The 57,671-nt window shown below is 39.4% G+C and carries 52 protein-coding genes (2 of these 52 cut by a window edge); 43 read left to right on the top strand and 9 right to left on the bottom strand.

The features are described 5' to 3' along the window. Together ACSLUH_RS02705 and ACSLUH_RS02700 are read left to right on the top strand one after the other, a co-directional pair. A protein-coding gene (locus ACSLUH_RS02705; protein ID WP_448564332.1) for a GGDEF domain-containing protein crosses the window boundary here: on the top strand, positions 1-859 show its 3' portion. The gene continues 335 nt to the left of window position 1, outside the view; 859 of the gene's 1,194 nt are visible here — the last part of the coding sequence; the start codon falls outside the window, past its left edge; it ends in the stop codon at positions 857-859. 156 nt (positions 860-1,015) lie between these two features. Continuing rightward, positions 1,016-1,573, top strand: a complete 558-nt coding sequence (locus ACSLUH_RS02700) for a hypothetical protein (protein WP_448564330.1) — start codon at positions 1,016-1,018, stop codon at positions 1,571-1,573. A 69-nt stretch (positions 1,574-1,642) separates the two neighbouring features. Here ACSLUH_RS02700 and ACSLUH_RS02695 read toward each other — a convergent pair whose 3' ends face one another. Next, positions 1,643-2,980: a sodium-dependent transporter gene (locus ACSLUH_RS02695; protein ID WP_448564328.1), complete on the bottom strand. Its 1,338-nt coding sequence runs from the start codon at positions 2,978-2,980 to the stop codon at positions 1,643-1,645. Positions 2,981-3,240: 260 nt separating this feature from the next. Between ACSLUH_RS02695 and ACSLUH_RS02690 the strand changes: the two genes are divergently transcribed. Next, positions 3,241-3,885 carry an MBL fold metallo-hydrolase gene (locus ACSLUH_RS02690; protein WP_448564326.1) on the top strand — a complete coding sequence of 215 codons (645 nt, stop codon included), beginning with the start codon at positions 3,241-3,243 and terminating at the stop codon, positions 3,883-3,885. A gap of 24 nt (positions 3,886-3,909) precedes the next feature. Continuing rightward, positions 3,910-4,737: an ion transporter gene (locus tag ACSLUH_RS02685; protein WP_448564324.1), complete on the top strand. Its 828-nt coding sequence runs from the start codon at positions 3,910-3,912 to the stop codon at positions 4,735-4,737. An 86-nt stretch (positions 4,738-4,823) separates the two neighbouring features. Here the strand turns inward: ACSLUH_RS02685 and ACSLUH_RS02680 are convergent, their stop codons facing one another. The 4 genes from ACSLUH_RS02680 to ACSLUH_RS02665 all read right to left on the bottom strand — a co-directional run bounded on the left by ACSLUH_RS02680 (position 4,824) and on the right by ACSLUH_RS02665 (position 6,618). After that, positions 4,824-5,033 (bottom strand): helix-turn-helix transcriptional regulator, encoded by a 210-nt coding sequence (locus tag ACSLUH_RS02680; RefSeq protein ID WP_448564322.1) that lies wholly within the window; start codon positions 5,031-5,033, stop codon positions 4,824-4,826. A gap of 1 nt (position 5,034) precedes the next feature. After that, a complete protein-coding gene (locus ACSLUH_RS02675; protein WP_448564320.1) occupies positions 5,035-5,493 on the bottom strand; it encodes a hypothetical protein in 459 nt (152 codons plus the stop codon). Positions 5,494-5,622: 129 nt separating this feature from the next. Beyond that, a complete protein-coding gene (locus ACSLUH_RS02670) occupies positions 5,623-5,928 on the bottom strand; it encodes an Mpo1-like protein (protein ID WP_448564318.1) in 306 nt (101 codons plus the stop codon). Between the two features lie 63 nt (positions 5,929-5,991). Continuing rightward, positions 5,992-6,618: a LysE family translocator gene (locus tag ACSLUH_RS02665; protein WP_448564316.1), complete on the bottom strand. Its 627-nt coding sequence runs from the start codon at positions 6,616-6,618 to the stop codon at positions 5,992-5,994. Positions 6,619-6,766: 148 nt separating this feature from the next. Here ACSLUH_RS02665 and rsuA point away from each other — a divergent pair, with 148 nt between their 5' ends. From rsuA to ACSLUH_RS02645, 4 genes are all read left to right on the top strand, one after another. Then, complete coding sequence (rsuA, locus tag ACSLUH_RS02660; RefSeq protein WP_448564314.1) at positions 6,767-7,462, top strand: 16S rRNA pseudouridine(516) synthase RsuA; 696 nt, start codon at positions 6,767-6,769, stop codon at positions 7,460-7,462. 156 nt (positions 7,463-7,618) lie between these two features. After that, entirely contained in the window at positions 7,619-7,909 is a 291-nt protein-coding gene (locus tag ACSLUH_RS02655; RefSeq protein WP_448564313.1) for a hypothetical protein, read from the top strand. Between the two features lie 523 nt (positions 7,910-8,432). After that, positions 8,433-8,750, top strand: a complete 318-nt coding sequence (locus ACSLUH_RS02650) for a hypothetical protein (protein WP_448564311.1) — start codon at positions 8,433-8,435, stop codon at positions 8,748-8,750. 221 nt (positions 8,751-8,971) lie between these two features. Further along, positions 8,972-9,247 (top strand): hypothetical protein, encoded by a 276-nt coding sequence (locus ACSLUH_RS02645; protein ID WP_448564309.1) that lies wholly within the window; start codon positions 8,972-8,974, stop codon positions 9,245-9,247. Positions 9,248-9,292: 45 nt separating this feature from the next. On the opposite strand, the gene ACSLUH_RS02640 is transcribed toward ACSLUH_RS02645, so the two are convergent. After that, the gene (locus tag ACSLUH_RS02640; RefSeq protein ID WP_448564307.1) at positions 9,293-10,048 is read right to left on the bottom strand and encodes a hypothetical protein; all 756 of its coding nucleotides are present in this window, start codon (positions 10,046-10,048) and stop codon (positions 9,293-9,295) included. A gap of 341 nt (positions 10,049-10,389) precedes the next feature. Further along, positions 10,390-13,434 (bottom strand): ribonuclease E, encoded by a 3,045-nt coding sequence (gene rne / locus ACSLUH_RS02635; RefSeq protein WP_448564305.1) that lies wholly within the window; start codon positions 13,432-13,434, stop codon positions 10,390-10,392. Between the two features lie 572 nt (positions 13,435-14,006). Between rne and rluC the strand changes: the two genes are divergently transcribed. Beyond that, positions 14,007-14,966, top strand: coding sequence for a 23S rRNA pseudouridine(955/2504/2580) synthase RluC (gene rluC, locus ACSLUH_RS02630; RefSeq protein WP_448564303.1), 960 nt, complete (start codon positions 14,007-14,009; stop codon positions 14,964-14,966). A gap of 63 nt (positions 14,967-15,029) precedes the next feature. Here rluC and ACSLUH_RS02625 read toward each other — a convergent pair whose 3' ends face one another. Continuing rightward, on the bottom strand, positions 15,030-15,635 hold the full coding sequence (locus ACSLUH_RS02625; protein WP_448564301.1) for a Maf family protein: 606 nt from the start codon (positions 15,633-15,635) through the stop codon (positions 15,030-15,032). A gap of 119 nt (positions 15,636-15,754) precedes the next feature. Between ACSLUH_RS02625 and yceD the strand changes: the two genes are divergently transcribed. From yceD to pyrD, 32 genes are all read left to right on the top strand, one after another. After that, on the top strand, positions 15,755-16,267 hold the full coding sequence (gene yceD, locus ACSLUH_RS02620; protein ID WP_448564299.1) for a 23S rRNA accumulation protein YceD: 513 nt from the start codon (positions 15,755-15,757) through the stop codon (positions 16,265-16,267). 24 nt (positions 16,268-16,291) lie between these two features. Beyond that, positions 16,292-16,462 carry a 50S ribosomal protein L32 gene (gene rpmF / locus ACSLUH_RS02615; RefSeq protein ID WP_116000475.1) on the top strand — a complete coding sequence of 57 codons (171 nt, stop codon included), beginning with the start codon at positions 16,292-16,294 and terminating at the stop codon, positions 16,460-16,462. Positions 16,463-16,467: 5 nt separating this feature from the next. Further along, a complete protein-coding gene (gene plsX / locus ACSLUH_RS02610) occupies positions 16,468-17,496 on the top strand; it encodes a phosphate acyltransferase PlsX (protein WP_448564670.1) in 1,029 nt (342 codons plus the stop codon). A gap of 56 nt (positions 17,497-17,552) precedes the next feature. Then, positions 17,553-18,485, top strand: a complete 933-nt coding sequence (fabD, locus tag ACSLUH_RS02605; protein WP_448564297.1) for an ACP S-malonyltransferase — start codon at positions 17,553-17,555, stop codon at positions 18,483-18,485. A gap of 11 nt (positions 18,486-18,496) precedes the next feature. Beyond that, the gene (gene fabG, locus ACSLUH_RS02600) at positions 18,497-19,231 is read left to right on the top strand and encodes a 3-oxoacyl-ACP reductase FabG (protein ID WP_448564295.1); all 735 of its coding nucleotides are present in this window, start codon (positions 18,497-18,499) and stop codon (positions 19,229-19,231) included. Positions 19,232-19,399: 168 nt separating this feature from the next. Next, on the top strand, positions 19,400-19,633 hold the full coding sequence (acpP, locus tag ACSLUH_RS02595; protein WP_448564293.1) for an acyl carrier protein: 234 nt from the start codon (positions 19,400-19,402) through the stop codon (positions 19,631-19,633). Positions 19,634-19,744: 111 nt separating this feature from the next. Then, the gene (gene fabF, locus ACSLUH_RS02590; RefSeq protein ID WP_448564291.1) at positions 19,745-20,977 is read left to right on the top strand and encodes a beta-ketoacyl-ACP synthase II; all 1,233 of its coding nucleotides are present in this window, start codon (positions 19,745-19,747) and stop codon (positions 20,975-20,977) included. Positions 20,978-21,081: 104 nt separating this feature from the next. Then, entirely contained in the window at positions 21,082-21,882 is an 801-nt protein-coding gene (pabC, locus tag ACSLUH_RS02585; protein WP_448564289.1) for an aminodeoxychorismate lyase, read from the top strand. A 9-nt stretch (positions 21,883-21,891) separates the two neighbouring features. After that, complete coding sequence (mltG, locus tag ACSLUH_RS02580) at positions 21,892-22,899, top strand: endolytic transglycosylase MltG (RefSeq protein WP_448564287.1); 1,008 nt, start codon at positions 21,892-21,894, stop codon at positions 22,897-22,899. A gap of 15 nt (positions 22,900-22,914) precedes the next feature. After that, positions 22,915-23,544, top strand: a complete 630-nt coding sequence (gene tmk, locus ACSLUH_RS02575) for a dTMP kinase (protein WP_448564285.1) — start codon at positions 22,915-22,917, stop codon at positions 23,542-23,544. A gap of 9 nt (positions 23,545-23,553) precedes the next feature. Further along, positions 23,554-24,465 carry a DNA polymerase III delta subunit-related protein gene (locus ACSLUH_RS02570; RefSeq protein WP_448564283.1) on the top strand — a complete coding sequence of 304 codons (912 nt, stop codon included), beginning with the start codon at positions 23,554-23,556 and terminating at the stop codon, positions 24,463-24,465. 17 nt (positions 24,466-24,482) lie between these two features. After that, positions 24,483-24,809, top strand: a complete 327-nt coding sequence (locus tag ACSLUH_RS02565) for a PilZ domain-containing protein (protein ID WP_448564281.1) — start codon at positions 24,483-24,485, stop codon at positions 24,807-24,809. Between the two features lie 152 nt (positions 24,810-24,961). Next, positions 24,962-25,732, top strand: coding sequence for a TatD family hydrolase (locus tag ACSLUH_RS02560; protein ID WP_448564279.1), 771 nt, complete (start codon positions 24,962-24,964; stop codon positions 25,730-25,732). 465 nt (positions 25,733-26,197) lie between these two features. Next, positions 26,198-26,881 (top strand): GntR family transcriptional regulator, encoded by a 684-nt coding sequence (locus tag ACSLUH_RS02555; RefSeq protein WP_448564277.1) that lies wholly within the window; start codon positions 26,198-26,200, stop codon positions 26,879-26,881. A gap of 49 nt (positions 26,882-26,930) precedes the next feature. Next, positions 26,931-27,830: a methylisocitrate lyase gene (prpB, locus tag ACSLUH_RS02550; RefSeq protein WP_448564275.1), complete on the top strand. Its 900-nt coding sequence runs from the start codon at positions 26,931-26,933 to the stop codon at positions 27,828-27,830. A 75-nt stretch (positions 27,831-27,905) separates the two neighbouring features. Next, a complete protein-coding gene (gene prpC / locus ACSLUH_RS02545; protein ID WP_448564274.1) occupies positions 27,906-29,030 on the top strand; it encodes a bifunctional 2-methylcitrate synthase/citrate synthase in 1,125 nt (374 codons plus the stop codon). A 134-nt stretch (positions 29,031-29,164) separates the two neighbouring features. Continuing rightward, positions 29,165-31,753 (top strand): Fe/S-dependent 2-methylisocitrate dehydratase AcnD, encoded by a 2,589-nt coding sequence (acnD, locus tag ACSLUH_RS02540; protein WP_448564272.1) that lies wholly within the window; start codon positions 29,165-29,167, stop codon positions 31,751-31,753. Between the two features lie 73 nt (positions 31,754-31,826). Next, a complete protein-coding gene (gene prpF / locus ACSLUH_RS02535) occupies positions 31,827-32,999 on the top strand; it encodes a 2-methylaconitate cis-trans isomerase PrpF (RefSeq protein WP_448564270.1) in 1,173 nt (390 codons plus the stop codon). A gap of 125 nt (positions 33,000-33,124) precedes the next feature. After that, positions 33,125-33,877, top strand: coding sequence for an SIMPL domain-containing protein (locus tag ACSLUH_RS02530; protein WP_448564268.1), 753 nt, complete (start codon positions 33,125-33,127; stop codon positions 33,875-33,877). Between the two features lie 91 nt (positions 33,878-33,968). Further along, positions 33,969-34,442: a free L-methionine (R)-S-oxide reductase MsrC gene (gene msrC, locus ACSLUH_RS02525; RefSeq protein WP_448564266.1), complete on the top strand. Its 474-nt coding sequence runs from the start codon at positions 33,969-33,971 to the stop codon at positions 34,440-34,442. Between the two features lies 1 nt (position 34,443). Further along, complete coding sequence (locus ACSLUH_RS02520) at positions 34,444-34,728, top strand: hypothetical protein (RefSeq protein ID WP_448564264.1); 285 nt, start codon at positions 34,444-34,446, stop codon at positions 34,726-34,728. Between the two features lie 19 nt (positions 34,729-34,747). Then, on the top strand, positions 34,748-35,392 hold the full coding sequence (gene proQ / locus ACSLUH_RS02515) for an RNA chaperone ProQ (protein WP_448564262.1): 645 nt from the start codon (positions 34,748-34,750) through the stop codon (positions 35,390-35,392). 15 nt (positions 35,393-35,407) lie between these two features. After that, entirely contained in the window at positions 35,408-37,441 is a 2,034-nt protein-coding gene (gene prc, locus ACSLUH_RS02510) for a carboxy terminal-processing peptidase (protein ID WP_448564260.1), read from the top strand. Between the two features lie 185 nt (positions 37,442-37,626). Further along, the gene (nhaC, locus tag ACSLUH_RS02505) at positions 37,627-39,081 is read left to right on the top strand and encodes a Na+/H+ antiporter NhaC (RefSeq protein WP_448564258.1); all 1,455 of its coding nucleotides are present in this window, start codon (positions 37,627-37,629) and stop codon (positions 39,079-39,081) included. A gap of 92 nt (positions 39,082-39,173) precedes the next feature. Continuing rightward, positions 39,174-41,738: an aminopeptidase N gene (gene pepN, locus ACSLUH_RS02500; RefSeq protein ID WP_448564256.1), complete on the top strand. Its 2,565-nt coding sequence runs from the start codon at positions 39,174-39,176 to the stop codon at positions 41,736-41,738. Positions 41,739-41,751: 13 nt separating this feature from the next. After that, positions 41,752-41,967, top strand: coding sequence for a DUF2835 domain-containing protein (locus ACSLUH_RS02495; RefSeq protein WP_448564254.1), 216 nt, complete (start codon positions 41,752-41,754; stop codon positions 41,965-41,967). A 322-nt stretch (positions 41,968-42,289) separates the two neighbouring features. Then, positions 42,290-44,347, top strand: coding sequence for a DUF1302 domain-containing protein (locus ACSLUH_RS02490; protein WP_448564252.1), 2,058 nt, complete (start codon positions 42,290-42,292; stop codon positions 44,345-44,347). An 11-nt stretch (positions 44,348-44,358) separates the two neighbouring features. Further along, positions 44,359-45,717: a DUF1329 domain-containing protein gene (locus ACSLUH_RS02485; RefSeq protein WP_448564250.1), complete on the top strand. Its 1,359-nt coding sequence runs from the start codon at positions 44,359-44,361 to the stop codon at positions 45,715-45,717. 76 nt (positions 45,718-45,793) lie between these two features. Then, positions 45,794-46,804, top strand: a complete 1,011-nt coding sequence (locus ACSLUH_RS02480) for a WD40/YVTN/BNR-like repeat-containing protein (RefSeq protein WP_448564248.1) — start codon at positions 45,794-45,796, stop codon at positions 46,802-46,804. After that, entirely contained in the window at positions 46,805-49,135 is a 2,331-nt protein-coding gene (locus tag ACSLUH_RS02475) for an efflux RND transporter permease subunit (RefSeq protein WP_448564246.1), read from the top strand. Positions 49,136-49,400: 265 nt separating this feature from the next. Beyond that, on the top strand, positions 49,401-54,242 hold the full coding sequence (locus ACSLUH_RS02470) for an NAD-glutamate dehydrogenase (RefSeq protein WP_448564244.1): 4,842 nt from the start codon (positions 49,401-49,403) through the stop codon (positions 54,240-54,242). Positions 54,243-54,323: 81 nt separating this feature from the next. Then, on the top strand, positions 54,324-55,334 hold the full coding sequence (gene pyrD, locus ACSLUH_RS02465; protein ID WP_448564242.1) for a quinone-dependent dihydroorotate dehydrogenase: 1,011 nt from the start codon (positions 54,324-54,326) through the stop codon (positions 55,332-55,334). Positions 55,335-55,402: 68 nt separating this feature from the next. Here the strand turns inward: pyrD and ACSLUH_RS02460 are convergent, their stop codons facing one another. Continuing rightward, positions 55,403-55,819, bottom strand: a complete 417-nt coding sequence (locus ACSLUH_RS02460; protein WP_448564668.1) for a VOC family protein — start codon at positions 55,817-55,819, stop codon at positions 55,403-55,405. Positions 55,820-56,331: 512 nt separating this feature from the next. On the opposite strand from ACSLUH_RS02460, the gene soxR reads away from it, so the two are divergent. Beyond that, a complete protein-coding gene (gene soxR / locus ACSLUH_RS02455) occupies positions 56,332-56,787 on the top strand; it encodes a redox-sensitive transcriptional activator SoxR (RefSeq protein WP_448564240.1) in 456 nt (151 codons plus the stop codon). Positions 56,788-57,343: 556 nt separating this feature from the next. Beyond that, positions 57,344-57,671 carry the 5' portion of a putative zinc-binding protein gene (locus ACSLUH_RS02450; protein ID WP_448564238.1) on the top strand. The gene runs 44 nt beyond the window's last position, so only the first 328 of its 372 coding nucleotides appear in the window; the start codon lies at positions 57,344-57,346; its stop codon lies off the right edge, out of view.

Here is a 57,671-nt window from a genome sequence, read left to right as displayed (position 1 = left end):
GCTCTCTCTCCATGGTATCGTGCGAGTTGTTCTATTCGCTGCTGTTATCGCACTTGCGCAATTATGGCTGTACCTATGGCAGGAAGGTTATACACTGATAAAAGGCTACGATAAGTGGCAGCTTGGCCTTAGTTTTTTCCAAATAGACTGCGTCGTTTATTTCGCGGGATTAGTTTTATTAGCCAAAAGTATCAAACAGCCCAATCTTTTTGTTAGTGCATTATTAACGACACTTGTCATCTGGACGTTAATGTTTAATCAGCAATTGGCGTTAACCAATAGTGTTATTTTAACATTACTGCTCTGTCACTATTTGTTGATTGTCGTCATCGATTCATATTATCTGGCTTTTAGAGATGAATTGACAGGGTTGCCGTCTCGACGAGCGTTAATGCAATTTATCTTATCTCTTGGGCGAAAATATACCGTTGCCATGTTGGATGTCGATCACTTTAAAAAGTTTAACGATAATTATGGTCATGATATCGGCGATCAAGTACTTAAATTGGTCGCGGCAAAACTATCTAAAGTAAAAAGCGGCGGAAGAGTCTTTAGGTATGGAGGTGAGGAGTTTACCATTGTTTTTCCTAGAAAGGAGATTAAGGAAACGCTTGCAGAACTGGAAAAGTTAAGAAATGATGTTGCTAATTATGACATTGTTATTCGACATCCACTTCGCAAAACCAAGAAGGCTCGTAGTAAAAGCAATGCAAATAATGACTTGAAAACCGTTAATGTCACTATTTCGATCGGTGTTGCCAGTAGAGCGCCAAAAGCATTGTTTGAGCAAACACTAAAAAGTGCAGACGAAGCTTTGTATCGTGCTAAAAAAGCGGGGAGAAATAATGTTTGTCAGTAAGGTTGTGAATACGAGCCTGCTTTAAAAGTTCAGCAAGTTGGAGTAACTGATTTATTTCGACTATCTTTATAGCTTAATCGCTATTGTTTGCGCATAGAAATCTTTATCTATGTGGTTGTTTAGCACTTAACAACCAAAGCTAGGTAAGGAGAAGTTATGAATTTATCATCTATGTTTATCGTATCTTTAGCGTCATTATATGTGGTCAGCGGTTACTCATATGCTGATGACTCCCAAAGTAAAATAAATCGTGCAATGTCAGCAGCACCCGATGCGATTAGTGGGCAAGCGCTTATTCTTGATACGGACGGCAGCGTCTTGAGACAAGGAAACAATGGTTGGACATGTTTGCCTGATACTATGCCCGGAGATAAAGCACCGATGTGTAATGATGCTACATGGATGAAAATGATGCAGGCGGTTGGAAGTAAAGCACCATTTGAAGCAGATAGCATTGGAATTTCTTATATGTTGCAAGGAGAGCCAAGTGGCTCTGGGGTTAGCAACTCAACACCTTATCATCAAAATCATACGCAAGCCGAAGACTATGTCGAAACAGGACCACATATTATGATTATCGTTCCCAAAGCATTACTAAAAGGTGTGACAACTGACCCTAAATCGGGAGGGCCTTATGTGATGTGGAGTGATACCGACTATGCCCATATTATGGTGCCAGTAGCTCTGAAAGGTAAATCAGTGATTACGAAATAGAAAAGGAGAGATGTATAGTAATAATGACGGCACGGTTAGTTATGGCTGTTACCAACCGTGCTCTCATTGTTAATTTAAGATGGCAACGTTAATAAAGACAATACTTAATAGAATAGGACAAACGAAACGAATATAGTTGCCCCAGTAAACCAGCCATTTACGCCCATTTTGCAATGATTTATCTCTTAGTTTGTTACCTCTATTCCACATCCAACCAACGGCGATAAAATAGAATAAACAGCTGATCGGTTGCATCATGGTGGTGAGTACGCGAATGACTAACCCAAAAAGCATTTCAAAATTGGCAATCAATGTCATGCTTGCACACAAAACGATGAAAGATACCAGCCATGTTGCTTTGTGACGAGACAACTTTTTATCTTCCATTAGATAAGATACAGGAACTTCTGTAGATGAAATCGTTGATGTCAGTGCCGCAATCGACAATAACGTAAAAAACGCACAGCTAACCACGAGACCAATAGTTCCCATCGAATTAAATAGCTCAGGTAAAATATTAAAGATCAATTGACCTTCGCCAATTAACCTTCCTTCTGAAAATACATCTTGGCCAGCAGCTTGAGCCACAAACAATGCTGGAATAATTAACAGCCCAGCTAAAAATGCAATGCCGGTATCGAGTGCTGTGATAGACAGGACAAGTTTACCCATGTCCTTACCCTTTTCCATGTAAGAACCATAAACCATCATACCGCCGACGCCGATTGATAATGAGAAAAATGCTTGTCCCATGGCTGAAATGATCAGCTCAGGATCGGTTACGCGATTAAAGTCAGGGATCAAGTAAGTCTCTAACCCTTGTTCAGCGCCAGGCTGACTCAAGATATAAATAATCAGTCCGATTAACATCAGTAACAACACCGGCATCAACCTGCTTGACCACTTCTCTATACCCGCATTGACACCTTGATGAATAATCCCTGCGCCTAACAAAATAAACAATGGCGTAAAAACAAGGTTTCTTTGTGTGCTTGATGTCGCGAGCCAAGTAGATAAATCATGTGCATTCAATAACTCTGCAAGCGCAGATAATGCATGAGCGAGCATCCAGCCAGCGACTATAGTATAAAAACTAAGCATCATGATCGCGCCAGTTAAACCGAGTAAACCGGCTTTTCTACCAAGTTGAGTCGATACTTCTTTACAAGCATCACCTAAGGCAGCGACTGGATTTTTTTGAGCCTGATTACCAATGTAAATTTCAGCGTAAAGAGCGGGTAGTGCAAGTAGTACGGTAACGATCAAATAAACGAACAAGAACGCGCCACCGCCGTTATTGGCGGCTTGTGTCGGAAACCCCCATATATTCCCTAATCCTATAGCTGAACCAGCTGCAGCAAGCACAAAACCAATGCGAGAATGAAAAGAATCTCTAGTAATAGACATAATTAGATATATTGTTATTTTTAATTTGTCATTGAGCTTACCTAGATCGGTTAGCTTAGGGAAGTATTTTGGCGGAATATTAGTAACTCAAAAAGTTAAAATTATGTTAATTCGTAAAAAAATTGCCACAGTCGATAAAAAGCCGCTCAAAAAATAAACTAAATTAAGTTTGCATAAGCGCGCTAGTTGAAAGGAAAAACTATCCAAGCCAATTCTTGATGCGTTAAAATAGCGCTAATACAACAAAGCTAAGGTGAACAATGCTTCAATTTCAAATAATTCCAGTGACGCCATTTCAACAAAATTGCACATTATTTTGGTGCGATGAAACCAATCAAGCAGTAGTTGTGGACCCCGGCGGAGATATTGAGTTGATTGTTGCCGCTATACAGCAGCATAAACTGACATTATCTAAAGTTATCTTAACGCATGCGCATATAGATCATGCCGGAGCGACAAATGAACTGGCGAGTAAGTATAGTGTGCCGATAGAAGGACCACATAAAGAAGATAAATTTTGGATTGATTTGATCCCAGAGCAAAAAACACGTTTTGGCTTTGCTCATGCTGAACACTTTACCCCAGATCGTTGGTTAGATCAGGGTGATACAGTTTCTTTTGGCCATATTGAATTAGAAGTCTATTTTTGTCCAGGTCACACGCCGGGTCATGTCGTGTTTTATCATCGTGATTCAAAACTTGCACAAGTCGGTGATGTATTGTTTAAAGGCTCTATCGGACGAACAGACTTTCCTCGTGGTGATTTTGACACCCTTTATCGTTCTATTCGCGATAACTTATTTCCACTAGGTGATGATGTTCGTTTTATTCCAGGCCATGGCCCTATGAGTACGTTTGGTGAAGAGCGCCGCTCAAATCCATTTGTTGGTGATAATGCTAGGTAATGTAAAAGATAAAGAGTATTAAAGATGTCAGTTAATATTTTAAAAGTGCAAGCTCGGTTGAAACGTATCGACTCAAGTCCAATTTTTCAATGGTCGGTTATTATCGTCATCGTACTTTCTGCCTTATTGATAGGGGTTAAAACGCATCGCTTACCGCCTAATGCATTACAACTATTATCGATATTAGATGTTGCGATCACCGTATTCTTTCTAATTGAAATCGTTATTCGTTTTCTTGCGTGCAAGGATAAAAAAGCGTTTTTCAAAAGTGGTTGGAACATTTTTGATACCATTATCGTAATTGGTAGCTTGATCCCAACAGGTGGTTCAGGGGTATTGCTTGCGCGCTTATTAAGAGTATTTAGAGTGTTACGTCTAGTCTCTATGGTGCCAGAGTTAAGGTTGCTAATAAATGCGCTATTAAAAGCCATCCCTCGCATGGGCTATATAGCATTGCTGATGTTTGTGATTTTCTACATCTACGCCGCAGTAGGTAGCATGATTTTTAATGAAATTAATGCCGTACTGTGGGGGAACGTATCTATTTCCATGTTAACCTTGTTTCGAGTCGCGACCTTTGAGGATTGGACTGATGTAATGTATGAGACCATGGAAATATACCCAAGTAGCTGGATATTCTATATATCATTCATATTTTTAACGGCATTTATCTTTTTGAATATGATGGTCGGTACTATCCTCGAAGTTATGGGACAAGAGCATGAAGCTTATCGTGCAGCGCAGCATGGCGAAAGCATTGAGGGTGGTGAGCCAGCAAGTAGAGCGCAAATCGAAAACTTAGAAAAAGAGATCGCTGAACTTAAAACATTAATAAAAGAACGAATAGTGTAATCTTTTTAGTCAGTTAAAAATGCTTACTCCGTCGCTAAGAGTAAGCATTTCTATTTAACATGCTAATGGTCACAAAGAAAACGTCATTATTGGTATTGAAACACGTCTGAAATATCGACCTTGAAAACATCGGCGATTTTAAAAGCTACTTCTAATGAGGGTGAGTATTTACCTTTTTCAATCGCCACTATCGTTTGTCTTGATACGTTAACAGCATCGGCTAATTGTTGTTGTGTCATTTCATCATGCTCAAATCGCATTTTTCTCAAGGTATTAGAGATCGTTTTACCTGCCATTTTAAAAACCTCTTCGATAATAAAATAGCTGCGTTGATAAACGGTATACTTCGGCAAATACCATGAAAAATATGACAATTTGAATGACTTTTTCATGATAAGCAAGTGTACTAGCTGGCAAGATAACGTTATTAAGTGCCGGGGCGATCGTATAGAAAACTGCTACTGCTACACCGATCGATAATAGAATATAAGCATGCTGCGTGGCACGTAATGAGATCAGTTTATCGCGTTCGTCTTCCTGCGCATTTGCATCCTTGTGATTAATAATTGCCAATATTATATGAAGCACAATTTCCAATACGATAGTTTGAATAATAACGGATTTAAGCAAGTCGTTAATCAATGCCTGATTTAATGCTTGGCTATTGGCAAGTTCAATCATGGTTAATCCATAGTCCCCCCAAATGAGCAATAATATGACTAGCGACAACCAAATCGTTTTTTCTTTGTATGACATTGTATACTCCGTGTATGATATTTTTGACATTGATGAGTGTAAGGCGGAGTGCCTCTAGTGTCAAATATTTTTAACATAAAGTCTGTTTGTTTTTACATTTTGGTCTGGCTATTACTAAAAGTGAGTTTGCTACCACGGAATTTTTTTAAGCAATATGTCTTTAAACATTACCCAATCACCAAGCAAGCTATAAAGAGGATAGGTAAAGGTTGCCGGTTTATTTTTTTCAAAGAAAAAGTGGCCTATCCAAGCAAATCCATAGCCTATAAAAGGAAGCAAAATCAAGCCAAACCACCACTTTGTCAGTAGCACGTATAATAAGGTTGATAATACTAAAAGGCTGCCGACGAAGTGCAGTCGACGGCAATATTTATTCTGGTGTTGTTCTAAATAAAATGGATAAAACGCTTGAAAATTTTGGTATCGCTTTGACATAAATTTAGTCGACCTTAGGTTTTTCAATAGAAGCTATTTCGTTTGATTCATCGTTATTTGTTGCTAGTTAAATTTTGTCATGAAGACTTTAATACCCATGCTGATCATGGCGATACCGAATAAACGGTTTAACCAATGTCCTAGTGCTTGAAAGCGTTTATTGATACTTGGCCTAGAGAGTAAAAATACCACAGTTGAAAACCATAAAAATTGTAAGATCATCATCCAAACGCCATAAATCAATAGATGGTAAGTAGGTATGTCAGGAGAGAGCACAATAGTAAAAAGTGCGACAAAGTATACGGGAGCTTTAGGGTTTAATGCATTGCATAAAAAACCTGAGCTAACACTTTTGAACGGCGATGGCATAGTTTGTTTGACTTTATTAATGTCAACTGTATTCGGTTTAGCGCGTAAACCTTGATATCCAAGGAATAAAAGGTAACTACCTCCCAATAATTTAATTACCCATAAGGCGGTCTCGCTGTTGGCAATAATCGCTGCAAGCCCAAAAATCGAGTAGGCAATATGAATAGATAAGCCTAGTGCAATACCAAAGCTTGCTAACAAACCGGTTTTTCTGCCATGAGTCAAGGTTTGCTGAGAGACCAAAATAAAATCTGGGCCTGGTGAGGCCGCAGCTAATAAATGAACCGTGGTAATCAGTAAAAAGCCTTCGGTAAATCCCATTTTGGTTACTCGCGATAAAAAAGTTTAAAATATCATTGCATCATTATTTGTCAATTTGGCTGTTGCGCAAATCGTTTATTGTTGGATAATACGCACATTTGTAACGAAGTGGCACAAATTTGTGCTGCTTCTTGAGTGGTTAGTTGAGATGCGTTTAGATAAGTTTATTTGTAAAAGTACCGAGCTTACTCGAACTGAAGCAAAAAAATTGCTGAAAACGGGTAGAGTTTTGGTTAATGATGAAGTTATCAAAAACCCTGCTCATCAAGTACATGAAAACAATTATGTTAGCGTTAATGATCAACGTTTGGTAGCTCGTACTTCAAGATACTTGATGCTGCATAAGCCTGCTGATTTTATTTGTTCTAATGTTGATGAAATTTATCCGTCAGTTCTACACTTAATCGAACTTGATAAAGCATTTGATTTACATATTGCTGGTCGACTTGACGCTGACACCACAGGGTTGGTGTTGATTACCGATGATGGTCGTTGGTCGCATGACATTATTTCGCCTAAAAAACAATGCAATAAAGTTTATCGTGTCTGGTTAAGAGATCCATTGAAGGAAGGAGTTGAACAGCAGTTTTTAGCAGGAGTTCAGCTGCAAGGTGAAAAAAGCTTAACCTTACCGGCTGAGCTGTTAAGAATTACCGATAAAGAAGTACTATTAACCATAACTGAAGGAAAATATCATCAGGTTAAGCGAATGTTTGCTGCGGTCGGTAACAAAGTTGTTGCATTGCATCGAGAGCAAATCGGTCAGGTAAAACTCGATAATGAATTGGCAGAAGGGCAATGGCGTCATTTAACGGATGACGAAGTAAACTCTTTTGCTTGTTAAGCAGATAAAGTAACTTTTATTTTATTTGTATTCAATTGTTTACAGGGAGGTAGACTATTTACGCTCAAATAGCAAAAAAAATTAAAGTTTTTGATTTTTGTGTCGATAAATTGATCAAACCTAAGATTTATTTGAGTGAGTATTAAGGATAATCCAATGAATGTGTTAGCTGAACTCTTGCCTCCAGCTCATCTAGTTAAGTCAGAAAACACAGCGAAAGATCGCAAGCAAAAGCCTAAGCAGTATAAAAAGATTGCTAAGTATTCATCTGATGATCAACAAGATGAACAGCATAACTTTGGTGCTGCAGCTAACGTTTGGGATAGAGTAGAGCGACGCTCAGGTGAAGATAGAAGGGCTAAGAGGCAATCTCGTGGCCGTTGGCATGACTCACGTACTCGAAAAGATAGAAGAAAATCAGAACAAGGGATATTTGTTAAGATTTGATTTTTTAATACCTACCAATACTGAGTAAGACAATACAAACCATTGCTTTTGAGAATAGTGGTGAGTGTTGTCACCTACAAAGAATCTAAACTTGCAAGCGGTAGTCTTTATTGGTAAGTTTGTTGTTGGCTTCGCTCCCACCTTGAAACGGGTAAGTGTAGGTTCAAGGTGCGTAGAACTAATTATGTCATACCCCAGGTTAGCATCACCGAAGCCCTTACTCAGAAGTCTAAACGCTTGCGTGAAAAATATCGAGTCAAAATAAATACCGCACCTCAAACTAATTGCCTACCAATTTACTGTGATAGCAAAATAATCAAGTTTATTATTTTGATTCTACCTACACCTTAAAAATTTCTAATACGTAACACAAATGTTTCTGAGGAAACAAACATGATACAAATTCACTGATTAAAACTGCATTTCTTTTGTTAGAATGCTCATCGTTAACTGGTCAGACGAGGTTGCGTTCCTAAACTTGTTGTATTAGCGCGTATACCTTGATTAAGAGAAAGAGCTACTTATGAAGCATTCAGTAACTAACATTGTAAAGTCAATCCGACATGGTGCATATTGCGTGGGCATTTTAACATTAGTAGTGGTATCACCTTTATCATATGCAAATAGTTTAACCAATATTGAGCAAATGATAGAAAACTATAGCAACAAGTCTCGGGCTAATAAGCCTAAAGCGCCCAAATTATTACTTTGCGTTTTAAAAGGAAAAGCGAATAAACTAGTTCATAAAAGAGTCGTTTATATTGAATGTGATCATGTTGTCTATGATCGAAACAAAGATAAGGTTGTAGGTGATTTAAAGAATCAAGTGCTCTATAGCTAATATTTTTATGGCTCAAAATACGAAGCAAGAACTGTTATGTTAATAGCCTTTTATCAAAGCCCAATAATAGCTGACAAAAAGCTTGGGCTACTAGCCTACTAATTTTCCCCCTAATAAGGGGATTTATAAATGGATTTACTATACGGTTTACGTGCATTCTGACTTATTTTATCGGTTTGGTTCATTCGTGCTTGGGGAACGTTATATTCTGATAAAGTTATATGGAAAAAACGAGTTATCCAAGTTATTTGGTGGAACTGTATTTACTAAAAATACATTACGGTTTGCGTGGCACCTTACCAAAATTGCTTGGCTTTGCAGCGCTATTATTAACAATTAGCCACGGACAATTTAAATTGAATATCGTTGTTAACGTTATAGCAATAACATTTTTAGAGCATGGATTGATTGCTATTGTTTTTAGCAAAGGACGACATTTACCATGGCTAATTTTCTTGTTTGTCGCTTTTATACTGCTTTATGTAGCCAAAATATAAACTTGTTCCACCGTTAATTTTATTGCTTACGGTACTTATATTTATTTAATGTTTAATTGATTGCCTATCTTGAAGGAATTTACGTAAATTAGGTGTTGAGTTGCACTTTAATCGACCTCCCAGTAATTCTGATACCACAGCTGCTCCTTGAGTCATCGCTGACTGGCAATCTACTTGTTTATCTTTCAACCTTAATTCTGGTAATTTGTCAGCTGATGGCGAATATTTTGTGATTGATTGACTCATTTGCTTACCCTTATTGTGATAGTCTTGATAGGATTCTTGAGTTAAGCTATCTAGCATTTGTGCACGGTAACGATCTTTTAGCTGAGACATCATTTTTTTTGAAAATCTAGGAGAAGTTTTTTGCGATGGATTGGCGTTAGATAAGTTACGTTGTTTATTCACCGCAGCATTATTTGTACTTTGCGTGTTAGAGGCAGAAATTAACCTTTTATTTTTTAATTCATCATTTTTATTACGATTTTCGCTCTCACTTTTTGTTAAATTATCCTTTGTTACATCATCTGTTTTTACTGCTAATGTATTTACATGTTCTTTTTTAACTTTATTTGTTGGTGGGGAGTATTGGTATAGTGTCGCCTTAATTGAAGGCTCTTGGTAAACATTACTAATTTTTAAATCTTTTGACTCTTTAATTTTATTGAGATTTACCAATACCAATAAGACAGCTATGTGTAGAGCGATAGCTAAGGAAAGGTAGTTACCAGCGGGCTTAGTTGAGCTGGAGTTACGAGTAACTCGAACATCTATATTTTTGTTTACTAAAGCGATATCCATATCGGCTTTCCTATTGTTTTTAATTCGTTTTATAGTACTTAATAACTTGCTTTGCTAACAGGGTATATTCCAGAATAATTAATGTTATAAGTTTTTATACTTTTTTAACAAAGATTGCTACCTATTGTGCTTAATGCATTTGATACGAAAATTATCATTAGCTGAGGGATTCGGGAATTTTTTAATGAGACTACCCTATAAGTTTAAGCCGTGCATGTGAAGTCTTGATGAGCTTTACTCTATGTCTTTGTTAAAAGTTTAAAGTGAAATACAATTGAGAAGTATAAATGAATAACGCCAGCGAGTGCTGGCGTTATTTTTTTACGAACAATACAGTAGTACTATTGTGGTTTAGTAGGTCCAGCTTGTGCTCTGCTTGTTGCGTCGCTAACCATCGCCATTTTACCAGATAAACTGTGCGTTAATCTTTCACTCTCATCAGCAAATGCTGTCGGTAGTTCTCGAATGGTATTAACCGTTTCAGGTTTCGTCATTCCTGCACTAGCGCGATTCTGCTTACGAGGTGATGCTAGCTTAACGGTGACATTAGGCATTTCCTCTTTTACCTGAGGTTGCTCAGGTTCAGCATTTTCTGTAACGGTTTCCACAGTATCAGATGCAGAAGGCATTGTTTCAGTCACACTATCTTCAACTTCAGGACCTGTCGCTTCACTTATTTGCTGCTCTTGCTCGTCTTGCTTGGCAATAACTTCAGTATCGCTAATCGCGGTATCAGCTTTTGGCGCTTCTTTTTGAATCGCTTGTTTTTTAGCAGCTTTAGCAATACTCGTATGTTCTAATGCCAGTTCTTGCTGATTGTCGTTAGCAGTTTCGCTCGCTTGCTCATCGTCATTGATGACAGCTTTAGCGGTTGTTGCTGCGTTATCAGTTGAAGACGCTTCGTTGACAGTTTTAGCGTTAGCATCATTATCAAATAGCTCTTGTTGAACCTCAGAAGAGTGAGAATCAACGGTTGCAATATTTTCTTGTTTCGTTTGCTCTAAACTTACTTCTGGATAACGTGCTTCCACTGGATCAGAGCTAGCTTCATTGATCTTCGGCTCGCTACCAGTACTCGCTTGTTGCGTCTGCTGAGTTTCAATATCAAAGCTCTTTTCAATATCAGCATTGTTTTGATCATTGTTTTGGCGACGACGTTGACCATGATTTCTCAAATGACGAGGTGAGCGTCGGCTACGAGGGCGATGCTCTTGTGCATTTGCTTCGTTATTATCTTTACTCTCCGCTTGCGGCTTTTGATTGTCGACAGCTGATTCGGTAGCAACTTTATTATTTGAAGCGACTTTCTCTTCATTTACTGAAGCTGCTGTGACATTTTTCTCAGCAGCATTAACTGCTTGTTGCTCAGGTTGCGTTGCATGCTCTTCGCCACTACGAACCTTTTTACGATTATTGCGGCGTTGTCTGCGTTCAGCTACTTTCTCTTCTTTTGGCTTAGTTGCCTTAGTATTAGATGGTTGCTTACGCACAGGCTTAGCAGCTTTATCTTGAGCGTTATCATCTTTTATTGATGTGCGCTTGTCGTTCTTACGATCGTTACGGTCATTTCTGTCGTTACGATTGTTTCTACGTTGATTGTTGCGCTGGCGAGGATGCTTTCCTTGACGTTTATTTGAATTGTCCTGTTTCTTTTGTTTAGGCTTATTATCATCTTCGCTGGCAAATAAGCCTTTTAACCAAGAAACTAAGCCGGTAAGTAAGCTTGCACTCTCTTTGGTTGAAGCTTTGTTATCTGCCTTAGCTTTGTTTGAAACAGGCGCTTGTTTTGGTGCAGACATGCCTTGAAGTAAAGGCTCGTCTTTCTTTATTGCCTCTTTAGCAAACTTAGGCATAATCGCTTCTTCAACAATAGCCTCTTTGATCGGTACTTCATAACTTGCTTCGGCGACCGTTTCATCAGGGCGCACTCTAACCACTTCATAGTGTGGTGTATCCATGTTTGGATTTGGAATGATGAGTACTTTTACACTGTGTTGCTTTTCAATATGAAATACTGAACGACGCTTCTCATTTAATAAATAGGTCGCAACAGGTACTGGCACTTGCGCATGCACTTGTTGGGTATTTTCTTTAGTTGCTTCTTCTTCCATCAAACGTAAGATAGATAACGCTAACGACTCTATACCTCTGACATGCCCGGTACCATTACAACGAGGGCACACCCCTTGACTGGTTTCCCCGATTGAAGGACGTAATCGTTGGCGTGACATTTCAAGAAGACCAAAACGAGAAATGCGACCTAATTGAATTCTTGCTCGGTCTTGCTTAACAGCATCACGCATGCGGTTTTCAACTTCACGCTGATGACGCACTGGTGTCATATCAATAAAATCGATAACCACAAGGCCACCTAAGTCACGTAATCGTAATTGACGTGCAATTTCATCGGCAGCTTCAAGGTTGGTATTAAACGCTGTTTCTTCGATATCTCCACCTTTAGTTGCTCGAGCAGAGTTGATATCAATAGAAGTCATCGCTTCTGTAGGATCAATAACAATAGAGCCACCTGAAGGTAAGCGTACTTCACGTTGAAACGCTGACTCTATTTGACTTTCAATTTGAAAGTGAGTGAATAACGGCTTGTCATTGGTATAAAGTTTTACTTTATTGGCGAAATCGGGACGCACCAATTCAATATGCTCTTTTACGCGCTCATAGGTTTTTGGGCGGTCAATTAACACTTCACCTATATCTCGACGCAAATAATCACGAATTGCGCGCAAAATAACGTTAGTTTCTTGATGAATTAAGAAAGGAGCAGGGCGACTAGCTGCCGCTTCTTCAATGGCTTTCCAGTGATGTAATAAGACGCTTAAATCCCATTCTAATTCTTCATAGTCTTTACCAACGCCAGCAGTTCGAACGATTAACCCCATACCTTTCGGTAGGTCTAATTTACTTAGCGAATTTTTAAGGTCTGTACGTTCATCACCTTCAATACGACGTGAAATGCCACCCGCTCTAGGGTTATTTGGCATTAATACCAAATAACTACCAGCAAGGCTAATAAAGGTAGTTAACGCTGCACCTTTTTGACCTCGTTCTTCTTTGTCAATTTGAACGATAACTTCTTGGCCTTCGGATAGTACGTCTTTAATATTTGGACGACCTTGGAAAGAGTAGCCTTTTGGAAAATATTCTCTGGCAATTTCTTTCATCGGCAAGAAGCCATGACGTTCAGCGCCATAGTCAACAAATGCCGCTTCTAGGGAAGGTTCAATTCTGGTTATTTTTGCTTTATAGATATTGGCTTTTTTTTGCTCATGACCTGGACTTTCAATGTCGAGATCATAAAGTTGTTGGCCATCAACAAGTGCTACACGTAACTCTTCTGACTGTGTAGCATTGATTAACATACGTTTCATAGTTTCTGTGACTCATAATTTAGTCACAGCACTGCTGTGCTTTTAACACAAAGCATTCTAATGCTATGGTAACAGCAATTTGTCAACCTCACGGGTGTCAATCTTAATGCGCCATACTACGCATTAAGCTGTTAAAATCTGATTGTCTTATGCCTTTACTGTTTCTAAACAATAAAGAAAAATCTGCTTTTATGTGCTCAGCCAGCGTGCTGTGCTTTCGATAAGTTATTGAAAATACCACTGTTACATTGATGTGGTTGTTATTGTCGGTCAACTTATCGACTTTAAATACCAAATAAGCTTTAACTTTGCAGGGCGAATGTTTATGTTTTACTACTCGACAAGTTACTCACATCGATTGCAACAATAGGCTATTCTCTTATCAAGTCATCTTAGCTTGAAAAGGCAGCCGCATTCATCCTCTTACGCTTTAAATAAAGCTTACGTTTCTGTTACTTATTCTTCATTTGATCGGTAACCTTAGTATTATCTCACTTTTTACTTTAAAAAGGCAATTAAATAAAGGCGTTAATTGGAGTAAAATAGCAAAAAATTATGATAAACTGCGCGCCATGAAAGAATCTACTAAACCACAAGTCCGCTTTATTACTGTTGATGGTGATGATGAAGGACAAAGAATTGATAACTTTTTATTAAAGACGTTAAAAGGCGTACCTAAGAGTATGATTTATCGTTTGTTAAGAAAAGGTGAAATTAGAGTAAATAAAAGGCGTATAAAACCTGAGTATAAATTAGTAAAAGAAGACATTTTGCGTATCGCGCCTATTCGAGTCTCAGAAAAGTCCGCGCCAGTTTCTACTCAACTGAACGTTGTCGCGAACCTAGAAAAACAAATCTTATTTGAAGATGACCGCTTAATTGTCATTAATAAGCCTTCGGGTATGGCGGTTCACGGAGGAAGTGGTGTCAACTTTGGTGTTATTGAAGCGCTCAGGGCATTACGTCCAGACGCGAAAATGCTTGAATTAGTGCACCGTCTTGATCGTGATACTTCTGGTTGTTTAGTTGTTGCTAAAAAACGTTCAGCGTTACGCCATCTTCATGAGCAATTAAGAGATAAGAAGGTTCAAAAGTTTTATCATGCGTTGGTCAAAGGTCGATGGTCACCCAAATTAACTCGAGTAACTGAAGCGCTAAAAAAGAATGATTTAAAATCCGGTGAAAGAGTGGTGATAGTTGATAATATTAACGGCAAAGAGTCGGAAACACGATTTAAAGTATTACAACATTACCAGAATGCTACGTTAGTTAGAGCATTTCCTGTGACTGGCCGAACTCATCAAATAAGAGTGCACTGTCAAGTTAAAGGACACCCAATTGCGTGCGACCCTAAGTATGGCCATCCTGAGTTTGATGAATACATGCGTTCAATGGGGTTAAAGCGTTTGTTTTTACATGCTGCCAGTATAGAATTTATTCACCCTAAAACCATGCAACGGCTAAAAGTTGAAGCGCCATTAGAGCAAAGCCTTGAAAAGTGCTTAAAGCAACTGACAAAAGCAAATGCTTAAGTCATCTTTAACGTAAGCGTGTGTGCAGTTTTTCGCAAATTATACAACACGCTTAAAAAGTGCTTAAGAAGCGCTAGCGCTTGCTTGTAATTGCAATACATTTACATCAAAGCGAGCAAGTAATTCGGTTAGTTTAATTAATGGTAAACCAATTAAACTATTGGGGTCGTCACCTTCTAAGCGTTCGAATAGGCATATGCCTAAACCTTCACTTTTAAAACTGCCAGCGCAATTTAGCGGCATTTCAGCATTAACGTAGCTTTCTATTTCCGATAAGCTTGATCGTTTAAAGTGAACACTAAATGGCTCAACGACGGACTCATAACGCTGTGAGTCCGTGTCGTAAACGCATAACCCCGTTAGAAATGTGACGACTTGACCATTGAAACTACTCAGCTGTTTTATCGCATTTTCGACAGTGTGTGGCTTACCTAATACTTCTCCATTACATACGGCAACTTGATCTGAACCAATGATGAGTGAATTAGGGTGCTGAGCAGCAACGGCTTTAGCTTTCGATATCGCCAGTCGTTCGACGAGTTGCTCTGGCGATTCATTGGCTAGAGCGCTTTCATCAACATTTGGCTTAGCGGTAATAAATGGAAGGTTGAACTTTTTTAATAACGCTTGACGAAATGGAGACGTTGAACCTAATACAAGTGTTTTCATTAAATTGACTCAATAAATAAACAGATATCTGCTAATATTGGGCTTATATTGTATTTTTAAACAAATTTGGCGATTTTTCTTTTGACACTTGCCCAGTTGGGCATTATTATGCGCGCCTTATGCAGAATCTTAAGCTTCCGATTACAATAAATCCGAATAAAAGCGCACAGCAACGAGCAGTGTGTGACGGTGTTTTTAAACTATCGGAAATGAACAGATTGCTTGCAGTGTGTGAAGACTGCTGTGAGCATGTACATGTTAATGTGAAATTTGATGTGGATGAACTTGGTCTGGTGGTAATATCAGGTAAGGGGTCGGCAACAGTTTCGTTAGCGTGTCAGCGGTGTAATGAAGCATTCGAACAACATCTGGAGATAGATTTTAAATTTAGTCCAGTCAGAGATGCCGAAGCCGCTGAAAATTTGCCGTCATATTATGACGCAATTGAATTAGATGAAAATGGTGAAGTTGACTTGCGAGAGTTAGTGGAAGACGAGTTAATCCTTGCGATTCCATTAATACCAAGGCATGAACTTACAGACTGTCAGGCTCCAGCTGATAGTGTTTGGGGGGAATTGCCTGAAGAGCATGATAAGCCGAACCCATTTGACGTATTAAAAAAACTTAAGTAATTAACCGATTTTAGGAGTTGGGCAATGGCAGTTCAAAAGAGCAAAAAGTCTCGTTCTAGACGTGGCATGCGCCGTTCACATGACGCATTAACAGCAGAAAATTTATCAGTAGATCCAGTATCTGGTGAAACACACCGTCGTCATCACGTTACAGCTGATGGCTTTTATAAAGGTGTTAAAGTAATCGCTAAATAAGCGACATTGCTTTGAACAGTCTAACCATTGCGTTAGATGTTATGGGGGGCGATAAAGGCCCCCTTGTAACGATCCCAGCAGCTTTATCGGCAATTAAAAAAATGCCAGAGTTGCATGTTGTCCTTTGCGGCGACGAATCCGTTATTACCCCCTTTTTTAAGCAAGAACCCTCTTTAAATACAGAACAAATTACTGTGAAACATTGCTCACAAACCGTGGCAATGGACGAAAAGCCTATGAGTGCATTGCGCTGTAAAAGGCAATCATCAATGCGAGCAGCTATTGACTTAGTAGAACAAGGAAAGGCAGATGCTTGCGTTAGCGCAGGTAATACTGGTGCACTGTTTGCCATGGCGCATTTCGTTTTAAAAACACTACCCGGTGTTGAACGGCCAGCATTGATTTCTGCACTACCTACTCATGATGAACATAAACATGTCTTTATGTTGGATTTAGGGGCAAATGTCTTTTGTGAAGCGGACATTTTGTACCAGTTCGGCTTGATGGGGTCGGTTATGGCCGAACAGGTAGATGGTATTGAGAAGCCACGGGTGGCATTACTTAATATGGGCGAAGAAGATATCAAAGGTAGTGACCATATTAAATTAGCGGCAAGTAAGTTATCCCAGAATGCTTTGGTGAATTATGTCGGCTTTATTGAAGGAAATGATATTTTCATGAATAAAACCGATGTTATCGTATGTGATGGCTTTGTTGGCAACGTAGCGCTAAAAACATGTGAGGGCGTCGCACAACTTGTTTATCGTAAGTTAATGAACGTGTTATCAAAGCACTTTTTGGCACGAATAATCGGGAAAATGTTGTCTCCAGCGATAAAAAAACTATTTAAGTCATTGAACCCCGACCAGTATAATGGCGCAAGTTTGATAGGATTGCGCGGTATTGTGGTGAAAAGCCATGGTAATGCAGGCGTAACCGCTTTCGAAACAGCAATATTTGAGGCTGTTAAAGAAGTCGAAAGACAAGTACCCCAAAAAATTCAAACGCTATTGGCCCAAGAGCTAGTTATCTAAGTTCCTTGGGGTATTAGCCTAATTATTTAAAATAAAAATGCTATTTAGGTAAAATAATGCAACAAAATTTAGCTTTTATATTCCCAGGACAAGGCTCACAAGCGGTCGGTATGTTAAGTGACTTTGCTGATAATGAGACTGTGCAAGCAACGTTTAACGAAGCGTCAGAAGCATTGGGTTACGATCTATGGGCTTTGGTTAGCCAAGGCCCTGCGGAAAAACTAAACCAAACTCACCATACTCAGCCAGCTTTATTGACGGCAAGCGTCGCTTTATGGCGCTTATGGCAAGAGCAAGCCAGTGCTTTGCCAAACGTAATCGCTGGTCATAGCTTAGGAGAATATTCTGCGCTTGTTTGTGCAGGTGCTATTTCTTTATCCGATGGTGTTCGATTGGTTGAGAAACGTGGCCAGTTTATGCAAGCCTCTGTTCCTGAAGGTGTTGGTGCGATGGCTGCCATTATAGGCTTGGCAGATGATGAAATAATTAAGGCGTGCCAAGAAGCTGAGCAAGGACAGGTTGTTTCAGCTGTTAACTTTAACTCTCCCGGACAAGTTGTCATTGCAGGGCACAAAGAAGCTGTTGATAGAGCAGGTGCGCTTTGTAAAGAAGCAGGAGCAAAAAGAGCTCTGCCTTTGCCTGTGAGTGTCCCATCTCACTGTGCTTTGATGAAGGAAGCTGCAGAGAAATTAGCGCTCGAGCTCGATAATATTGAAATTTCTGCACCAACTACCCCCGTTTTTAATAATGTAGATGTTGAGGCGCCAACAAACGTAGCGGATATAAAAGCAGCGTTAGTCCGTCAGTTGTATAGTCCGGTTCGCTGGACAGAAACAATAGAAGCATTTGCTCAGCAGGGCATTGACAAGGCGATAGAAGTTGGCCCTGGTAAAGTGCTGCAAGGTTTAGTTAAACGAATTGATAAACGTATTGCTTGTGTTTCATTGAACGATAACGCGTCATTAGATCAAGCTAAAGAATTAATTTAATAGGAAAAAATATGTTTTCATTAGACGGAAAGGTAGCACTTGTTACGGGTGCTAGTCGTGGTATCGGTAAAGCAATTGCGATGCAATTGCAGTCTTTAGGTGCAACGGTTATTGGTACAGCAACATCCGAACATGGGGCTGAAAAAATTAGTGAATATTTAGGTGCTGGTAATGGCATGATGTTGAATGTCACTGATGATAGTTCTATTGACGCTATGTTTGAGCAAATTAAAGCAAAGCATGGCGCGGTAGATATTCTGGTAAATAATGCGGGCATCACTCGTGATAACTTATTTATGCGCATGAAAGATAGCGAGTGGCAGGACATAATTGATACTAACTTGTCATCGGTATTCAAAATCAGTAAAGCGGTAATGCGTCCGATGATGAAAAATCGTCATGGTCGTATTATTAATATTGGCTCTGTCGTAGGTACAATGGGGAATGCAGGACAAGTAAACTATGCAACGGCAAAAGCGGGATTAATTGGTTTTACAAAATCTTTAGCAAGAGAAGTTGCATCTCGTGGCATAACAGTAAATACTGTTGCACCTGGTTTTATTGATACGGATATGACGCAAACGTTGACTGATGAACAAAAAGAAGGCATTTTTGCTCAGGTGCCGGCTAATCGTTTAGGTAAGCCTGAGGAAATCGCTAACGCAGTTGCTTTTTTAGCATCTGACGCTGCTGCTTATATCACCGGTGAAACTTTACATGTTAATGGTGGCATGTACATGGTTTAATCAACTATTCACTAGGTAGTTGATTAAATTAGTTAAATAAGCATAATAAGAAACGGTTTACAGGTTAGACCAGTGTAAAAAGCAAAGCGAGAAGCTTGCATGGTTAGCTGTAGACGAATACACTACACGCAATTTTGAAAAATTGTATTTTCTAGTAAAGGAAAAAAAATGAGTACTATCGAAGAACGCGTAAAAAAAATTACTGTAGAGCAATTAGGTGTGAGCGAAGAAGAAGTAAAAAATGAAGCTTCATTCGTTGACGACTTAGGTGCTGATTCTTTAGATACAGTTGAATTAGTCATGGCGTTAGAGGAAGAGTTTGATACAGAAATTCCTGATGAAGAAGCAGAAAAAATCACTACTGTTCAAGCAGCTATTGATTACGTTACTGCTAACCAGTAATTCTGATAATCAGGCGGTCTTTACCGCCTGATTCATTTTTATTTGATGGACTTTTACTAAAAGACCATTCACGTCTATATAATTTCATTTCTATCGGAGGCAACTCATCCTATGCGGCGTGTTGTAGTTACCGGTCTTGGTATGTTAAGCCCTTTGGGCAATACTCCAGAAACTACCTGGCAAAACCTATTGCAAGGTAAGAGTGGCATAACAAATATCGAGCATTTTGATACTTCTGAATACACCACAAAATTTGCTGGCATGGTCAAAGGTTTTAATGTCGAAGACTATATGGCGAAAAAAGATGCTAAGAAAATGGATTTGTTTATCCAATATGGTATCGCAGCAGGTGTGCAAGCTATAAAAGACTCAGGAATCGAGATTAATGAAGCTAACGCTCATCGAATTGGTGTTGCGATAGGTTCAGGCATCGGTGGTTTGGGCCTTATTGAAGAAAATCATGCAAAGTTATTGCAAAGTGGTCCGCGCAAGCTTTCTCCATTTTTTGTGCCATCAACAATCATTAATATGATTTCTGGAAATTTATCGATTCAATATGGCTTAAAAGGACCTAATATTACCATTGTCACCGCTTGTACAAGTGGTGTTCATAATATTGGTCATGCTGCTCGTATGATTGCATACGGTGATGCTGATGCGATGGTTGCTGGTGGTGCAGAAAAAGCATCGACTCCGTTAGGCATGGGAGGTTTTGGTGCAGCTCGAGCACTTTCAACTCGCAATGATTCACCGCAAGAGGCTTCTCGTCCTTGGGACAAAGATCGAGATGGCTTTGTGTTGGGTGATGGTGCAGGTGTCATCGTGCTTGAAGAATATGAAAGCGCTAAAGCGCGAGGCGCCAAAATATACGCTGAATTAGCGGGTTTTGGTATGAGCGGCGATGCTTATCATATGACTTCACCACCACCGGATGGTGCTGGAGCAGCGCAAGCAATGCAGAATGCGATTAACGATGCCAAAGTTGATGTAAATCTTATCGGTTATGTTAATGCTCATGGAACATCGACACCAGCAGGGGATATTGCTGAAACTAACGCCGTTAAAAATGTTTTTGGTGATCATGCTTATAAGACTATGGTGGGTTCAACGAAATCTATGACCGGGCACTTGTTAGGTGCAGCAGGCTCAGTTGAAGCCATATTTACCATTCAGGCATTAAGCAATGGGCAAGTGCCACCAACGATCAACTTAGACAATCCTGATGAAGGCTGTGATTTAGATTATATTCGCGGTGATGCACGAGAAGTGAGTTTGTCTTATGCATTATGTAATTCGTTTGGATTTGGTGGCACGAATGGATCTTTGTTGTTTAAGAAGGTGTAATCGCTAATATTAGTATAATAAAAAGCGAAAAAGCGCTTGAATCCATTAAGATAAGCTTGAATACTATGCTCTTTACTTAAGGCGCGGTATTCAAGCTTTTTTCTATGCACTACCTTTCAATTAATGAACAACAAGTTACCAAAGTCTCGGCGTTTGACCGTGGTTTGGCGTACGGAGATGGTTTTTTTACCACGGCTAAAATTTCCCAAGGTGTTGTTTTATTGATAGATGCCCACGTTGCTAGACTAAAGCACGCCAGCGAAGTTTTAGGGATCTCACCAATAGACTTTGATAGACTTACAGCGTACTTATCTAACCTTGCCAAAAACTACGATTCAGGCGTGCTAAAAGTTTTGGTTACCGCTGGTGTTGGTGGCCGTGGTTATGGCCGCTCCCAAGAGAGTACCCCAACGATTATTGTTAGCATTCATGATATACCGGCACATTATCAATCTTGGCAAAAGGAAGGGATAAAGGCAGGTTTGGCTAACATGCGTTTAGGGTTGAATCCTGCTCTAAGTGGATTAAAGCATCTTAATCGTCTCGAGCAAGTGCTAATAAGAGCTGAGTTAGATCGCTCAGAGTATGACGAACTCATCGTTGCAAATATAAGCGGTGAAGTTATTGAAGCCACTAGCGCTAATTTGTTTTTGCAAATTGATAATCAGTGGTTTACCGCTGATGTGAGTCAATCAGGTGTCAATGGCATTGTTCGTCAGTTTTTATTATCTCAAGATAATGCGATTAAAGTGGCTAACACAACAATAGAACAACTCAAGCAAGCCGATGCAATGTTTATCACTAATGCGATTTTGGGGCTTGTGCCAATTCGCGAGTATCTCGGCAGAACATTAAATATTGCCAGTCAACGCTACGTTAAGTTATTAGAGCAAGTAAATTGTTAAGGCAAGATAATGTTTAAAACGTTTAAAATCGTGAAATATTTTGTTCATATTTGTGTTGCTGTGTATATCGGTTATATGGGGGTGAAAGCTTTTGCAAATTATAAGCTTTCTAGTTCACTTACCATAACAACCCCAGAGTTTCTTGTTATTACTCAAGGAGAGACGGTAAATCAACTCGCGAGAGAGTTATTTGAAAAAGGGCTTATCGACAGCACATTCTGGTTAAAAGTATTTACCAAATTAAATCCTGAATATACTAAGATCAAAGCAGGAACTTACCAGTTATCTGATCAGCTTTCAGTGCTTTCACTGTTAGAGCTATTAGTAGCAGGGTATGAACATCAATTTACGATTACTTTTATTGAGGGATCAACATTTAAAGATTGGCTTTTGGTACTGGAAAAACATCCGTTCATTAAACAAACAATTTCAGCATCGCAACTCAGTAGTACCTTAAAACAATTGGGAATAGCGCAATCAAATCCGGAAGGACTATTTTTTCCTGATACGTATGCTTTTACAGCTAACACCACCGATAGCGAAATATTGGCTAGAGCAAATCAACGTATGAATGCCGTGTTAGCAACATTGTGGCAAAATAGAAGTACTGGCTTACCTTACCAGAATCAATATGAAGCACTCATCATGGCCTCAATCATCGAAAAAGAAAGTGGTAAACATGCAGAGCATCAGTTAATTGCGTCTGTGTTTGTCAACCGACTAGAAAAAAACATGCGTTTACAAACCGATCCGACCGTTATTTATGGGCTCGGCGATAGGTATCAAGGAGATATCACTAGAGCGCATTTAAAAGAGAAAACAGCATATAATACATATCGAATTAATGGTTTACCTCCAACACCAATTGCTATGCCGGGTAAGTCAGCAATATATGCAGCCCTTAATCCACTAGCATCTGATTATTATTACTTTGTTAGCGATGGTAAGGGCAACCATATTTTTTCTAAAGATTTAAGTTCACATAACCGAGCCGTAGCTCAATATCAAAAAAATTAGTCGTAAGGTATCTAAATGACAAAAGGTAAGTTTATTGTAATAGAGGGTATTGAAGGGGCAGGTAAATCGACGGCTATAGAGGTGGTTAAAGACGTCTTAGCTACCAATGGTATAGAGTTTATTTGTACGCGCGAGCCAGGGGGAACGTCTATGGCTGAGTCGTTGCGAGAAATAGTAAAGTCAGCTGATCATGAAGAAGTTGTGACTGAAGAGACTGAATTATTTTTAATGTATGCAGCGCGCAGTCAATTGTTAGCCAATAAAATCTTGCCAGCCCTGAATCAGGGTATTTGGGTGGTGGGTGACCGTCATGATCTGTCTTCTCGAGCTTATCAAGGCGGTGGCAGGCAAATCAATGATCAAATCATCGAAGACATCGCTAAAATTACCCTTAAGGGGTTTACGCCGGATTTAACCTTATATTTGGATATTTCACCGGAAATAGGCTTACAAAGAGCGAGAAATAGAGGTGCTTTAGATCGGATTGAGTTGGAAAAGATTGAGTTTTTTCACCGAGTACGCAATAAATACCTAGAGTTTGCACAAAAGCAAAAAAATATCGTTACAATAGATGCCAGTGTAGAAGTGCAAAACGTACATCAAAACATCAAAGCAACACTTAATCAGTTTATTAAAACAATATAAGTGAATTGAATGACGGTTTCCTATAAACAACATCAACAAACGCTGTCACGTTTACTTAAGGAACAGCATTTACCACATGCGTTGGTTATTTCTTCAGCTAATCATGATGAAAAACAGTCGTTTGCCAACTGGTTAAGTACTTTATTGATTTGTAGCGAGCCTATACTAGAAAATGATACGCTCTCTGCTTGCCAGCAATGTAAATCTTGCTATTTATTAGCGTCTTCAGGTCACCCCGATCATCTTTTGATTAATGAAGAAGAGCGATTTATTAGTGTTGACTTAATAAGGCGGTTGACGACGTTTTTTGAGAAGACTGCATTAATTGGCGAACGACAAGTTGCACTTGTGTTAAATGCTGAGAAAATGACAGAGTCCGCCGCTAATGCATTGTTAAAAACATTAGAAGAGCCAACCAACAATAGCTTCATTATTTTAACAACTTCGGATGTAGAGCGCTTATTGCCAACCATAAGAAGTCGTTGTCGTACGATAGAGTTGCGTCAATCAATTTTAGATGAAAATTATCAACAGAATAGTGTTCGCCACCCTGTGGTATCTGATGAACAGCGCAGGTGTAATGACGCATTTATTTCATTTTTGTCTGAGCCGCGAGCTCGGCAAGAATTTTTACAGATCATGATTGCGTCTGCAGAGTCGTTAAATTGGTGTGAATTACTTATCATAAATTTGATGCGTTCTAGTGTAAACTGGTTGAATCTAGTAGAATTTACTAAACTAGATCAACATAAGCTTGAACGATTACAACAATTATCGCATGATGATATCTGGTCTATCTACCAGATCATTTGTCGTCATAAAAAACAACAAATAACCTTGACTCAGGTGAACCGACAGTTTCTACTAGAAAAGTTAACTGCAGAGTTAGCGTTATTTTTGTCTAAAAAGAGTTATAGCTAAAAAACCGTAGGTAAAATGTGGAAATTATACAGTTAGAATTTGTTACGGAAAGAGATTTATATTTAGCCTATATGCCTTTTCTTAAAAAAGGTGGTTTGTTTATTCGCACGACAGAATCAATTGAAATGGGGACAGAGATAAAGTTAATTGTTACCCTGCCTGATTCTTTAGAAGAGTCAGAGGTCGAAGGTAAGGTCGTTTGGTTAACCCCGATTGGTTCGCAAAATGGTACTCCAGCAGGAATTGGTATTGGTTTTGTAGAAGATCCAGAAAACGTTAAGGTGCAAATAGAAAAATCTATTGCTCGTTTTTTAAATTCTTCTGAGCCTACGTTTACCATGTAGTGCTTTCTCACATCTTAATGCTTGTCTAATGCGTATGGGGATTTATAATTGCCCCTTTCATCTATTCTCATCATTGATGGCACTATTGTTGATGCATTATTTCACAAGTGCATAGTCTCAATGAGAGAAATCAAAAAAGTTAGGAGTTATTTTTGTTTGTTGATTCACATTGTCACTTAGATCGTTTAAAGCTTGAAGATTTTAATCACTCTCTTGAACACGTTGTAAAGCAAGCCGATGAAGTGGGTGTTTCTAGAATGCTTTGTGTGAGTGTAACGCTTAAAGATTTTCCAAGTATGGTTGATAAAACGTCGACATTTGACAATGTTTTATTAAGTTGCGGTATGCATCCGTTGAATCAAGAAGATAATATTGATGAACAGCAATTGCTTACATTATCTCAGCACCCAAGAGTGATTGCCGTTGGTGAGACAGGTCTGGATTATTTTTATGCTCCGGAAACGAGACCTGTACAAATCGATTCATTTCGAAAACATATTCGTGTCGCCAAACAAGTAAATAAACCCTTAATTATTCATACACGTGATGCTCGCGAAGATACGTTAACGATTATGAAAGAAGAGGGAGCCGATCAGGTTGGTGGAATTTTACATTGTTTTACCGAGTCTTGGGAAATGGCAGAAGAAGCCATAGCTATGGGATTTTATATTTCATTTTCAGGTATTGTTACCTTTAAGAATGCCAATGAGTTGCGTGAAGTCGCTAAACGTGTACCTGATGATAAAATTCTAATTGAAACTGATGCGCCTTATTTGGCACCAGTACCTTATCGCGGAAAACAAAATCAGCCTGCTTATGTTGTGGAAGTGGCACGTCACTTAGCAAGTATTCGTGGACAATCAGTTGATGATATTGCACGAATCACAACAGATAATTTTAATCGCCTGTTTAACTTAGCTTAATTCCCAATAAAAATGGCCCGAAACTAAAGTAGTTTCGGGCTCAGGGGAATGGCTCAAAAAGGAGTTGAGCCGTGCGCTAATTAATTCTGTTTAACTGTCAAAATCTATTAATCAATATTGCGAGCATTGGTTAAATTGTAACCTGTTTTATAATTGTAGTGGAAAGTTATCCAAAAGCGAGTAAAAAAATAATAATTTTTAACGTATTGAAATTATTGTGATTAGTTATCGGTTTTTCCAATTTTTGTCGTTGTTGGCTATCGTTTCCCTCTATTTGTTCAGTGTTAATAAACAAGTTATTCACAGCTTGTTATAACAATCATGACAACACACTCTACACTGCTAAAATCATATCCGTTTTAACTAATTATTGTTTTATTGTCGACAATCACCTCTGGCTAACTTGACAATTACACTGTAATTGTTAGTATCCCCCGCATCATTTGAAAAATTGTCGACAATTTTGTGGCTATCAATAATCCAACGCTTTTAGAGGCTGTCACTACTGCAGATAAAGTTTATTTGGCAATTCAAAATGCCATCGTTGAAGGCGATATTGCCGCGGGAAGTAAAATCAGTGAACCTGAACTTGCCAAGCGATTTAACATCAGTCGTTCAACATTAAGAGAAGCACTCAATCGTTTAGAAAAATGTCACCTTATTGAACGCAAAGCCAATGTTGGTGCGCGGGTCGTAGAGTGCACAACCCAAGGTTTACTGGATATTTATGTTGTTCGAGAAGCGTTAGAAGGGATGGCTTGTCGCCAAGCTGCTATTCATATGTCTGACGAAGAAATCGAAGACATGAAAAATATGTTAGCGACCCATGCTCAAAAGAAGGGGCTACAAGATGGCGTTTCATATTATCAAGAACAGGGAGATCTAGACTTTCACTATAAAGTCATTTTAGGAAGCCATAATAAAGAGCTTATTAATATCCTTTGTGGACAATTGTATCACCTTGTTCGAATGTATCGATGTCAATACGGCATGAATAGCCCTCGAGCAAGTAAAGCGTTTAGCGAACACTCTCGTATTGTCGATGCGATTGCAGAACGAGATGGTGAGCTCGCAGAAATTTTGATGCGACGACATATTGCCGCATCCCGAAAAAATATTGAGAAAAAAATAGCAGAACAAGAGAGTTAATCTACTCTTGTCTTATCATTTATCGTTAATAAGAACATAAGGATTTTCTATGTCTAGCATTAACTCAACATGCTCCCCTGGAGCCAAGTTTAGGCAAGCACTAGCTAACAATAAGCCACTACAAATCGTCGGTACGATTAATGCCTATTGTGCAATGATGGCCGAACAATTGGGACATCAAGCCATTTATCTATCAGGAGGCGGGGTTGCAAATGCGTCTTATGGTCTACCTGATCTAGGTATGACGTCTTTAAATGATGTTATTGCTGATGTACAGCGAATTACTTCTGCATCTAGCTTACCTTTAATGGTTGATATAGATACTGGATGGGGTGGGGCATTCAATATTGCTAAAACGATTCGAGACATGGAAAAGGCAGGTGCAGCAGCGGTTCACATTGAAGATCAAGTTGCTCAAAAACGTTGTGGCCATCGTCCAAATAAAGAAATTGTCTCTTGTGATGAAATGGTCGACCGTATTAAAGCCGCTGTAGATGCTCGCCATGATAAAGACTTTTTTATCATGGCAAGAACGGATGCCTTTGCTCAAGAAGGATTAGAAGCTGCACTCGAAAGAGCAAAAGCATATGTTGCTGCTGGCGCTGACGGTATTTTTGCTGAAGCGGTCAAAACTGAAGAGCATTATCGAGCGTTTACTAGTGCATTAGATGTCCCTGTGCTTGCGAATATCACTGAATTTGGTCAAACAGAACTTTGGAATAGAGAGCAGCTTGGTGAATGGGGCTGTGCAATGGTGTTATATCCTTTATCAGCATTTAGAGCGATGAATAAAGCGGCTGAGAATGTTTACAAAAGAATCCTAGCTGATGGTGATCAAAAAGCGGTAATTGATACCATGCAAACGCGCATGGAGCTTTATGATTATTTAGGTTATCACGAATACGAACAAAAATTGGATGCCTTATTTTCACAAGGCAAGAATAAATAATCTATTGATGTAGAGCGTTGATGAGTAGCTCATCGAAGATTAACGTAAAAAATTAAAAGAAATAAGGGAGTTAACATGGTTGATAAAAAATTAGGTGGTGCAGGCTTACGTGGTCAAAGCGCTGGTGAAACAAAATTATGTACTGTGGGCAAATCCGGTAGTGGTTTAACGTATTGTGGTTATGATGTCTCTGACTTAGCAGACAATGCGACTTTTGAAGAAGTGGCTTATTTACTATTTAATGGTGAGTTACCTACCCAAGCTCAGTTAGATGCATACAAAGCAGACTTATTGGGTATGCGTGACTTACCTGTTGAGCTTAAAAAGGTATTGCAACTCATTCCTGCGGATGCACATCCTATGGACGTGATGCGCACAGGTGCTTCATTCTTAGGTAACTTAGAACCGGAAAATGATTTTTCAGAGCAAAATCGTGCGGCTAATCGTTTACTAGCAGCATTTCCTGCGATCATGACTTATTGGTATCGTTACTCTCATGACAACATTGAAATTGATTGTGTAACAGATGAAGACACTATCGGTGGGCATTTCTTAAAGTTATTAACCGGTAAAACGCCATCAGAGCTTCATCGTAAAGTTATTGATGTTTCGTTAATTTTATATGCCGAACATGAGTTTAATGCATCTACGTTTACAGCACGAGTGTGTGCGTCAACGTTATCGGATATGTTTTCTTGTATTACTGGTGCAATCGGTTCATTGCGAGGTCCTTTACATGGCGGTGCGAACGAAGCTGCTATGGATATGATCCAAAAATTCAAATCACCAGAAGATGCAAAAGAGCAGATGGCTGGAATGTTGGCGAGAAAAGAAAAAATTATGGGATTTGGTCATGCGGTCTATCGAACCTCTGATCCGCGTAATGTTATTATTAAAAAGTGGTCAGAAAAATTGGCTCATGAATTTGGTGACACTTCACTTTATGATATTTCGGTCGCTTGTGAAGAGTACATGTGGGAGACCAAAAAGCTATTTTGTAACGCTGATTTTTTCCACGCATCAGCTTATCACTTCATGGGCATTCCAACGAAATTATTTACCCCAATTTTCGTTTGTTCAAGATTGACTGGTTGGGCGGCTCATGTAATGGAGCAACGTTCGAATAACCGTATTATCAGACCTTCTGCTGATTACATTGGTGTAGAGCCAAGAAAAGTAATGCCTATTGCAGAACGCTAATACGATGTTCACCGCATAGATACTAATAAACCTTCTTCTGATGAAGGTTTATTTTTATCTCCATGACTACAATAACAATAGGTATTTATAAGTCGTCCTATTGTTTTAGCGACAAAATATGTTTGAGAAAAATTATGAATTATGATTACCGTAAGCCGCTTCCTGAGATGAATATCGATTTCTTTGACACGCGCGCGGCGGTGGAAGATATTCAACCTGGAGCCTATGCAAAGTTACCCTATACTTCTCGAGTCTTAGCCGAACAACTTGTACGTAAATGTGATCCAAGTATGTTAAAAGACTCTTTATTACAGCTTATTGAGCGTAAACAAGAAAAGGATTTTCCATGGTATCCAGCTCGTGTCGTTTGCCATGATATATTGGGACAAACTGCATTAGTTGATCTTGCTGGCCTTAGAGATGCCATCGCAGAACAAGGCGGAGACCCTGCTAAAGTTAACCCGGTTGTACCTACGCAGCTAATTGTTGATCATTCGTTGGCCGTTGAGCATGGTGGTGATGATCCGGATGCTTTTGATAAAAATAGAGCAATTGAAGATCGTCGTAATGAAGATCGCTTTGATTTTATTGAATGGACTAAAACGGCATTTAAGAATGTTGATGTGATCCCCGCAGGGAATGGCATCATGCATCAAATCAACTTGGAAAAAATGTCGCCTGTTATTCAAGCACGAGACGGTGTTGCGTTCCCTGATACATGTGTAGGCACAGACAGTCATACGCCACATGTTGATGCGCTTGGTGTTATTGCTATTGGTGTCGGTGGTCTTGAAGCGGAAACGGTAATGTTAGGGCGACCTTCGATGATGCGCTTACCTAATATTGTCGGTGTTAAGCTCGTAGGTCAGCGTCAGCCAGGTATTACAGCAACGGATATTGTGCTAGCGATCACTGAATTTTTGCGTAATGAAAAAGTGGTTTCTAGTTATTTAGAGTTTTTTGGCGAAGGTACCCGCGACTTAACCATTGGCGATCGTGCTACTATTTCTAATATGACGCCGGAATACGGTGCCTCAGCTGGCATGTTCTACATTGATCAGCAAACCATTGACTACTTAAAGCTTACCGGTAGAGAACCAGAGCAAGTCGCATTGGTAGAAGCTTACGCCAAACATACTGGCCTATGGGCAGATGACCTTGAAACGGCAGAATATGAACGTGTATTAGCGTTTGACCTTTCATCGGTTGAGCGCAATATGGCGGGACCTTCAAATCCTCATCGTCGATTACCAACGGCAGAATTAAGTAAACGTGGTATTGCTGGTGAGTGGGATAAAGAATCTACTCATATGCCTGATGGTGCGGTGATTATTGCAGCGATTACTAGCTGTACTAACACGTCTAATCCACGCAATGTTGTCGCAGCAGGTCTTATCGCCAAACGAGCGAATGAACTTGGACTAGTGAGAAAACCCTGGGTCAAGTCGTCATTTGCTCCAGGCTCTAAAGTGGCGAAGCTATATTTGGAGGAGTCGGGTCTATTGCCTGAATTGGAAAAGCTAGGTTTTGGCATTGTCGCCTATGCGTGTACAACATGTAATGGGATGTCAGGAGCGTTAGACCCTAAAATTCAGCAAGAAATAATCGATCATGATTTATATGCTACAGCGGTACTTTCTGGTAACCGTAACTTTGATGGTCGAATTCATCCATATGCTAAACAAGCCTTTTTGGCGTCACCTCCATTAGTTGTCGCGTATGCGATTGCAGGTACCGTTCGTTTTGATATAGAACAGGATGTCCTTGGCAAAGATAAAGATGGAAATGATATTACCTTGAAGGATATTTGGCCGTCTGATGAAGAAATTGATGCCATTGTTAGTGAATTTGTAAAACCAGAGCAGTTTAAAAAGATCTACACGCCAATGTTTGACTTAGGTTCGTTTGAACCCGCGAAAAGCCCATTATACGATTGGCGAGAGCAAAGCACATACATCCGCCGTCCTCCTTATTGGGAAGGTGCTTTAGCTGGTGAAAGAACCATGAAAGGCATGCGACCGTTAGCGGTTTTGGGCGATAATATAACTACTGACCATTTATCACCTTCGAATGCCATTATGCTTGATAGCGCTGCTGGTGCTTATTTACAAAGCATGGGGGTACCAGAGGAAGATTTTAACTCTTACGCGACACATCGAGGAGATCATTTAACGGCACAAAGAGCTACTTTTGCCAATCCAAAACTGTTTAATGAGATGTGTTTAGACGAGTCTGGGCAAGTTAAGCAAGGCTCTTTGGCTCGAATTGAACCAGACGGTGTTGAAAGCCGGATGTGGGAGGCAATTGAAACCTATATGGAGCGCAAACAGCCTTTAATCATTATCGCTGGTGCAGATTATGGTCAAGGCTCATCTCGTGATTGGGCAGCTAAAGGAGTACGCTTAGCAGGTGTTGAGGTCATTGTTGCCGAGGGGTTTGAGCGCATACATCGTACTAACCTCGTAGGAATGGGGGTTTTACCGCTAGAATTTACCAATGGTGATACACGTCATACCTATAATATTGATGGTACAGAGACTTTTGATGTTGAAGGTCAGCGTACGCCAGGTGCTGAACTTCAGGTCATCATGACTCGACAAAATGGTGATCAAGTTAACATACCGGTAAAATGTCGATTAGATACTGCCGAAGAAGTGCTAGTGTACGAAGCGGGCGGAGTATTACAGCGTTTTGCACAAGATTTCTTAAAATCACAGCACTAAATATCAGTAATTTTATTAATAAGAACGTATCAGGCGTTGCAATACAGCGCCTGATGCTATTGTAGAGGCTAACATGTCAAATCTTCCTCAACGTAAAGTGCCTGCTACCTATATGCGTGGCGGGACATCTAAAGGGGTGTTTTTCAAATTATCAGACTTACCCAAGGAGGCTCAAATACCGGGTAAAGCGCGTGATAACCTGCTATTGCGGATTATTGGTAGTCCAGATCCATATGGTAAGCATACCGATGGTATGGGAGGCGCGACTTCTAGCACAAGTAAAACGGTGATCATCGAAAAAAGTACTCTGCAAGATCATGATGTTGATTATTTGTTCGGCCAAGTAGCCATTGATAAACCATTTATTGATTGGAGCGGTAATTGCGGCAATCTAACGGCGGCGGTTGGGTCGTTCGCTATAGAACAGGGATTAGTGGATGCATCGCGAATACCAGAAAATGGAGTTTGTCAGGTACGTATTTGGCAAAAAAACATCAGTAAAACCATTATTGCTCATGTCCCCATAAGCCAAGGTATGGTTCAGGAAACTGGTGACTTTGAACTTGATGGAGTGACATTTCCGGCCGCGGAAATACAAGTTGACTTTGTGGCGCCCGTTGACGCAGGTGAAGCTATGTTTCCTACAGGAAATCTTGTGGATGAGTTCAACGTAGAGGGCGAGGGCGTTTTTAAAGCTACGATGATCAACGCTGGTATTCCAACAATTTTTATTGATGCGGGTGCATTAGGATATCAAGGTACAGAGCTACAGGATGCGATAAATAACGATGAGAACGCATTGGCACGGTTTGAAAAAATCCGTGCATTTGGTGCTGTACATATGGGTTTAATAGCCGATATTAAAGAAGCAGAGACAAGACAACATACACCTAAAATTGCTTTTGTCAGCTCGGCTAAGTCATTCAAAACTTCTAGTGGCAAGCTAGTAGAACAAGGACATATTGATTTGAATGTTCGTGCGTTATCAATGGGAAAACTTCATCATGCTATGATGGGAACAGCTGCGGTAGCAATAGGCACCGCCGCAACCATTCCAGGAACGTTAGTTAACCTTGCTGCCGGCGGGCAGGCACGAAATTCGGTAGTGTTTGGTCATCCTTCTGGTACATTGAAAGTTGGTGCGACTACTGAGCAAACTGAGCGTGGTTGGCAGGTCACTAAAGTCAGTATGAGCAGAAGTGCAAGAATTTTAATGGAAGGGAACGTACGGGTGCCTCAACAATAAACTTTATCAATGCAAATAAAAACGCAATCTAGGGCAGATTGCGTTTTTTTTATTCCCAAGTACTGTTAGACTCAATAGCGAAGTTTATTTTATTCATTTCGACATGCTGAAAAAAGGAATACGCTATGTTTTATAAAATTTGGCCGGTAATCGCTTTAAGTTTGGTTATTTCAAGTTCGAATGCTAACGAACAAGGTATTGAAGTGAATGGAAAAGCTTCAATAGCTGCCGTACCAGATCAGTTTTCTATTACCCTACAAATAAAACAGCGCAGTAAAAGTGCGATAAAAGCAAAGCAGGTTGTTGATAGCAAAAGTCAGCAGTTGGCTAAATTATTAAAGGATATTGGTATTGGCCCTAAGTCTATTGATTCTGCCAATATAATGATGTATCCAGTTTATGAAAAACCATCAATAGTAATTGATAAAGTTACACCTCATACTAATACTCAGCAAGGGCGTGTTCGCAGTGAATTGGCAGCTGATGCCTCAGACAACAATAGTATTGTCTTGAGTTATTTTGATGTCACTCGACATTTTACGATACGCTTTAATGATTTAGATTTATATGATCGTTTGTTAGATGCAGCCACTAAACTAGGCGTGACTAATATTTCCTCGTTAAATATGTCATATCAAGACACTGAAAAGCTTTATCAGCAGGCGTTAGAGAAAGCATTAATTAATGCAAAAACTAAAGCTAGCCAAATTGCCAAACAGATGGATGTAGGATTAGGGAGTTTGATTTCGCTAAGAGAAAGCGGCTACCACCAACCACAAGTCTACGCTGCGAGAGCTGAGGCAATGGGAAGTTTTAATTCAAATGTCGGTGAAAAAGAAATAACAGCACAAGTTATCGCCAAATTTGCGATAAAATAACACTAAAATAGGCTCTTTTATTCGATAATGCTTTATCTCCAAGGCTTATCGATGTATGTTATGCGCAATTTTTTCGGTTAAGAATGGTGAGATGAATAAGGTAGATTTTTATCAGCAATTATTGTCGCAAGTTAAAGGATTAATCGCAGATGAAACTGATATAATCGCTAATATGTCAAATATCAGTGCGTTATTGTTTGATGCGTTGGAACATGTCAATTGGGTAGGATTTTATCGTGTGGTGGATGAAGAGCTCGTACTAGGTCCATTCCAAGGTAAAGTCGCTTGTATACGTATCCCAATGGGTAAAGGTGTGTGTGGTACAGCCGCAAAGCTGCGAGAAACACAGCGCGTTGCTGACGTTCATCAATTTTCGGGGCACATTGCGTGTGACGCGGCTAGTAATGCTGAAATTGTTATTCCCGTATTTAATCAAGATTCAGTGATTGCGGTACTTGATATCGATAGCGTTGCTTTTGATCGATTTGATCAAGACGATCAAAATGGATTAGAAGCGATTGTGCGATATTTTGAAACTCATCAAGCTCAAGCTTTGAATAGTTGAAATGAAAGAATTAGTCGTTATTTATGATTATTTAGTGTCGGAGGAAGTCGTTGGTGATTGGGATGGTGATGAAGAAGCCGCCTGTGAAAACATCAATGAAATCTACCATACCTTATATGATTATGCTGAAGATGACATAGCGCCGGACGAGTTAATTCAATTACTTGAATTGGTGTGGGAACATTGGATAGGGCAAGAATCCTTGCCTGAACTAGAAAGTGCAGATATTAGTGATTGGTGTCAAAATGTATTAATGAACCGAGATCAATATCTTAATGAACAGTAATAGAAGTTAAGTTGTTTTTATGGAAACTAAACGTACAAGTACAAAAGAAATTATCGCTTATTTAGTAGAGAAATTTCCGGCATGTTTTTCACTTGAAGGCCCAGCTAAGCCTTTAAAAGTTGGTATTTTTCAAGATTTAGCGGAGCAGTTGGCTGAAGATGACGTCGTCAGTAAAACTCGTCTTCGTCAAGCACTAAGACATTATACTAGCAGTTGGCGATACCTTAAATCAGTTAAAAAAGGGGCATTTCGCGTTGACGTCAATGGTGAGCACGTTGCTGAAATTGATCAGGAGCAGGCTGATTACGCAAGTCAAACGCTTAAAGATAGCCAAGAAAAATTTGGTAACAAATTATCAAAAGACAAAGCGAACAAAAAGACCTATAAAGATAGTAAGGCTCGTGAAAAGCAACCTAAAAAGTCTGTAAAAGACAATGCCAAATTTAAGGCTGTTAAGGCTAAAAGTAGTGCAAGCCCGAAAGTTGCTGCTAAACTTAAACCTGTTCAAGCCAGTGAATTGTCAAAAGGGGCCGCAGTTAAAGTGCAATTAGGTAACTCTCCGATAGATGCCATTATTACTGAGATCGCAGGTAATGATGTGAGTGTCCAATTAAATTCTGGTATGGTTGTAAAAACACAAGCGAAGAATATATTTACTGAATAATTAGGAGTAACTGGCATGCAAAAATTTTGTCGTATCGCATTGGCCGTATCCCTCTCGATCTCGAGTGCAAGTACATTCGCATTTTCTAACGATATCGATGAGAAACCTTTACCGGTATTAACCCCTGAGAGCCAGCATGCCACTTCTACTAAACGTATAGCAGCACAATTTACCAGAGCGCACTACAAACCCGTTAAAATTGATGATGAATTATCAGCACAAGTTTTTGACCGTTATATTGAGCAGCTAGATTACAATAAGAATGTCTTTTTGGCAGCAGATATTGAAAAACTAAAACAATATCGTGATGATTTTGATACGGTTGTTGGCCGCGGTAAGCTTGATATCGCATACGATATTTATAACTTAAATTTACAACGTCGTATGGAGCGCTACCAATATGCAATGAGCTTATTGGAAAAGTCATTTGATTTTACGCTCAACGAATCCTATGTTTTTGATCGAGAAGACGCTGATTGGGCAAAATCAACACAAGAGCTGAATGAACTTTGGCGCTTACGTGTAAAATATGATGCGCTAAATTTAACCTTAGCTGGCAAGGACTGGGATAAGGTTAAAGAAATTCTCACCAAACGCTACCGTTACGCTATTAAGCGCTTGAAACAAAGTGAAAGTGAAGACGTTTTTCAAATCGTTATGAATAGTTTTGCCCGCGTGGTAGAGCCTCATACGTCATACTTATCACCACGTAACGCTGAACGTTTTCAAATGGACATGAACTTGTCATTGGAAGGCATAGGCGCTGTATTGCGAGCTGAAGAAGATTTTACCGTTATTCAAAGTATCGTCACTGGTGGTCCTGCTGATAAATCGAAAGCGTTAAAACCCAAAGACAGAATTGTTGGGGTGTCACAAGGTGATGAAGAGTTTGTTGATGTTGTTGGCTGGCGTTTAGATGATGTGGTTGATCTTATCAAAGGCCCTAAAGGGAGTACTGTGCGTTTGCAAGTGCAAGGGGATATCGAGAGTAATGACGATACCATTAAAATTGTGTCAATTGTACGAGACAAAATCATATTAGAAGATCGTGCCGCCAAATCTCGGGTGTATTATGAAAAGCCTGATGACCCGACGAGCAAAAAACTTGGTGTCATTGATATCCCAAGTTTTTACAATAATCTGTCTCGAGATGTGAAGAAAGAGTTAGAGAAGCTCAAATTGGAAAATGTCGAAGGGATTATCGTCGATTTACGAGGTAATGGCGGCGGCTCGTTGCCTGAAGCAACACTGTTAACTGGGCTTTTTATCGATAAAGGACCAGTTGTACAAGTAAGAGACGGTGCCAACCGAATCGCTGTGCAACGCGATAAAGACGGTATTAGTTATTATGATGGTCCGTTAGTTGTTATGGTTGACAGATATAGTGCATCTGCATCAGAGATTTTTTCTGCGGCTATTCAAGATTATGGGCGCGGTATTATTGTCGGTGAGCATACCTTTGGTAAAGGGACAGTTCAACAACACAGACCATTAGGGCGTGTTTATGATTTGTATGAAAAGCCCTTTGGTAGTATTCAATACACTATTGCTAAGTTCTATCGCATTAACGGTGGAAGTACGCAACATAGAGGTGTATTGCCAGACATAGCTTTCCCAACAGCTATCGATCCAGAAGAGTGGGGCGAGAGCAAAGAGGAAAATGCACTACCTTGGGATCAAATTCGTCAAGCTCGGTATAGCAAGTTAGATAACGTTGAAGCCGATATTGAGTATTTAACGTCACTTTATCAAGAGCGTATTAAAGAGAATCGTGAATTTAACTATTTACTAAGTGATATCGAAGAATACCAAGCAGAGAAAGACGATAAATCGATATCGTTAAACCTTGCTGAACGCAAAGCTGAAAAAGAAGCTCGTAAAGAAAAACGTTTAGCGAGAGCCAATGAGCGTTTAGTGGCTATGGGTAAAGAAAAGATTACTTCGTTAGATGATATTCCAGAAGAATTGCGTGAGCTCGACCCATTCTTAGATGAAACCGCAAGAATCACTTTTGATTTCGTTAATATTGATAAGTTAGCGAAGAAATAAGTTAGGCTTATAACTAATTTAGCCGCCATTTTAGGCGGCTTTTTATTATCAGTTTTTTAAGGTTAATTTAGCAGAATTAAACAATAAGCCAATAAAAAGCTTGCAACCCAAAGCTTCACAAGGCATGTTATCATGCCTATTCGTTATCTATAATAAAAATTACAACGTAAGGTTACAGATATTTTATGTCCAATTCTACCCAGATAAAACCACCCAGTTTTATTGATGCTTTCATTCCGCTTATCGCTCTGATTATTATGCTGTCTACCGCGGTGATCTTATTTAGCGATAACTCATCCTATGGGCCTAATCAAATCGTACTATTACTCGCCATGGGAATAGCGATTGTAATAGGCATTAAAAATGGCCACCAATGGGCTGATATCGAAAAGGCAATCGTCCATGGTATTTCAATATCCTTGGGAGCCATTTTAATTTTGCTAGCTGTAGGTGCCTTAATTGGTACTTGGTTACTTAGTGGTACCGTGCCAACCATGGTTTACTATGGATTAAAAATTATTGATCCAAGTTGGTTTTATGCAGCCGCTTGCTTGGTCTGTGGTATCGTTGCTATGAGTATTGGTAGCTCTTGGACAACAGCAGCTACTGTCGGTGTCGCATTTATTGGTATCGCAACCGGTTTTGAAATGTCAGCATCAGTAACGGCAGGTGCAGTTATATCAGGAGCGTATTTTGGGGATAAGCTTTCACCATTGTCAGAAACGACAAACTTGGCTCCTGCAGTTGCCGGCAGCGAATTGTTTGCCCATATCCGTTACATGTTGTGGACAACCATCCCTTCAATTTCTATCGCATTAGTGCTCTTTTTAATTATTGGCTTCAACCACTCTGCTGCCTCAATTGAGGGAACCGAGACGATAGATACCTTAGTAAATACGTTGGAATCAACGTATGCCATAAACGCATTTAACTTAATTCCCTTAGCCATATTATTGTTTATGGCTTATAAAAAAGTACCAGCTTTTCCAGCGGTATCAATAGGTGCAATTATTGGCGCGATTTGGGCGGTGATTTTTCAACAAGATTTAATTCTTTCAATGGCTAGTGAAGGTATTGAAGGAGCCAAAGCCTCTCTTATTGTTGTTTGGACAGCTTTTTTCGATGGTGTAGTGGTGAAAACTGGCAATGCTGAAATAGACGAATTGTTAAGTCGTGGTGGTATGTCCAGTATGTTAAATACTATCTGGTTGGTGATGTGTGCATTAAGTTTTGGCGCCGTACTAGAACATTTGGGCATGCTACGTAAAATCGTAAACTCGATATTAGCCGCTGCAAAATCAGTAGGGAGTCTAATTGCCAGTACAGTGGCGACCTGTATAGGGACAAATTTAATCACTGCAGATCAATACATGTCTATTGTTATGCCAGGTCGAATGTATAAAGAAGAATATGAGCGTAGAGGGTTACATCCGACACTTTTAAGTAGAACGCTGGAAGATTCGGGAACCATAACATCACCGTTAATTCCATGGAATACTTGTGGAGCGTTTATGTTTGGTGCACTTGCACTGACTTCATATGATTACATCTTTTACTGCTTTTTTAATTTAATTAATCCCATTTTAGCGGTTGCATACGGCTACTTAGGGTTCAAATTAAAAAAAATAGGTGACAATTAATCCTATTGTTACCACAATAATTATAATGCAAAATTAAGCCTGATTATTCAGGCTTTTTTCTTTATTACGATAGCCAAACATAGGAATTTTTCATGTCCGAAGATAATGCTCGCTACCTTAAAGATTATCAACCAAGTGATTTTTTAATTGAAACTATAGATTTAACCTTTGAATTAGATGACAGAAAAACGCTTGTTACTAGTATTCTCAAAATTAAAAAGCAGCGATTAACTGCCAAGCAACTGATACTCAATGGTGAGCATCTCACCTTGCTTAAATTGCAATTAAATAATGAGGTTTTAGATAGTAGTCAATATCACCAAACGCCAGACAGTTTGACGCTGGACGTTGATAGCGAAGAAGCGACGCTGAAGATTATCACAGAAATTGATCCGCTAAATAATACAGCATTAGAAGGGTTATTTAAATCTGGAGATGCTTTTTGCACGCAGTGTGAAGCTGAAGGCTTTAGACGTATCACTTATTACCTTGATCGTCCTGATGTCATGGCAAAATTTACCACTAAAGTCATTGCAGACAAATCCTTATATCCCTATTTATTATCTAATGGTAATAAGGTTGACAGTGGTGAAATAGATGACAATAAACACTTCGTAACTTGGTATGATCCATTCCCCAAGCCATGTTACCTTTTCGCGCTTGTTGCTGGTGATTTTGATTTGTTGGCAGATAAATATGAAACGGCGTCAGGTCGTATTGTTGATTTAGAAATTTTCGTAGATAAGGGTAATAAAGATAAAGCTCACCATGCTATGGCATCATTGAAAAACTCAATGGCATGGGACGAGCAGACATTCGGTTTAGAATATGATCTCGATATCTATATGATCGTTGCTGTAGATTTTTTCAATATGGGGGCTATGGAAAACAAAGGACTGAATATCTTTAATAGTAAATATGTGTTGGCAGATAAAAATACTGCGACAGATACAGATTACTTTAATGTAGAAGCGGTGATCGCTCACGAATACTTCCATAACTGGACTGGTAATAGAGTCACTTGTCGAGATTGGTTTCAGTTAAGTTTGAAAGAAGGTTTAACTGTATTTAGAGACCAACAATTTAGTGCTGATATGCATTCAGCACCCGTGACTCGCATTGCAAATGTTAATGTCTTGCGATCGCATCAGTTTGCTGAAGATGCAGGTCCAATGTCTCATCCTATTAGACCTGAAAAAGTAGTCGAGATGAATAACTTCTATACCCTGACTGTTTATGAAAAAGGTTCTGAAGTTATTCGCATGATGTATACCTTGCTTGGAAAAGACAAGTTTAGAAAGGGGATGGACCTTTATTTTAAACGTTTCGATGGTCAAGCGGTTACTTGCGATGATTTTGTTAATGCCATGGCGGATGCGAGTGGTATTGATCTAACGCTATTTAAGCGTTGGTATAGTCAATCAGGTACGCCAACTCTTGTTATCAATGAGTGCTTTGATGAAAAGACGAGTGTCTATAGCATCTCCATTAGTCAACAGCATCTGCCATCTAAAAATCAAACGGAAAAACAGCCACTTCATATACCTGTGGCTATCGAGTTAATATCCAATGGCAGTTCTCAATCACATTTGCTTGAACTGAAACAAGATCAACAAACGTGGGAGTTTGGTCCATTGCTAGACAAACCCGTTTTAGCGGTTTTGGCGAACTTTAGTGCACCCGTAAAAATTAACTATTCGCAAACAGAGCAAGCGCTAACTGAGATTATTCTTCATGCCAAGGATGATTTTTTGAAATGGGATGCAGGGCAAAAGCTCTTTACTAATATATTGCAGCAACTACTTAGTAACAGCGAGTTTGTCTTAGAAGGCTCATTGCTTGAGGTGTTAGAACAAGTACTTGCCAGTAATGCTGATTTCGCGTTTATCGCAGAGCAGTTAACTTTGCCGAGTTATCATGGGTTAATTGAGTTATTTAAACCTGTTGATCCCATAGCATTACTAGATGCGCGTCAAACACTCAAATTATTTATCGCCAATGGCTTGAAAGATACATTCAGCCAGCGTTATAAAAGCTTAATTCGAGAGCAATATGCTAATGATGGTAAGTCAGTCGGAGAGCGAGCGCTTAAAAACGTCTTATTGTCTTATTTAACTCAATTACCTGATTATAAATCATTGGTAAGTGAACAGTTCGGTCAGGCGACTAATATGACAGATTCGTTGGCTGCATTAACAAGTGCTGCTGCGGTTGCTCACCAAGACTTTGATAATTTAATGGCATCCTTTGAGCAACAGTGGCGAGATACGACATTGGTGATGGATAAGTGGTTTTCTCTCCAAGCGAGTTATCAAAGTGAAAATATATTTGAGCGCTTAGATACTTTTACCTCGCATGAACTATTTAGTTTGAAAAACCCTAATAGAGCAAGATCACTCATTGGTGCGTTTACACAAAATAACCCTCGGTACTTCCATTGCAAGAGTGGTAGAGGATATCAGTTTTTAACAGATCAGGTTTGTGCGCTCGATGCAATTAATCCTCAAGTTGCTTCGCGATTGATCACGCCTTTGATTCAATTTGATGGCGTTGACTTGGAGCGACAATCGATGATGAAAGTTCAGTTGCAGCGCATTGCGCAACGAGAAAACTTATCGAAAGATCTAAGTGAAAAGATAGATGCAGCGTTGTCTTAACAGGTTGTAGCTTGTGAAATATTACTTTTCATTATCAATGTCTATAGAGGAGTTTTATCCGTATTATCAAGGGAAAATATCCGCCTTTGTTGTCTATACCAATGAAGGCCTTAAACTTCAGTTTCCAGCAATGCACTTGAGAAACTTTTTAACATCTACAGGCATACATGGAAGATTTTGTTTAGAAAGTGAAAATAATAAATTTATTTCACTGACCAAGCTCAATTAATTAGAGTTTATGCTTTAAACGTGTGGTCTGACCAATGGAAGTGGTATACCAGTTGCTTTTTTGCTGGTTGTACCACTAAATTCAAGACCTTAGCTGTAAACGAGTGAACATCGAAAAGTTTGTTTTTAAACGGGCGTTTTAAACGGAGCTAAAAAATAGATATCAGTGTAGTCAAAAGTCTTTAAAAATAAGCACATTAACCTTGTTTTTAGCACTTGCGATATCGTAAAAATGATGCAATTATTGTTTCATACCACGTAAAGTGGCTATTTAGAACTACAATTAATAAAGATTAAATAGTTTCTGGTCTGGGGAGAACATAATGAAACGTAACCCAATCTCAATGTTTGCAAAAAAGCCATTGACGGTCAGTATTGCTGCAGCATTGTTGATGACGCAAGCACCAAATGTCGCGGCATCTAATTTTCAATTAGGAGAGTTTGATGTTAGTTTTAATTCGACATTCTCTTTGGGTGCAAGCATGCGCGTTGAGAATAGAAATTGGAATGATAACGTTGGTAAGTCTAACAATTTAAACAACGGTTTAGATTTTACCGCATATCACCCTGCCTTTAACCCTAACCCTGCTAATGATGTTATTTGGCAAGGTCAGGGAAGTTACTCAAATAATGGTGACTTAGGTAACTTAAATTACGATGCAGGCGAAACCTTTTCTAAACTTTTCAAAGGTACTCATGAACTTCATATCAGTAAAGACAACATGGGGGTCTTTATGCGTGGTATGTACTTTTATGATTTTGAAATGATGGACGGCGACCGCCCATGGAGTAATACCATTTCAGGTGAAGTGAATGACCCTTGCCGCGATGATGAAGCGAGAAGCCAGGTTTGTCGAGATATACGACTTCTAGATGCCTATTTTTATGGTGATTACTACATCGGTGAAATGCCATTTTCAATTCGTGTTGGTCAGCAAGTTTTAGGGTGGGGGGAAAGTACATTAATTTCTCATGGGATAAGTGAAATCAACCCGGTTGACATTGCCCGCTTAAAAGCTCCAGGTGCAGAATTGACTGAAGCTTTTATTCCTTTTGGTGCTGTTTGGGCGTCTTTAGGCGTATCTGAAAACTTCAATGTTGAAATGTTTTACCAATATCAATGGGAACAGACGATTTTACCCGCGCCAGGCAGCTACTTTTCAACCAATGATTTTGCTGGTGACGGCGGCCACTACAATAATGTTCAGTTAGGTTTTACCGGTAACCCAGATATCGATCTTAATACCTTGATCACTAATATGAACCAAATTGGTGACATGATGCGTTCTGGAGATCCAGCAATGATGGCGCAAGCGGCATCAGTCTATTCTGTGTTTCCAACCAAAGTTACCTTAAAAGCACCAGGAGAACAAAGTGAAGTTCATCCGGAAGACGGTGGCCAGTACGGTATTCGCCTATCTTGGTACTTACCTGAGTTAAATGAAACAGAATTAAGTTTGTACTATGTGAATTACCATAGTCGCAGACCTTTATTCTCAGGCGTTACAGCAAACTTCACCCCTTCATCTATCGGTGCTGACTTGACTTATCTAGCGGGTAATCAAATTACTGAGGAAAATTATCAAAATTTAGGTAGTTTTTCGCAAGTGTTGTTAGCATACCCAGAAGATATCAAAATGACGGCGATGAGCTTTAATACTACAGTGTTTGATATCGCAGTATCAGGCGAAGTGTCGTATCGTCAAGATGAACCATTACAAATTGACGATGTAGAACTGCTTTTTGCCGCCATGCCTCAGCAGTTAGCCAATACCGGTGATCCTAGGTATGCAGCGCTTGATGGTGTTTCTCAAATGGACGTTTTTGCATCTGGTGAGACTGCCGACGGATTCATTCTGTCAGATACGTTACAGGCACAAATGACGTTTACACGCTTTTGGGGCCCATCTTTTGGTGCCAGCCAACTTACAACATTGTTAGAAGTTGGTGGGATTAATATTAACGACATGCCAGATCAAGAGGTGCTGCGTTTGAATGGGCCAGGTACAGACCGAAGTGGTGGAATTCAGGTAGCGCCAGGATTAAATAAGTTCTTACAAGACGGTGTTGAAACCAACCCATTCCCTGATGAGTTTGCATGGGGATATCGTTTTGTAACCAAGTTAGATTACTCTAACGTATTTTCTGGCGTTAATATGTCGCCAAGAATTGTATTTTCACACGATGTCAGTGGCATAACGCCAGATCCTATCTTCTTATTTGTAGAGGACAGAAAGTCAATTTCAGCAGGTATTTCGTTCGACTATCAAAGTAAGTGGTCTGCTGATATTAGTTACAATGGCTTTTGGGGTGGCGTAGGCACAACCAATAAAATTGAAGACAGAGATTATGTCTCTTTCAGTGTGAAGTATTCATTATAAGGGCAGATTCAATGAAAAAATTTACGGGATTATCTTTAGCAATATCGCTTGCGTTTACAGGAGCAGTGTCGGCAAAAATTGACGCTGAGCAAGCAAAAAAGCTAAGTGGAGAGCTTACGCCAATGGGGGCAGTAAGGGCAGCTAATAGTGACGGCTCAATTCCAGAGTGGACGGGAGGTATCAAAACACCACCCAAAGGCTACACACCGGGAATGCATCATCTCGATCCTTATGCAGAGGATAAGGTGCAATACACTATCACTGCGCAAAACGTGTCGGAATATGAGAAGTTTTTGACCCCAGGACAAATTGCATTATTTAAAACGTATCCAGATACTTTTAAAATGAATGTTTATCAAACGCGTCGCTCAGCTTCTTATCCAGAGCATGTCTATCAAGCAACGATTGATAACTCAACGCGCGCAGAGTTAGTCGAAGACGGTAATGGCATTATAAATGCCGCTGTTGGGGTGCCTTTTCCTATTCCGTCTAATGGTTTAGAAGCGATTTGGAATCATATTTTACGTTACCGCGGCGAAGCGATTGTGCGCCAAGGTGGGCAAGTTACGCCAACAGCCTCTGGTGACTTTACGTATGTTGGTTTTGATGATCAATTGATGTTGCCTTATGGAATGAAAGGGGCGTCGCCTGAAGAATTAGAAAAAACCAATATTTTATTTAAGTTCAAGCAGAAAGTTACTGAACCTTCTAAACTGGTTGGTACCGCGTTATTGGTTCATGAAACCATGGATCAAATTAAAACGCCTCGCCAGGCATGGATTTACAACAAAGGCATTCGTCGTGCACAAAAAGCACCAACGGTAGCGTATGACGCCCCAGGTACAGCAGCAGATGGCTTAAGAACTACTGATGATTTTGATATGTTTAATGGCGCGCCGAATCGTTACAATTGGACGCTAAAAGGTAAACGTGAATTACTTATTCCATACAACGATTATCGTTTGCACAGTGATAAATTAAAATACGAAGATATTGTTAAACCAGGCCATATAAATCCAGAGCATGTTCGATATGAAAAACATCGAGTTTGGGTGGTTGAAGCCAACTTAAAAGAAAACACACGCCATATTTATAAAAAACGTGTTTTCTTTATCGATGAAGATAGCTGGCAAATTGCGGTAACAGATATTTACGATGAGCGAGATGAGTTATATCGAGTTGGTGTTGCCCACGGTTTAAATTATTATGAAGTACCAACGCAATGGTCAACGCTTGAAGTGTTTCATGATTTACAATCTAAACGCTATATCGCGATAGGTTTAGATAATGAAGCGCAAATGTATGATTTTTCAGCTAAACTAAGAGATGTCGACTTTACGTCACGAGCATTGCAACGCGATAATCGCTAGAGCATCTTTAAGAGATTAAATTTGGCTGGCTTTTGTCAGCCTTTTTTATTTTGTATTTTATTGGGTCTAAAGGTTAATGATAAGAATCCTCTCACTCATATTTGCCGTTATTTTCGCATCACTCTCAGTTTGTGAAATAAACAATCATCCAGCGATTATGTCTAAATTGGCTCAAAAATCGCTAATGCTGGATATTGAAAATGTTGGTGACCAATTTTTGATCGCTGTTGGTGAAAGGGGGCATATTTTGCGCTCTGACAATGGAAAGGATTGGCAGCAAATGACATCCCCCACTCAAACGGCACTAACGTCAGTTAACTTTGTTTCATATAGTGAAGGATGGGCTGTTGGTCATGATGCCACTATTTTATACACTAATGACAGTGGTTTTACTTGGCAGGTACAATACATTAACCCCAAACTCGAGACGCCTTTTTTAAACGTTATGTTTAAAGACAATCAAAATGGTGTTGCTGTTGGTTCATATGGCATGTTTATCCGCACTCAGGACGGTGGGAAAAGCTGGAACAGGGAATATCATACGTCTTTGCTGTCTCAGGAAGATAAGGATTATCTAGAAGAACTTAAGCGTGATGATGAGGCGGCATATCTAGATGAAAGAGCAAGAATACTCCCTCATTTTAATAAAGTTTATCAAGATGGGCGAACTACTTATTTAGCTGGTGAACTTGGTTTGCTGGCTAAGAGTAATGACTTTGGCCGTACCTGGCAAAAATTTGATGCATTTTATCATGGGTCTTTATATGACATTCAACGCTCACCAAAAGGAAACTTGCTAGCTGTTGGTTTGAGAGGAAACGTTTTTCGAAGTACCAATAATGGTGATGAATGGCAGCAAATAGAAGTTTCTACTACTGCGCTATTAAATGATGTCGTTGTTTATGATGAACAAACGACGCTAATACTCGGTAATAATGGCGTTTTGTTAAAGAGTGATGATGATGGTAATCGTTTTGTTATTGACGAACAAGCTGATGGTAAGGCATTGATTGCTGGAACATTTTTTAAAAACCAATTAGTTGTAGCCTCGGAAGTCGGCATAAAAATAATACAGGTTAGGCCATAAATGACCCCAATAGAAAAAATTATTAATCACGTTGAAGTTGCCGTTTTTAGGCATCGTATTTTTGTTGTTGGCTTGTTTGTTTTACTTTCAATATTCCTTGGATATCAAGCTACTCAAATAAAGCTTGATGCTGCTTTTACCAAAAATATTCCGCTTAATCACGAGTATATGCAAACATACTTAAAGCATAGAGCGAATTTTGGTGGTGCCAACAATGTCCTCATTTCTGTTTGTCATAAGGAAGGTGATATTTTTAATGAGGAATTTTTTACTGCACTCAAAGGGGTACATGATCAACTGTTTTTCATTCCAGGTGTTGATCGTACGAAAGTAAGTTCGTTATTTTCACCGAGTACAAGGTTTATTGAAGTCGTTGAAGATGGATTTGCTGGTGGTCCCGTAGTACCAGCGGATTTTGTTGCTGATGAAGCCGGACTTTCTATCGTAAAAGAAAACATTGAAAAGGCGGGGATCGTTGGACGTATTGTTGCCGATAATTACAGTTGTGCGATGGTAAAAGCGGTACTAATGGAAAATGATCCGGAGACTGGTGAAAAACTCGATAGCATTGCACTAGCCGGTAAACTAGAAAATGACATTCGTAAAGTTTACGAAAAAGGCAACATAACGGTACATATTATCGGTTTTAGCAAAATGGTTGGCGATATTGCCAATGGTGCAAAAGGCGTTGTAACTTTCTTTGCTGTAGCGATACTAATCACCAGTGTTATGGTGTTCTTGTTTTCACGATCTATTGCGTTAACGTTATTACCAATAGGTTGTTCACTTGTTGCTGTTGTTTGGCAAATGGGCTTACTTTCTTCTATGGGGTTTGGACTTGATCCCATGTCAATTCTTGTGCCTTTTCTTGTCTTTGCGATAGGTGTGAGTCATGGTGTTCAAATGATTAATGCTATCGGCAAAAAGGTTAATCAGGGACACACAACCAAAGAAGCTGCAGAATTTGGCTTTAGAAATCTTGTTGTACCCGGCGGTATAGCGTTACTTTCTGATACAGTTGGCTTTATCACCCTGTTATCGATTGATATAGGCATTATTAAAGAATTAGCGATCACTGCCTCGTTAGGCGTTGGTGTTATTATATTCACTAATTTGGTGTTGTTACCGGTATTAATTTCATTCGTCAATATTCCGGTGAAAGCGGTTAAAAAAGAGGTAAGGCCAGGGTATCAACAACCACAAGAGCCTATGTTATGGCAGTTTATGCAATCTTTTAGTAGTCGAGGCGTTGCCAGTGTTGTCTTGGTGGTCGCATCATTGTTGTTCGCCGTGGGTTACTACCAGTCTCAGCATTTAAAAATTGGTGAGTTGCATGAAGGCGCTCCATCACTTCATGAACATTCTCGATATAATCAAGATACCTTTTTGATAACGGATCGTTATGCAATTAGTGTTGATTATATGTCTGTCATTGTCGAAACCATGCCTAATGCGTGTACTAACCCTGATGTTCTCAACACAATGGATAGTTTTCAATGGCAAATGGAGAATGTTGATGGGGTGCAATCTGCGGTAAGTTTGCCTTCAGTGCTGAAAGTGATTAACTCAGGGTATTACGAAGGTAACTTAAAGTGGCGCATAATTTCGCCAAACCAATATGCTCTAGCACAAGCATTATCTAATGTTCCTAGTTCAACCGGCTTGTTAAATAATGAATGTAGTGTAATGCCGATTATCTTGTTTTTAAAAGACCATAAGGCAGAAACTATTGAGCGAGTAGTCGACAAAGCAAAACAAGTGATAAACGAGCTCAACAACGATTTGGTAAGCTTTAAGTTAGCATCAGGGCCTATTGGGGTGATGGCAGCGACCAACGAAGCGGTAGAGGAGGCACAAACGCCGATGATGCTTTATGTCTATGCTGCGGTCATTATTCTATGTTGGTTGAGCTTTAAGAGTGTAAAAGCCGTGGTGTCTGTTGTTATTCCACTCTTTATCGTATCAACGTTAGCACAATGGTTAATGACTGCACTGGATATAGGTTTAACGGTTTCTACGCTACCTGTCATCGCCTTAGGGGTTGGTATTGGGGTTGATTATGGTATTTATATTCTTTCAACGATGAGTCATAAGCTCAGTATTGGCGAAAGCGTACAGAATGCTTATTTATCAGCACTTAAAGAAAGAGGTATAGCGGTACTTATCACAGGGGTTACTTTGGCCATTGGAGTTTCTACTTGGTTCTTCTCCGACCTGAAATTCCAAGTAGACATGGGAATTTTGTTAACCTTTATGTTTTTAGTCAACATGCTAGCAGCGGTTACTATATTACCGGCAATAGCAGCGTTTTTATGGAAAAATCATAAATAATCTAATAATTTTAAAAAAAAACAACTTATTTTTGATTGCATAAATAAACAAGAAAATGACCTAAGGGTCATTTTCTATTTAATACAAGTGAATAAACACATAAAATTTCTCAATTTCTAGCGCTAACGTTAGTAACCTCGGTAAAAAAAACGCTCGCAATAGCCTAAATTTATTAATAAAATCGCGTCTATAGTCTATCCTTTTAGACAAATATAAAAAGTTATAACAAATTATTTCAAGCGTTTTATCCAAAAAGGAAAACGGCATGGCGTTAGTAGACGGTTTACCCTCTGTGATACTTTCCAATGTAGCACAATTAATTGATCAAAAAGTTCCGGCAAAAACAGCTCCGCTGGTTAAGCAATTTGCAGATCTTTTATACAAGAACATCTCAACTTTAGATTTAGCTCATCGTAATGAAAGCGATATGTATGGCGCAACGTTAAGCTTGTGGAAATCGCTTAATCAACACCGCTCAGATTCACCGGTTATTAAAGTTTTTAACCCGATGGTGAGCAAGCATGGTTGGAAATCAAGCCATACGATTATTGAGATCATCATTAGTGATATGCCATTTTTAGTTGATTCAATTCGTATAGCGTTAAGTCGATTAAACCTTTCACCGCATTTGATGCTCAATAGTCCAATTAAGTTGGTCAGAGATAAAGAGCAAAACATTTCAAAGCTATCTGCTGCTGCAGATAAGAAAATTAAAGCAACTTCAACAGAGACGGTTTTCTTTATTGAGATAGATCGTCAAAGCGAGCAAGAAGCACTCGATAACATTACCGCAGAGTTACAATCAGTATTAAGCGATATTTCCATTACCGTTAATGATTGGGAAGCGATGAAAAAGCGCTTAAGCGAAGTTATTGATGAAACAAGCAACGCCAAGCTTCCTTGTGGTGATGCTGAGAAAAAAGACGGTTTAGAGTTTTTGCAATGGATGTTAAACGATAATTTTACCTTATTAGGTTATCGTTCCTACGATGTTAAGGCCTTAGAGGGCGATACTGCTCTAGCGGCAAATGTTTCGTCGAGTTTAGGCTTGATGAAGCAATCATCTGGTACCTCTGAGCGAATGTTATCAACGCTAAGTGAATCGGCTCGTGAAATAGCCCTGGGTAAAAACTTACTCATTTTAACTAAAACCAACTCTCGCTCTCGTGTCCATCGTCCAGCGCATCTTGATTATATTGGTGTTAAGCGATTTGACAGTAAAGGTAAGGTTATTGGAGAAGAGCGCTTTGTCGGCTTGTTCGGCTCAGCTTATTACACTAACAGTGCTTTAGATTTGCCACTGATTAAATCGAAGGTTAGCGCCGTATGTGAGTCTTCAGGCTTTGGACAAGGAACCCATGCCTATAAAACCTTGATTAATATTTTAGAAACCTATCCTCGCGATGAGATCTTGCAGACTAACGTTAAAGAGCTATTACAAAATGTTTTAGGTATTTATCAAATGCAGGAGCGCGACTATTCTGGTTTGTTTATTCGTCGTGATGCGTTTGATCGATTCTATTCATGTATGGTTTATGTACCCAGGGAGCGTTATAACACTCAATTGCGGGTAAAAACCCAAGCATTGCTGAAAGAAGCGTTCGGTAGTGATGAATATGTCGAATTTACCACATATTTTTCTGAATCAGCACAAGCGAGAACACACTACATCGTTCGCGTAAAAACAACAAAAGCAGATATTAACGTGAAAGAAATTGAAAAAAATATAAATGAAGCGGCGCGTAGTTGGGATGACAAGTTATCAGCAGCGCTTAATTCAAATAAAGGGGAAGAGCTCGGTAAAGCGTTAAGTCGCAAATATTCAGGTTTTCCGCAAGCCTATAAAGATGAGGTGTTGCCAGGTACCGCGATTGTTGACATCGAAAAACTTGAAGCACTTTCACCTGAAAATAACTTAGAAATGTTGTTTTATCAACCGCAAGAGGAAGCGGACGGCAGTCGTTTTGTTAAATTAAAGCTTTTCCATTCTGGCGAACCGTTGCATTTATCAGATGTATTGCCAATGTTAGAAAATTTTGGTTTACGCGTGATTGGTGAAAGTCCTTTTGCAATTCGCACGTCAGAAGGTGAGATGTGTTGGATACTTGATTTCTCGATGTTGCTAACGGGGAATGAAACTTTCAGTTTAGAAAAAGTACAGAACTTATTCCAAGAAGCATTTGCTAAAGTTTGGGCAGGTGAATTAGAAGATGATGGTTTTAATCGCCTAATCTTGGGTGCTGAGTTGGGTGGTCGCCAAGTTTCTATTATTCGTGCATTTGCAAAATATGAGCGTCAAATTGGTGGTACTTTCAGTCAAAGCTATATTGAAGATACGTTTGCTAATTACCCTAACATTGCTCAGTTGTTAGTGAAGTTGTTTTACGCCCGTTTTGATCCAAATCGTAAGCTGAATAACAAATTGGTACAAAAATTACGTGCCGATATAGAAGCGTCATTAGATAAAGTCGCTAACCTTGATGATGACCGAATTATACGCCGTTTTGCCGAAATGATTATGGCGACAATTCGTACCAATTACTTCCAACCCTATAGTGATGGCAGTGATAAACCATATATTTCATTCAAAATCACGCCGCGTAAAATCTCAGACATGCCGCAGCCGGTTCCTGCCTATGAGATTTTTGTTTACTCGCCGCAAGTTGAAGGTGTGCATTTACGCGGTGGTAAGGTTGCTCGTGGTGGCTTACGCTGGTCTGACAGAAGAGAAGATTTCCGAACAGAAGTGCTTGGATTAGTAAAAGCACAGCAAGTTAAGAACACTGTGATTGTTCCAGTGGGAGCTAAAGGTGGCTTTGTTTGTAAACAATTACCCAAAGGCTCACGTGAAGAAATATTTGAAGCAGGTAAAGCGTGCTATAGAACGTTTATACGTGGCTTATTAGATATCACGGATAACATCGTTGCTGGTGACATAGTGCCGCCAGCAAATGTCGTTCGTCATGATGAAGATGACCCATATTTAGTGGTAGCGGCCGATAAAGGAACGGCAACATTCTCTGATATTGCTAATGGCATTTCTGAAGAATATGGTTTCTGGATGGGAGATGCGTTTGCCTCTGGTGGTAGTGTTGGTTATGACCATAAAGGTATGGGCATAACAGCAAAAGGCGCTTGGGAGTCAGTTAAGCGTCACTTCCGTGAAATGGATATAGATTGTCAGACTACAGACTTTACCTGTATCGGTATCGGCGATATGGCTGGCGATGTATTTGGTAATGGTATGTTGTTATCTAAACATATTCGTTTGCTTGCCGCCTTTAACCACATGCACATCTTTATCGATCCTAATCCTGATGCTGCAACCACATATAAAGAGCGTGAACGTTTATTTAACTTACCAGGCTGTACTTGGGAAGATTATGATACCTCATTAATTTCACAAGGCGGTGGTATCTTTAATCGTTCTGTAAAATCGATCACCTTAACACCAGAAATTAAGAAAATGATCGGCACGCAAAAACAAAGCATGTCGCCAAATGAATTGATTCAATCACTATTAAAGACCAAAGTAGATCTACTTTGGAATGGTGGTATTGGAACTTATGTCAAAGGTAGCAGCGAAACTCACTTGGAGGTGGGTGACCGTGCTAACGACTCATTGCGTATTAACGGCAAAGAATTGGAAGCCAAAATCGTCGGTGAAGGTGGTAATCTAGGGTTAACTCAGTTAGGTCGCATCGAATACGCTGCTAAAGGTGGTCGTATAAATGCTGACTCAGTTGATAACGTCGGCGGTGTAGACTGCTCAGATAACGAAGTTAATATCAAAATATTACTAAATGTTTTGGTTCAAAATGGTGATTTAACGGTTAAACAACGTAATAAAATCTTATATGACATGACCGATGAAGTAGCTGATATTGTTATAAAAGATTGTTACCGCCAAACACACTCTATTTCGATTACAGCCTTGCGTGGCGTCAGTCAATTGAAAGAGCAAACTCGTTTTATTCATGAAATGGAACGTTCTGGTAAACTGGATCGCGCATTAGAGTTTATTCCTAATGACGAAGAAATAGCAGATCGTTTAGCGCAGAACAAAGGGCTAACCCGTCCAGAGATCTCAACACTGCTTGCTTATTCGAAAATGGTGCTAAAAGAAGATTTAGTTTGTCCAGAAATTACGGATAATCCATATCATAATCAATTATTGATTGAAGCGTTTCCTGTGCCACTGCAAGAAAAGTACAGTGAGCAAATGCAAAGCCATCCTCTGCGTGCAGAAATCATTGCAACCAAATTGGCCAACAAAATTGGTAACGATATGGGCTTTAACTTTGTTAACCGAATGCGAGAAGAGACGGGTGCATCAGTTCATGAAATTGCTAATTGTTATTCAATGGCGAGCGCTGTATTTGAAATGTCAGAAATGTGGCAAAAAATCAGTTCACTAGATAATAAGATTTCAACGCTTGTGCAAACGGAAATGTTATTCCAGTATCGCCGCACTGTGCGCCGCGCAACTCGTTGGTTCTTGCGTCACCGTAATAAAGCGTTTGGTATCGCAGAATCTATTGAGTTTTATAGCAGTACTTTTAAAGATATGACGAAAAACCTATCTAAGTACATGATTGAAAGCGAAGTTGAACAAATTAGTCGTGTAGAGAACGATTTGATTAATGCTGGAGCACCTAAAGCAATAGCTAAGCGTATTTCACAATTAAGTAGTTTATTCTCAGTGATGGATATTGCTGAGTTATCTCATCATGATGGTCGCCCAGTTGACGTTGTGGCGAAAGTCTACTTTAACCTTGGTGCTCGTTTAGATTTGCATTGGTTCTTAGATCAAATCACTAAACAACCAGTTGCCAATCATTGGCAAGCGCTTGCTAGGGCGTCGTTTAGAGAAGAGTTAGATTGGCAACAACGTTCAATTACTGCCGTCATTTTACGATGTCAGCCTAAAAACAAGAATATCGAAGAAATGCTTGATAACTGGTTTACTGACAATGAGCAGCCACTTGAGCGCTGGCGTCATGTGCTTGATGATTTTAGAATTGGGCAAACGCATGAGTTTGCTAAATTCTCTGTAGCGTTGAGAGAGCTAATGTTGTTAAGTTTAAACTGTGATCCAAGCAAATAAATGATAGAATCCCCACCTCAGTGTGGGGATTTTTTTATCTCTCGTTTTATCAATATGAATTTATTAACTTTTTGAGGTTGTATGCTTTACTCTGCCATTCGTAAAATTTTGTTCCAACTTGATCCTGAAGTGAGTCATGATTTAACTATAAAGAGCCTCAAAAATACTGGTGCTACCTTACTCAATTTTCCTTATAAACAGCAGGTAGAAGATAAACCTGTTGAAGTCATGGGTATTCACTTTCCTAATCCTTGTGGTTTAGCGGCCGGTTTGGATAAAAATGGTGAATGTATTCGTGCGTTTGAAGCGATGGGCTTTGGTTTTATTGAAGTGGGTACAGTGACACCGAGACCACAACCAGGTAATGACAAACCGCGTATTTTCAGGCTAGAAGAAGCGAATGCAATTATCAACCGCATGGGATTTAATAATAAAGGTGTTGATTATTTGGTCGAGCAAGTAAGAAAAGCCAAATATAGTGGTGTGTTAGGAATAAATATTGGAAAGAATAAAGACACGCCAGATGAAAATGCGAAAGACGATTATATTTACTGTATGCGCAAGGTGTACAACTTTGCTAGTTATATCACCGTCAATATTTCTTCACCTAACACACCTGGTTTACGTTTACTACAATATGGTGATGCATTAAATGAGCTGCTTTCAGCGCTAAAAGAAGAACAAAGTAAATTAGCACAGCAGTTTGATAAGTACGTACCTATCGCGGTAAAAATTGCACCAGATTTATCGGAAGCTGAAGTAAATTCTATCGCTGAGTGTCTGGTGAGTAATAACATTGATGGTGTGATTGCAACCAATACTACATTGGCACGTGATGGTGTAGAAAATCTAGAGCATGGCCATGAACAGGGAGGGTTAAGTGGCCAGCCAGTTAAAGAAAAAAGCACCGAAGTCATTCGTTTGCTTGCTAAAGCGCTTAATAATCAGTTACCTATTATTGGTGTCGGTGGCATTGCAAGCGGTCAAGATGCAAAAGAAAAGATTGCGGCAGGAGCTTCATTGGTGCAAGTCTATACTGGATTTATCTATCAAGGTCCTGAACTTGTTAAAGATGTGGTAAAAGCATTATAAACCTATCTTAGGGTGGGAAAATAAATAAAAAAAGCCACACCTATTGGGAGTGGCTTTTTGGTTTTAGCTTAGTAATTATTTCTCTCGTTTGGGTTATCAGAGAAATACTGAATAAATTCAATTTCATAACCATCAGGGTCAATATAGTAAACATTTTGTCGATGAGCCAAGGCTTCGCCTTCTTTTGCTAATTGAAAGCCTGCTGCTGCTAAGCGTTCAACAAGTGCCTTTAGGTTATTAGTGATATAACCAAAATGACACAACCCTAGTTGATTCGAGTCCAAGTTTCGATTTTCGCCATAACCATTATCATTAAAACTAATGTATTGATAGTCATCACCAAAGTGTAACCATTGCCTTTGAGTACCAAACCAGTTTTGTTCCCCTTTACCTCGTACTTTCCAGTGAGGAAAAGCCGCTTGGTAGAACGCTAAAGTATTTTTTAAATCTTTTACAACGATATTGATGTGCTCTAAATGCATTATAAGTTCCCTTAAGTTTTAGTCGTTATTTATTTGCAATCGTTTGATTGATTAAACGTTTTAGCTTTTTTAAAAACCTGGTTTGCGTGATCTCTTCAGTGTAGCTACTTTCTGTTGTCATTATTTTTGTTGACATAATCTTCTCCTTATTTGCTAAGATAGTGCCACTCTAAAACCTCAACTTAAGTTGAGGTAAAGTGTTTTTTGCAATTATTTAGATTTTTTTAAGGCATTAGAGCGAGTTGATCTTTGATGTGCATTTTTGCAGCAGTTCATTTGAAATTTGTACAAGACAGAGCCTATGTCATGTGGTTATTCCCCATCAATAGGCGATAACGAAGGAGAAATTTCAAATGGGCACTGTCCTTCGGATTCGTTTAAACGTGATTTACGCTTTGTTGTAGCTCATTTGTATAGAATAACTATACGGTATTCGTTACGCCTCGATTAAATCACGTTTAATTCGAACAAAATTTGTACCGCAAAGTTCAACACGCTCTAATTAAGGAAACGTTATGTTAGAAGAAGCCAATTTGACCGTCGGCGTTGTTGCTAAGCGCTGTGGCGTGAAGGTATCGACGCTGCATTTCTATGAAAATAAAGGACTGATAAGAAGTTGGCGTAATCAGGGGAATCAACGGCGCTATAAACGAGAGGTGCTTAGGAGGATCGCCATAATTCAAGCGGCACAAAAGATGGGCATCACCTTAAAAGAAATAGCGGTAGCGTTTGACCAATTGCCAGATAAACGTGCGCCAGATAAGGATGACTGGTCACAGTTATCCCGAAGTTGGCAAGTAGAGCTAGATAAAAAGATTAATGCGATGACGCGATTACGAGATTACCTTAATGGTTGTATTGGCTGTGGTTGTCTATCGATGCAGCGTTGTCCAATTTACAACCCTGATGATTGTTTAGGTGAAGAGCACAGTGGGGCTGTTATTCTAGAGCAAGATAACGTACCAGATTAAAAGTCTGAAAAGCGCTCGTTTGTTTATCGTGATAAATGATTATGTTTTTAGTTAGACAAAGGATACTTTACTCTGGTTTGAGTTATTTATGTTTTGGCGATAGCGCTTTTCTCATCATTTCTCGTTATAACGCTGAATGACGAAGCTTTTGAGTATTTCTTAAACGATAAGATTGTCTTCATTGTAAGTTCTTTTTTCATCACGCTTGACCATTTGCAGATGATAAATGTTGATAAACCGGTTCGCTCGATCATTGTAAAAGGAAACTGCTGTTTCTTAGTATTGTGCCAAAAATGAACTAAGTCTATTAATTTGTCATAGGAATAGAGCGGTTTTCGTTATATATGGCAGGTTCACTTAAGATAGTTTATCTGACAATTCTTATCACAGCGATGAGTTAGTGATTGCGCTTGAGCTAATCCCCATCAGTTATCAAGGAGTGATTTTTGTTTTCCTCATTAAGTTTTGAAAAATTTCCCGAAGCTTGATTTAAATCAATGCTGATTTACCGGCAATGGTTAAAATCTTGTCATCATCTTATAAGGAGCTTACTAGTGTGACGTCTTCTAAACCAGTTGTTTACGCCTGTACTGGCTGTTCGAATGTGGCTCGAATAGCACACGATATTGCCGAAAATCTTGATAGAGATGGGCTTGCTCAAATGTCATGTGTTGCCGGCGTAGTTGCCAATATTGAGCCACTTAATGCTTTACCATTGAAAGGCAGTGATGTGATAGTGATTGACGGATGTGATTCGCTGTGTACCTATCGTTGTTTAACAGAGCATGGTATAACCGTTGATCATCATTATACAGTTACCTCATTCAACATTGAAAAACGTGATATGTGGCAAGATTCATTATTGGATAACAGTGTCGCTTTAA

Source organism: Thalassotalea ganghwensis, assembly GCF_053485795.1.
The sequence above is the reverse complement of the archived record's forward strand: the minus strand, read 5'-3'. Positions and strand labels throughout refer to the sequence as shown.

Bases quoted from the DNA above. Each gene is read 5' to 3' on its own strand.
- ACSLUH_RS02700 (WP_448564330.1), top strand. From the start codon at position 1,016: ATGAATTTATCATCTATGTTTATCGTATCTTTAGCGTCATTATATGTG.
- ACSLUH_RS02695 (WP_448564328.1), bottom strand. From the start codon at position 2,980: ATGTCTATTACTAGAGATTCTTTTCATTCTCGCATTGGTTTTGTGCTT.
- ACSLUH_RS02690 (WP_448564326.1), top strand. From the start codon at position 3,241: ATGCTTCAATTTCAAATAATTCCAGTGACGCCATTTCAACAAAATTGC.
- ACSLUH_RS02685 (WP_448564324.1), top strand. From the start codon at position 3,910: ATGTCAGTTAATATTTTAAAAGTGCAAGCTCGGTTGAAACGTATCGAC.
- ACSLUH_RS02680 (WP_448564322.1), bottom strand. From the start codon at position 5,033: ATGGCAGGTAAAACGATCTCTAATACCTTGAGAAAAATGCGATTTGAG.
- ACSLUH_RS02675 (WP_448564320.1), bottom strand. From the start codon at position 5,493: ATGTCATACAAAGAAAAAACGATTTGGTTGTCGCTAGTCATATTATTG.
- ACSLUH_RS02670 (WP_448564318.1), bottom strand. From the start codon at position 5,928: ATGTCAAAGCGATACCAAAATTTTCAAGCGTTTTATCCATTTTATTTA.
- ACSLUH_RS02665 (WP_448564316.1), bottom strand. From the start codon at position 6,618: ATGGGATTTACCGAAGGCTTTTTACTGATTACCACGGTTCATTTATTA.
- rsuA (WP_448564314.1), top strand. From the start codon at position 6,767: ATGCGTTTAGATAAGTTTATTTGTAAAAGTACCGAGCTTACTCGAACT.
- ACSLUH_RS02655 (WP_448564313.1), top strand. From the start codon at position 7,619: ATGAATGTGTTAGCTGAACTCTTGCCTCCAGCTCATCTAGTTAAGTCA.
- ACSLUH_RS02650 (WP_448564311.1), top strand. From the start codon at position 8,433: ATGAAGCATTCAGTAACTAACATTGTAAAGTCAATCCGACATGGTGCA.
- ACSLUH_RS02645 (WP_448564309.1), top strand. From the start codon at position 8,972: ATGGAAAAAACGAGTTATCCAAGTTATTTGGTGGAACTGTATTTACTA.
- ACSLUH_RS02640 (WP_448564307.1), bottom strand. From the start codon at position 10,048: ATGGATATCGCTTTAGTAAACAAAAATATAGATGTTCGAGTTACTCGT.
- rne (WP_448564305.1), bottom strand. From the start codon at position 13,434: ATGAAACGTATGTTAATCAATGCTACACAGTCAGAAGAGTTACGTGTA.
- rluC (WP_448564303.1), top strand. From the start codon at position 14,007: ATGAAAGAATCTACTAAACCACAAGTCCGCTTTATTACTGTTGATGGT.
- ACSLUH_RS02625 (WP_448564301.1), bottom strand. From the start codon at position 15,635: ATGAAAACACTTGTATTAGGTTCAACGTCTCCATTTCGTCAAGCGTTA.
- yceD (WP_448564299.1), top strand. From the start codon at position 15,755: ATGCAGAATCTTAAGCTTCCGATTACAATAAATCCGAATAAAAGCGCA.
- rpmF (WP_116000475.1), top strand. From the start codon at position 16,292: ATGGCAGTTCAAAAGAGCAAAAAGTCTCGTTCTAGACGTGGCATGCGC.
- fabD (WP_448564297.1), top strand. From the start codon at position 17,553: ATGCAACAAAATTTAGCTTTTATATTCCCAGGACAAGGCTCACAAGCG.
- fabG (WP_448564295.1), top strand. From the start codon at position 18,497: ATGTTTTCATTAGACGGAAAGGTAGCACTTGTTACGGGTGCTAGTCGT.
- acpP (WP_448564293.1), top strand. From the start codon at position 19,400: ATGAGTACTATCGAAGAACGCGTAAAAAAAATTACTGTAGAGCAATTA.
- fabF (WP_448564291.1), top strand. From the start codon at position 19,745: ATGCGGCGTGTTGTAGTTACCGGTCTTGGTATGTTAAGCCCTTTGGGC.
- pabC (WP_448564289.1), top strand. From the start codon at position 21,082: ATGCACTACCTTTCAATTAATGAACAACAAGTTACCAAAGTCTCGGCG.
- mltG (WP_448564287.1), top strand. From the start codon at position 21,892: ATGTTTAAAACGTTTAAAATCGTGAAATATTTTGTTCATATTTGTGTT.
- tmk (WP_448564285.1), top strand. From the start codon at position 22,915: ATGACAAAAGGTAAGTTTATTGTAATAGAGGGTATTGAAGGGGCAGGT.
- ACSLUH_RS02570 (WP_448564283.1), top strand. From the start codon at position 23,554: ATGACGGTTTCCTATAAACAACATCAACAAACGCTGTCACGTTTACTT.
- prpB (WP_448564275.1), top strand. From the start codon at position 26,931: ATGTCTAGCATTAACTCAACATGCTCCCCTGGAGCCAAGTTTAGGCAA.
- prpC (WP_448564274.1), top strand. From the start codon at position 27,906: ATGGTTGATAAAAAATTAGGTGGTGCAGGCTTACGTGGTCAAAGCGCT.
- acnD (WP_448564272.1), top strand. From the start codon at position 29,165: ATGAATTATGATTACCGTAAGCCGCTTCCTGAGATGAATATCGATTTC.
- prpF (WP_448564270.1), top strand. From the start codon at position 31,827: ATGTCAAATCTTCCTCAACGTAAAGTGCCTGCTACCTATATGCGTGGC.
- ACSLUH_RS02530 (WP_448564268.1), top strand. From the start codon at position 33,125: ATGTTTTATAAAATTTGGCCGGTAATCGCTTTAAGTTTGGTTATTTCA.
- msrC (WP_448564266.1), top strand. From the start codon at position 33,969: ATGAATAAGGTAGATTTTTATCAGCAATTATTGTCGCAAGTTAAAGGA.
- ACSLUH_RS02520 (WP_448564264.1), top strand. From the start codon at position 34,444: ATGAAAGAATTAGTCGTTATTTATGATTATTTAGTGTCGGAGGAAGTC.
- proQ (WP_448564262.1), top strand. From the start codon at position 34,748: ATGGAAACTAAACGTACAAGTACAAAAGAAATTATCGCTTATTTAGTA.
- prc (WP_448564260.1), top strand. From the start codon at position 35,408: ATGCAAAAATTTTGTCGTATCGCATTGGCCGTATCCCTCTCGATCTCG.
- nhaC (WP_448564258.1), top strand. From the start codon at position 37,627: ATGTCCAATTCTACCCAGATAAAACCACCCAGTTTTATTGATGCTTTC.
- pepN (WP_448564256.1), top strand. From the start codon at position 39,174: ATGTCCGAAGATAATGCTCGCTACCTTAAAGATTATCAACCAAGTGAT.
- ACSLUH_RS02490 (WP_448564252.1), top strand. From the start codon at position 42,290: ATGAAACGTAACCCAATCTCAATGTTTGCAAAAAAGCCATTGACGGTC.
- ACSLUH_RS02485 (WP_448564250.1), top strand. From the start codon at position 44,359: ATGAAAAAATTTACGGGATTATCTTTAGCAATATCGCTTGCGTTTACA.
- ACSLUH_RS02480 (WP_448564248.1), top strand. From the start codon at position 45,794: ATGATAAGAATCCTCTCACTCATATTTGCCGTTATTTTCGCATCACTC.
- ACSLUH_RS02475 (WP_448564246.1), top strand. From the start codon at position 46,805: ATGACCCCAATAGAAAAAATTATTAATCACGTTGAAGTTGCCGTTTTT.
- ACSLUH_RS02470 (WP_448564244.1), top strand. From the start codon at position 49,401: ATGGCGTTAGTAGACGGTTTACCCTCTGTGATACTTTCCAATGTAGCA.
- pyrD (WP_448564242.1), top strand. From the start codon at position 54,324: ATGCTTTACTCTGCCATTCGTAAAATTTTGTTCCAACTTGATCCTGAA.
- soxR (WP_448564240.1), top strand. From the start codon at position 56,332: ATGTTAGAAGAAGCCAATTTGACCGTCGGCGTTGTTGCTAAGCGCTGT.